This window comes from Ruegeria sp. AB8, assembly GCF_056542605.1.
This window is the reverse complement of the sequence record NZ_JBQGAB010000023.1, coordinates 1-56,133: the sequence shown is the minus strand read 5'-3', so window position 1 is coordinate 56,133 and position 56,133 is coordinate 1. Positions and strand designations below refer to the sequence as shown.

56 protein-coding genes (1 of these 56 only partly in view) are annotated in these 56,133 nt (G+C 60.3%); 26 read left to right on the top strand and 30 right to left on the bottom strand.

The genetic code is table 11. The annotated features are described in order from the left end of the window. The 8 genes in view from ACR0CG_RS19865 to ACR0CG_RS19830 are tightly spaced (at most 52 nt apart) and all read left to right on the top strand, a layout consistent with a single transcriptional unit that may run on beyond the window. On the top strand, nt 1-579 hold the 3' portion of the coding sequence (locus tag ACR0CG_RS19865; protein ID WP_480527043.1) for an aldo/keto reductase. The gene continues 474 nt to the left of window position 1, outside the view; only the last 579 of its 1,053 coding nucleotides appear in the window; its start codon lies beyond the left edge, outside the window; the stop codon is at nt 577-579. Next, nucleotides 569-997, top strand: coding sequence for an RbsD/FucU family protein (locus tag ACR0CG_RS19860; protein ID WP_480527041.1), 429 nt, complete (start codon nt 569-571; stop codon nt 995-997). Before ACR0CG_RS19865 ends, ACR0CG_RS19860 begins: the two co-directional genes overlap by 11 nt. After that, on the top strand, nt 994-1,824 hold the full coding sequence (locus ACR0CG_RS19855) for an amidohydrolase family protein (protein ID WP_480527039.1): 831 nt from the start codon (nt 994-996) through the stop codon (nt 1,822-1,824). The genes ACR0CG_RS19860 and ACR0CG_RS19855 overlap by 4 nt, the downstream gene beginning before the upstream one ends. A gap of 1 nt (nt 1,825) precedes the next feature. Continuing rightward, nucleotides 1,826-2,938, top strand: coding sequence for a fumarylacetoacetate hydrolase family protein (locus ACR0CG_RS19850; protein ID WP_480527037.1), 1,113 nt, complete (start codon nt 1,826-1,828; stop codon nt 2,936-2,938). Between the two features lie 14 nt (nt 2,939-2,952). Next, nucleotides 2,953-4,455 (top strand): aldehyde dehydrogenase (NADP(+)), encoded by a 1,503-nt coding sequence (locus ACR0CG_RS19845; protein WP_480527035.1) that lies wholly within the window; start codon nt 2,953-2,955, stop codon nt 4,453-4,455. 8 nt (nt 4,456-4,463) lie between these two features. Beyond that, a complete protein-coding gene (locus ACR0CG_RS19840) occupies nt 4,464-5,219 on the top strand; it encodes an SDR family oxidoreductase (protein ID WP_480527034.1) in 756 nt (251 codons plus the stop codon). 18 nt (nt 5,220-5,237) lie between these two features. After that, on the top strand, nt 5,238-6,080 hold the full coding sequence (locus ACR0CG_RS19835) for a fumarylacetoacetate hydrolase family protein (protein ID WP_480527032.1): 843 nt from the start codon (nt 5,238-5,240) through the stop codon (nt 6,078-6,080). A 52-nt stretch (nt 6,081-6,132) separates the two neighbouring features. Then, nucleotides 6,133-6,477 carry a hypothetical protein gene (locus ACR0CG_RS19830; protein WP_170681859.1) on the top strand — a complete coding sequence of 115 codons (345 nt, stop codon included), beginning with the start codon at nt 6,133-6,135 and terminating at the stop codon, nt 6,475-6,477. Here the strand turns inward: ACR0CG_RS19830 and ACR0CG_RS19825 are convergent. Then, on the bottom strand, nt 6,474-7,532 hold the full coding sequence (locus ACR0CG_RS19825) for a transporter substrate-binding domain-containing protein (RefSeq protein ID WP_480527030.1): 1,059 nt from the start codon (nt 7,530-7,532) through the stop codon (nt 6,474-6,476). The genes ACR0CG_RS19830 and ACR0CG_RS19825 overlap by 4 nt on opposite strands. A gap of 208 nt (nt 7,533-7,740) precedes the next feature. On the opposite strand from ACR0CG_RS19825, the gene dapE reads away from it, so the two are divergent. From dapE to rnr, 3 genes are read left to right on the top strand one after another with little or no spacing between them, the layout of a single operon-like run. Further along, complete coding sequence (gene dapE / locus ACR0CG_RS19820; RefSeq protein WP_480527029.1) at nt 7,741-8,880, top strand: succinyl-diaminopimelate desuccinylase; 1,140 nt, start codon at nt 7,741-7,743, stop codon at nt 8,878-8,880. A gap of 3 nt (nt 8,881-8,883) precedes the next feature. Further along, nucleotides 8,884-9,459 carry a TIGR04282 family arsenosugar biosynthesis glycosyltransferase gene (locus ACR0CG_RS19815; RefSeq protein WP_170619580.1) on the top strand — a complete coding sequence of 192 codons (576 nt, stop codon included), beginning with the start codon at nt 8,884-8,886 and terminating at the stop codon, nt 9,457-9,459. 58 nt (nt 9,460-9,517) lie between these two features. Then, nucleotides 9,518-11,776, top strand: coding sequence for a ribonuclease R (rnr, locus tag ACR0CG_RS19810; protein WP_480527027.1), 2,259 nt, complete (start codon nt 9,518-9,520; stop codon nt 11,774-11,776). Here rnr and ACR0CG_RS19805 read toward each other — a convergent pair. Together ACR0CG_RS19805 and ACR0CG_RS19800 are read right to left on the bottom strand one after the other, a co-directional pair. Beyond that, nucleotides 11,767-12,153, bottom strand: a complete 387-nt coding sequence (locus ACR0CG_RS19805) for a DUF1801 domain-containing protein (RefSeq protein WP_480527025.1) — start codon at nt 12,151-12,153, stop codon at nt 11,767-11,769. The two genes, rnr and ACR0CG_RS19805, sit on opposite strands and share 10 nt — an antisense overlap. After that, a complete protein-coding gene (locus tag ACR0CG_RS19800) occupies nt 12,150-12,848 on the bottom strand; it encodes a glutathione S-transferase family protein (protein WP_480527024.1) in 699 nt (232 codons plus the stop codon). The genes ACR0CG_RS19805 and ACR0CG_RS19800 overlap by 4 nt, the downstream gene beginning before the upstream one ends. A gap of 83 nt (nt 12,849-12,931) precedes the next feature. On the opposite strand from ACR0CG_RS19800, the gene ACR0CG_RS19795 reads away from it, so the two are divergent. The 4 genes from ACR0CG_RS19795 (at nt 12,932) to ACR0CG_RS19780 (ending at nt 16,705) form a co-directional block, all read left to right on the top strand. Then, complete coding sequence (locus ACR0CG_RS19795; RefSeq protein WP_480527023.1) at nt 12,932-13,654, top strand: helix-turn-helix transcriptional regulator; 723 nt, start codon at nt 12,932-12,934, stop codon at nt 13,652-13,654. Nucleotides 13,655-13,748: 94 nt separating this feature from the next. Then, on the top strand, nt 13,749-14,387 hold the full coding sequence (locus ACR0CG_RS19790) for an acyl-homoserine-lactone synthase (protein WP_480527021.1): 639 nt from the start codon (nt 13,749-13,751) through the stop codon (nt 14,385-14,387). A gap of 60 nt (nt 14,388-14,447) precedes the next feature. Continuing rightward, nucleotides 14,448-15,980: an ATP-dependent DNA helicase gene (locus ACR0CG_RS19785; protein ID WP_480527020.1), complete on the top strand. Its 1,533-nt coding sequence runs from the start codon at nt 14,448-14,450 to the stop codon at nt 15,978-15,980. Beyond that, nucleotides 15,977-16,705 carry an SDR family oxidoreductase gene (locus ACR0CG_RS19780; RefSeq protein WP_480527018.1) on the top strand — a complete coding sequence of 243 codons (729 nt, stop codon included), beginning with the start codon at nt 15,977-15,979 and terminating at the stop codon, nt 16,703-16,705. The genes ACR0CG_RS19785 and ACR0CG_RS19780 overlap by 4 nt, the downstream gene beginning before the upstream one ends. Nucleotides 16,706-16,709: 4 nt before the next feature. Here the strand turns inward: ACR0CG_RS19780 and ACR0CG_RS19775 are convergent, their stop codons facing one another. The 13 genes from ACR0CG_RS19775 to trpS all read right to left on the bottom strand — a co-directional run bounded on the left by ACR0CG_RS19775 (nt 16,710) and on the right by trpS (nt 28,288). After that, on the bottom strand, nt 16,710-17,477 hold the full coding sequence (locus ACR0CG_RS19775) for a TIGR02186 family protein (protein WP_480527016.1): 768 nt from the start codon (nt 17,475-17,477) through the stop codon (nt 16,710-16,712). Between the two features lie 2 nt (nt 17,478-17,479). Then, a complete protein-coding gene (locus ACR0CG_RS19770) occupies nt 17,480-18,400 on the bottom strand; it encodes a sulfite exporter TauE/SafE family protein (protein WP_170615663.1) in 921 nt (306 codons plus the stop codon). 338 nt (nt 18,401-18,738) lie between these two features. Next, nucleotides 18,739-19,707, bottom strand: coding sequence for an ABC transporter permease (locus tag ACR0CG_RS19765; RefSeq protein ID WP_170681850.1), 969 nt, complete (start codon nt 19,705-19,707; stop codon nt 18,739-18,741). Further along, nucleotides 19,707-20,801, bottom strand: a complete 1,095-nt coding sequence (locus ACR0CG_RS19760; protein ID WP_170615667.1) for an ABC transporter permease — start codon at nt 20,799-20,801, stop codon at nt 19,707-19,709. Before ACR0CG_RS19760 ends, ACR0CG_RS19765 begins: the two co-directional genes overlap by 1 nt. A gap of 1 nt (nt 20,802) precedes the next feature. After that, complete coding sequence (locus ACR0CG_RS19755; RefSeq protein WP_170615669.1) at nt 20,803-22,332, bottom strand: ABC transporter ATP-binding protein; 1,530 nt, start codon at nt 22,330-22,332, stop codon at nt 20,803-20,805. 89 nt (nt 22,333-22,421) lie between these two features. Then, nucleotides 22,422-23,420 (bottom strand): BMP family lipoprotein, encoded by a 999-nt coding sequence (locus ACR0CG_RS19750; RefSeq protein WP_170615671.1) that lies wholly within the window; start codon nt 23,418-23,420, stop codon nt 22,422-22,424. Between the two features lie 158 nt (nt 23,421-23,578). Next, nucleotides 23,579-23,992: a GNAT family N-acetyltransferase gene (locus ACR0CG_RS19745; RefSeq protein WP_170681849.1), complete on the bottom strand. Its 414-nt coding sequence runs from the start codon at nt 23,990-23,992 to the stop codon at nt 23,579-23,581. Continuing rightward, nucleotides 23,989-24,579: a tRNA (adenosine(37)-N6)-threonylcarbamoyltransferase complex dimerization subunit type 1 TsaB gene (gene tsaB / locus ACR0CG_RS19740; RefSeq protein ID WP_480527013.1), complete on the bottom strand. Its 591-nt coding sequence runs from the start codon at nt 24,577-24,579 to the stop codon at nt 23,989-23,991. The genes ACR0CG_RS19745 and tsaB overlap by 4 nt, the downstream gene beginning before the upstream one ends. After that, entirely contained in the window at nt 24,569-25,132 is a 564-nt protein-coding gene (locus ACR0CG_RS19735; RefSeq protein WP_480527011.1) for a NifU family protein, read from the bottom strand. The genes tsaB and ACR0CG_RS19735 overlap by 11 nt, the downstream gene beginning before the upstream one ends. Before the next feature lie 69 nt (nt 25,133-25,201). Continuing rightward, a complete protein-coding gene (locus ACR0CG_RS19730) occupies nt 25,202-25,795 on the bottom strand; it encodes a DsbA family protein (RefSeq protein WP_480527009.1) in 594 nt (197 codons plus the stop codon). A 9-nt stretch (nt 25,796-25,804) separates the two neighbouring features. Continuing rightward, nucleotides 25,805-26,260: a universal stress protein gene (locus ACR0CG_RS19725; RefSeq protein ID WP_170615682.1), complete on the bottom strand. Its 456-nt coding sequence runs from the start codon at nt 26,258-26,260 to the stop codon at nt 25,805-25,807. Between the two features lie 77 nt (nt 26,261-26,337). Then, a complete protein-coding gene (locus ACR0CG_RS19720; RefSeq protein WP_480527007.1) occupies nt 26,338-27,201 on the bottom strand; it encodes a branched-chain amino acid aminotransferase in 864 nt (287 codons plus the stop codon). 58 nt (nt 27,202-27,259) lie between these two features. Next, the gene (gene trpS, locus ACR0CG_RS19715) at nt 27,260-28,288 is read right to left on the bottom strand and encodes a tryptophan--tRNA ligase (RefSeq protein ID WP_480527005.1); all 1,029 of its coding nucleotides are present in this window, start codon (nt 28,286-28,288) and stop codon (nt 27,260-27,262) included. An 86-nt stretch (nt 28,289-28,374) separates the two neighbouring features. On the opposite strand from trpS, the gene ACR0CG_RS19710 reads away from it, so the two are divergent. Then, nucleotides 28,375-29,061, top strand: a complete 687-nt coding sequence (locus tag ACR0CG_RS19710) for a rhomboid family intramembrane serine protease (protein WP_480527004.1) — start codon at nt 28,375-28,377, stop codon at nt 29,059-29,061. 4 nt (nt 29,062-29,065) lie between these two features. Here ACR0CG_RS19710 and murJ read toward each other — a convergent pair whose 3' ends face one another. Genes murJ through ACR0CG_RS19695 form a run of 3 tightly spaced genes read right to left on the bottom strand, consistent with a single transcriptional unit; the run spans nt 29,066 to nt 34,534 of the window. After that, nucleotides 29,066-30,607: a murein biosynthesis integral membrane protein MurJ gene (murJ, locus tag ACR0CG_RS19705; RefSeq protein ID WP_480527002.1), complete on the bottom strand. Its 1,542-nt coding sequence runs from the start codon at nt 30,605-30,607 to the stop codon at nt 29,066-29,068. After that, nucleotides 30,604-33,402: a [protein-PII] uridylyltransferase gene (locus ACR0CG_RS19700; protein WP_170805758.1), complete on the bottom strand. Its 2,799-nt coding sequence runs from the start codon at nt 33,400-33,402 to the stop codon at nt 30,604-30,606. The genes murJ and ACR0CG_RS19700 overlap by 4 nt, the downstream gene beginning before the upstream one ends. Then, nucleotides 33,362-34,534, bottom strand: a complete 1,173-nt coding sequence (locus tag ACR0CG_RS19695) for a penicillin-binding protein activator (RefSeq protein ID WP_170681842.1) — start codon at nt 34,532-34,534, stop codon at nt 33,362-33,364. The genes ACR0CG_RS19700 and ACR0CG_RS19695 overlap by 41 nt, the downstream gene beginning before the upstream one ends. Nucleotides 34,535-34,622: 88 nt before the next feature. Between ACR0CG_RS19695 and rsmI the strand changes: the two genes are divergently transcribed. The 3 genes from rsmI (at nt 34,623) to gshB (ending at nt 36,847) form a co-directional block, all read left to right on the top strand. Then, on the top strand, nt 34,623-35,480 hold the full coding sequence (gene rsmI, locus ACR0CG_RS19690) for a 16S rRNA (cytidine(1402)-2'-O)-methyltransferase (RefSeq protein WP_480527001.1): 858 nt from the start codon (nt 34,623-34,625) through the stop codon (nt 35,478-35,480). 1 nt (nt 35,481) lies between these two features. Then, nucleotides 35,482-35,853, top strand: a complete 372-nt coding sequence (locus tag ACR0CG_RS19685) for a YraN family protein (RefSeq protein WP_480526999.1) — start codon at nt 35,482-35,484, stop codon at nt 35,851-35,853. Between the two features lie 61 nt (nt 35,854-35,914). Next, the gene (gene gshB, locus ACR0CG_RS19680; RefSeq protein ID WP_170805755.1) at nt 35,915-36,847 is read left to right on the top strand and encodes a glutathione synthase; all 933 of its coding nucleotides are present in this window, start codon (nt 35,915-35,917) and stop codon (nt 36,845-36,847) included. Here gshB and ACR0CG_RS19675 read toward each other — a convergent pair. The 4 genes from ACR0CG_RS19675 to cobU all read right to left on the bottom strand — a co-directional run bounded on the left by ACR0CG_RS19675 (nt 36,844) and on the right by cobU (nt 40,456). Next, nucleotides 36,844-38,358 carry a YifB family Mg chelatase-like AAA ATPase gene (locus tag ACR0CG_RS19675; RefSeq protein WP_480526997.1) on the bottom strand — a complete coding sequence of 505 codons (1,515 nt, stop codon included), beginning with the start codon at nt 38,356-38,358 and terminating at the stop codon, nt 36,844-36,846. The two genes, gshB and ACR0CG_RS19675, sit on opposite strands and share 4 nt — an antisense overlap. A 70-nt stretch (nt 38,359-38,428) precedes the next feature. After that, nucleotides 38,429-39,301: a glutathione S-transferase N-terminal domain-containing protein gene (locus ACR0CG_RS19670; protein WP_480526996.1), complete on the bottom strand. Its 873-nt coding sequence runs from the start codon at nt 39,299-39,301 to the stop codon at nt 38,429-38,431. Nucleotides 39,302-39,359: 58 nt separating this feature from the next. Further along, on the bottom strand, nt 39,360-39,938 hold the full coding sequence (locus ACR0CG_RS19665) for a histidine phosphatase family protein (RefSeq protein ID WP_480526994.1): 579 nt from the start codon (nt 39,936-39,938) through the stop codon (nt 39,360-39,362). Further along, the gene (gene cobU, locus ACR0CG_RS19660) at nt 39,935-40,456 is read right to left on the bottom strand and encodes a bifunctional adenosylcobinamide kinase/adenosylcobinamide-phosphate guanylyltransferase (RefSeq protein ID WP_480526992.1); all 522 of its coding nucleotides are present in this window, start codon (nt 40,454-40,456) and stop codon (nt 39,935-39,937) included. The genes ACR0CG_RS19665 and cobU overlap by 4 nt, the downstream gene beginning before the upstream one ends. A 99-nt stretch (nt 40,457-40,555) precedes the next feature. On the opposite strand from cobU, the gene ACR0CG_RS19655 reads away from it, so the two are divergent. From ACR0CG_RS19655 to ACR0CG_RS19635, 5 genes are all read left to right on the top strand, one after another. Beyond that, a complete protein-coding gene (locus ACR0CG_RS19655) occupies nt 40,556-41,434 on the top strand; it encodes an RNA polymerase factor sigma-32 (RefSeq protein WP_170615711.1) in 879 nt (292 codons plus the stop codon). Then, nucleotides 41,431-42,255, top strand: coding sequence for a ChaN family lipoprotein (locus tag ACR0CG_RS19650; RefSeq protein WP_480526990.1), 825 nt, complete (start codon nt 41,431-41,433; stop codon nt 42,253-42,255). Before ACR0CG_RS19655 ends, ACR0CG_RS19650 begins: the two co-directional genes overlap by 4 nt. Before the next feature lie 63 nt (nt 42,256-42,318). Beyond that, nucleotides 42,319-43,515 carry a bifunctional phosphopantothenoylcysteine decarboxylase/phosphopantothenate--cysteine ligase CoaBC gene (gene coaBC, locus ACR0CG_RS19645; RefSeq protein WP_480527051.1) on the top strand — a complete coding sequence of 399 codons (1,197 nt, stop codon included), beginning with the start codon at nt 42,319-42,321 and terminating at the stop codon, nt 43,513-43,515. 37 nt (nt 43,516-43,552) lie between these two features. Then, the gene (dut, locus tag ACR0CG_RS19640; protein WP_170615717.1) at nt 43,553-44,008 is read left to right on the top strand and encodes a dUTP diphosphatase; all 456 of its coding nucleotides are present in this window, start codon (nt 43,553-43,555) and stop codon (nt 44,006-44,008) included. Further along, a complete protein-coding gene (locus ACR0CG_RS19635; RefSeq protein WP_480526988.1) occupies nt 44,008-45,051 on the top strand; it encodes a HesA/MoeB/ThiF family protein in 1,044 nt (347 codons plus the stop codon). Before dut ends, ACR0CG_RS19635 begins: the two co-directional genes overlap by 1 nt. A gap of 84 nt (nt 45,052-45,135) precedes the next feature. Here the strand turns inward: ACR0CG_RS19635 and ACR0CG_RS19630 are convergent, their stop codons facing one another. Next, nucleotides 45,136-46,353: a trans-sulfuration enzyme family protein gene (locus ACR0CG_RS19630; protein WP_480526986.1), complete on the bottom strand. Its 1,218-nt coding sequence runs from the start codon at nt 46,351-46,353 to the stop codon at nt 45,136-45,138. A 142-nt stretch (nt 46,354-46,495) separates the two neighbouring features. On the opposite strand from ACR0CG_RS19630, the gene ACR0CG_RS19625 reads away from it, so the two are divergent. Further along, nucleotides 46,496-48,511 (top strand): M3 family metallopeptidase, encoded by a 2,016-nt coding sequence (locus ACR0CG_RS19625; protein WP_480526984.1) that lies wholly within the window; start codon nt 46,496-46,498, stop codon nt 48,509-48,511. 13 nt (nt 48,512-48,524) lie between these two features. On the opposite strand, the gene ACR0CG_RS19620 is transcribed toward ACR0CG_RS19625, so the two are convergent. The 6 genes from ACR0CG_RS19620 to ACR0CG_RS19595 all read right to left on the bottom strand — a co-directional run bounded on the left by ACR0CG_RS19620 (nt 48,525) and on the right by ACR0CG_RS19595 (nt 55,094). Beyond that, nucleotides 48,525-49,457, bottom strand: a complete 933-nt coding sequence (locus tag ACR0CG_RS19620) for a 2-hydroxyacid dehydrogenase (protein WP_480526983.1) — start codon at nt 49,455-49,457, stop codon at nt 48,525-48,527. Between the two features lie 15 nt (nt 49,458-49,472). Continuing rightward, nucleotides 49,473-50,612 carry a rod shape-determining protein RodA gene (rodA, locus tag ACR0CG_RS19615; protein WP_170615727.1) on the bottom strand — a complete coding sequence of 380 codons (1,140 nt, stop codon included), beginning with the start codon at nt 50,610-50,612 and terminating at the stop codon, nt 49,473-49,475. After that, nucleotides 50,609-52,558 (bottom strand): penicillin-binding protein 2, encoded by a 1,950-nt coding sequence (mrdA, locus tag ACR0CG_RS19610; RefSeq protein ID WP_170615729.1) that lies wholly within the window; start codon nt 52,556-52,558, stop codon nt 50,609-50,611. The genes rodA and mrdA overlap by 4 nt, the downstream gene beginning before the upstream one ends. After that, nucleotides 52,555-53,091: a rod shape-determining protein MreD gene (locus tag ACR0CG_RS19605; protein ID WP_480526981.1), complete on the bottom strand. Its 537-nt coding sequence runs from the start codon at nt 53,089-53,091 to the stop codon at nt 52,555-52,557. The genes mrdA and ACR0CG_RS19605 overlap by 4 nt, the downstream gene beginning before the upstream one ends. Then, nucleotides 53,084-53,986, bottom strand: a complete 903-nt coding sequence (mreC, locus tag ACR0CG_RS19600; protein WP_170681826.1) for a rod shape-determining protein MreC — start codon at nt 53,984-53,986, stop codon at nt 53,084-53,086. Before mreC ends, ACR0CG_RS19605 begins: the two co-directional genes overlap by 8 nt. Before the next feature lie 61 nt (nt 53,987-54,047). Further along, nucleotides 54,048-55,094 (bottom strand): rod shape-determining protein, encoded by a 1,047-nt coding sequence (locus tag ACR0CG_RS19595; protein WP_039523195.1) that lies wholly within the window; start codon nt 55,092-55,094, stop codon nt 54,048-54,050. A gap of 156 nt (nt 55,095-55,250) precedes the next feature. Between ACR0CG_RS19595 and ACR0CG_RS19590 the strand changes: the two genes are divergently transcribed. After that, nucleotides 55,251-56,036 carry a 23S rRNA (adenine(2030)-N(6))-methyltransferase RlmJ gene (locus tag ACR0CG_RS19590; protein WP_480526979.1) on the top strand — a complete coding sequence of 262 codons (786 nt, stop codon included), beginning with the start codon at nt 55,251-55,253 and terminating at the stop codon, nt 56,034-56,036. Nucleotides 56,037-56,133: the final 97 nt, after the last annotated feature.

Sequence of the window (56,133 nt, the reverse complement as noted above, 5' to 3'; positions counted from 1 at the left end):
GACGCGAAGGTCCGAGAGCTTTTTGACGGCGGCGGCTACCGCGCACTGGCTGAATTGCGTGAGGCGGGCGAAATCGCCGCGATCGGCGCCGGGGTCAATGAATGGCAGGTGTGCGAGAAATTGCTGGGTCTGGGGGATTTCGACGGCTTCCTTCTGGCTGGGCGATACACGCTGCTGGAACAGGAGGCGTTGGACAGCTTTCTGCCGCTCTGCGAAAAGCGCGATGTCGGCATCATTCTGGGCGGCCCCTACAACTCGGGCATTCTGGCGACCGGCGCGGTTCCCGGAGCAAAGTACAATTACGTGGATGCGCCACCGGACATCATGGACAAAGTGCGCGAAATTGAGTCCGTGTGTGACGCTCACGGCACCCCGTTGATTGCGGCCGCCCTGCAGTTCGTTCTTGGGCATCCATGTGTCAAAACTGTTGTACCCGGGGCGGTCAGTGCGGCCGAGGTGGATGCGAATGTCGCCCTGCTGGAGCGCAATATTCCCGCTTCGCTGTGGTCGGACCTGAAATCCGAAGGCCTGATCCGCGCGGATGCCCCCCTGCCATCGGAGACGGCCCATGCTGCGTAACATCGACCCCCTGCTTTCCCCTGACCTTCTGCACGCCTTACGATCCATGGGGCACGGAGATGACATCGTTATCGCTGACGCCAATTTCCCCGGCTCCAGCACAGGTCCCGAATGCTTGCGGGCGGATGGATCCTCGGCCAGTGATATTCTTCGGGCCGTTCTCTCGGTCATGCCGCTGGACAATTTTGTTCCCGACCCCGCCCTGACCATGCAGGTGGTGGGAAACCCCGAGGCGATCCCCGAAGCGGTGGCCGATTTTCAATCCGTCATTCACCAGACAGCCGACAACCCCGTCGAAATACAAAGCCTTGAGCGCTTTGCATTCTATGAACGCGCATCCCAAGCTTTCGTCATCGTCCAGACCGGCGAGCGCAGGCTTTATGGCAATATCATCCTGAAAAAGGGCGTGATTGGATGAGAATTGATGCTCATCAGCATTTCTGGTCTCTGGATCGGGGTGATTACGGCTGGCTGACAGCCGAGATGGGGTCGATCTACAGGGATTTTCTGCCCGCCGATCTGCTGCCCCTGATTGAACGTGCCGGAATCGATGGCACTGTTCTGGTTCAGGCTGCCCCGACCGTTGCCGAAACAGAGTTCATGTTGTCGTTGGCGGGCAAAACTTCCTTTGTCAAAGGCGTCGTGGGCTGGGTTGATTTCGAAGCATCCGATGCCCCACAACAGATTAAGGCGCTGGCACAAAACCCACTCCTCGTCGGTTTGCGCCCGATGATTCAGGATATCGAGGATCCTGAATGGATGCTGCGGGAGTCTCTGCACCCGGCCTTTGCGGCGCTCATCGATCACGAACTGGCCTTTGATGCCCTGACCTTGCTCAAGCATCTTGGGCCGTTGCGCCGTTTGCTGGCCAGATACCCGCAGATGCGGGTTATCGTGGATCACGCATCAAAACCGGCAATCCGGGACGATCGGCTGTCTGACTGGGCCGATGACATTGCCGCAATCGCCAGCAACAGCCATGCGTTTTGCAAGCTGTCCGGACTTGTGACCGAAGCGCGGCCCGACTGGGACATCGGCGACCTGCGCCCTGTCGTGGATCATCTGCTGAACGTGTTCGGACCCGAACGCCTGATCTGGGGCAGCGACTGGCCGGTTTGCACTCTTGCCAGCAGCTATGAACGTTGGGTCGAGGTTACTGACACGCTGCTTTCGAGTCTGACACCTGAAGAACGCTCGGCAATTCTGGGCGGCAATGCGCTGCGCGCCTACAGCCTGAGGGAATAAAATGAACCTGTCTGAATTTGACCGCGACGGTGTGTGGCTGGGTCGTGTCGAACGGGCCGGCATTGGACCGTGCGTTGTCACCTTGCGCGGCGAAAGCCTGATGGACATCACATCAAGAACCGCGCCTACGATCCGGGATGTCCTCGAACGCGAAGATGCGGTGGAATATGTCCGCGCCGCCGACGGTGATGTGCTGGACCCTGCCCGCGATACATTTGCCTGGCTTGCCCCTTGTGATCTGCAGTCCGTCAAAGCCTGCGGCGTCACCTTTGCCGGCTCAATGGTCGAACGCGTGATCGAAGAAAAGGCCGGTGGCGACCCGGCCCGGGCCGACAGCATCCGCAACCGGATCGGTGCCCGCATCGGCAAGAAACTGAGCGATATCGTCCCCGGATCGGGCGCCGCTGCAAAGGCAAAACAAGCCCTGATCGAAGAAGGTTTGTGGAGCCAGTACCTTGAGGTGGGCATCGGACCCGACGCCGAGGTCTTTTCCAAGGCGCAGGTCCTGTCGTCGGTGGGGTACGGGGCCGAGATTGGTCTGCACCCGATTTCGGAATGGAACAACCCAGAACCCGAAATCGTGCTTGCCGTGAATTCGCAAGGCGTGATCATGGGTGCGACATTGGGCAATGACGTCAATCTGCGCGACGTCGAGGGGCGCTCGGCCTTGTTGCTGAGCAAGGCCAAGGACAACAATGCGTCCTGCGCGATCGGTCCGCTGATCCGGCTGTTCGATGACCATTATTCGCTGGACGATGTGCGACAGGCCGAACTGACACTGACTGTAAACGGTCCGGACGGTTTCAACCTGAACGGAAGCTCCTCCATGTCCCAGATCAGCCGCGATCCTGCAGATCTTGTTTGCCAGACGATCGGGCGGCATCACCAGTATCCGGACGGCCTGATGCTGTTCCTCGGGACCCTGTTCGCCCCGACGCAGGATCGGGAAACACCCGGAGGAGGGTTTACACACAAGCTGGGAGACGTTGTAACCATCGCCAGTGAAAAGCTGGGCACACTGACCAACACGGTGCGTCTGGCGACTGAGTGCCCCGAATGGCGTTTCGGGGCGTCCCATCTGATGCGAAACCTGGCCCGGCGCGGCCTGCTGTAAGAAAGAACCAAAATATGCTCACCGGAAAACACCTGATCGCTGGCGAATGGATTGGCGCGGACACTGTCTTTGCTTCGCAGCCTGCAGAAGGCCCCGCCCATGACTTTGCGGCGGGAACGGCATCTCACGTCGACGCCGCCGTCGACGCCGCCGAAGAGGCGTTTGCAACCTACGGCTGGTCCTCGCGCGCCGAACGGGCAGAGCTGTTACGCCGGGTCGCCGACGAAATCGATGCCCAGGGGGATGCAATCACCGAAATTGGCAGCCAGGAAACCGGCCTTCCCGCAGCCCGCCTGCAAGGAGAGCGCGGGCGGACAGTGGGACAGTTGCGCCTGTTCGCCGATTACATCCTTCAGGGTGACTATCTGGACATGCGCCATGACCCAGCTATGCCCGACCGCGCGCCCCTGCCGCGCCCGGACCTGCGGATGATACAGCGCCCTCTGGGTCCGGTTGCCGTATTCGGGGCCTCCAATTTCCCGCTGGCGTTTTCGGTTGCGGGCGGTGACACCGCCGCGGCGCTGGCCGCCGGATGCCCGGTTGTCGTCAAGGGGCACCCGGCACATCCGGGCACTGGCGAGATCGTCGCACAGGCCATCGACGCCGCCGTCAAGGCTTGCGGGGTCCACCCGGGTGTCTTCTCGCTGGTTCAGGGTGACGCACGTGAAGTCGGCGAACGGCTGGTTCAGCACCCATTGATCCGCGCAGTTGGCTTCACCGGCAGCCTGGCCGGGGGGCGGGCGCTGTTCGATCTGTGCGCGCAACGGGACGAGCCTATTCCGTTCTTCGGTGAACTCGGGTCGGTCAACCCGATGTTTATCCTGCCTCAGGCGGCGGCTGCCCGCGCGGCAGATATCGGTGCGGGCTGGGCCGGTTCGCTCACCTTGGGCGCGGGTCAGTTCTGCACAAATCCCGGCATCGCCGTGGTGATCGATGGCCCGGATGCGGACGCGCTGGAAGCCGCGACAGCAGATGCGCTGCAGGACGTTGCCGCCCAAACCATGCTGACCGACGGAATCGCGAACGCATACCGGCAAGGGTCAGATCGCGTGGCGGCCTGCAACGGTGTTACCCGGATCCTGGGCGAAAGCTGTGAGACACGCTCAGCCAGACCTTGGCTGTTCAGTGTTTCCGGCAAAGACTGGCAATCGAACCATCGATTGCAGGAAGAGGTGTTTGGCCCGCTCGGCATCATCGTGCGCGTTCAGGATATCTGCGAAATGCGCGATATCGCCCGTACGATCGAAGGCCAGTTGACCTGCACCGTTCACATGGATGCGGGCGACGCGCAGGATGCCGGTTCGCTGCTGCCACTGCTGGAGCGAAAAGCCGGGCGCATTCTGGCCAACGGGTTCCCCACCGGGGTCGAAGTTTGCGACGCGATGGTCCATGGCGGGCCCTACCCGGCCTCGACCAACTTTGGCGCAACTTCTGTGGGAACGCTTTCGATCCGGCGCTTCCTGCGTCCCGTTTGCTATCAGAATTTTCCAGCCGAATTGCTGCCGGAACAGGGATGAGGTCCGGTATGCCGAACGAAGGAACACCAGCGCGACTGGCCGGGAAAACCGCCCTGATCACGGCGGCAGGCCAAGGCATCGGCCGAGCGTCAGTCGAACTTTTTGCCGCCGAAGGGGCGCAGGTCATTGCATGCGACATCAACTCTGATGCGTTGGCCTCGCTTGATGGAACAGCGGGGGTGACAACGCTGCAACTGGATGTGACGGATGCCAATGCTGTGCAGGCCGCTGTCGCGAATCTGCCGGCACTGGATGTGCTGTTCAATTGCGCGGGCTATGTTGCAAACGGGTCCATTCTGGAATGCGAGGAACGCGACTGGGATTTCAGTTTCGACCTGAACGTCAAGGCCATGTATCGTCTGACCCGGCTGATCTTACCGAACATGTTGGAAAACGGCGGCGGCTCGATCATCAACATGTCGTCGGTTGCCTCGTCGATCAAGGGCGTGCCGAACCGCTTTGCCTATTGCGCCTCGAAAGCGGCCGTCATTGGTCTGACCAAATCGGTCGCGGCGGATTTCGTCACGCAAGGGGTTCGCTGCAACGCGATCTGTCCGGGGACTGTGGACAGCCCCTCTCTGCATGACCGGCTGCGCGAAACCGGCGACTATCAGAAGGCGATGACGGATTTTATCGCGCGCCAGCCCATGGGGCGCATCGGAACCGCCGAAGAGATCGCGGAACTCGCACTCTACCTGGCCAGCGACGCCAGCAAATACACCACCGGACAGCCCTTTTCCATCGATGGCGGCTGGACGATCTGAACGAATGAGGGAAACAGGATGAAACTTCTGCGCTTTGGGCCTGTCGGTCAGGAAAAACCGGGCCTTCTGGATGATACCGGAGTAATTCGGGACCTGTCGGGGGTTGTGGATGACATTGCCGGCGAAACGCTGGGCGATGAGAGCCTGCAAAAACTCCGCGCGCTGGACCCCGCTCAATTGCCGCAAGCCGATGCGAATACCCGGATCGGTGCATGTGTCGGGCAGGTCGGAAAGTTTATCTGCATTGGCCTGAACTATGCCGACCATGCTGACGAAAGCGGTATGGTACTGCCGCAGGAGCCAGTCGTCTTTTTCAAGGCAACCTCGGCCATCATGGGGCCGAATGACACCGTGGAAATCCCGCGCGGATCGGTCAAAACCGATTGGGAGGTCGAACTGGGCGTGGTTATCGGCAAAGCCGCAAAATACGTGTCAGAAGCCGAAGCGTTAGACCATGTGGCGGGCTATTGCGTGATCAACGACCTGTCTGAACGCGATTTCCAACTTCATCGCTCGGGCCAGTGGGTCAAGGGCAAGTCGGCGGATACGTTTGGTCCGATTGGCCCGTGGTTGGTGACGCGGGACGAGGTTTCGGACCCGCAAAACATGGCAATGTTTCTTGAGGTGAACGGGCATCGTTATCAGCACGGATCGACCCGGACGATGCATTTCGCCGTTGCGACAGTAGTTTCGTACCTTTCCCAGTTCATGTCCCTGCAGCCGGGCGATGTGATCGCCACCGGAACACCGCCGGGTGTCGGGATGGGTCAGACACCGCAGACCTATCTGAAGCCCGGTGACAAAATCGAACTGGGCATCGAAGGTCTGGGCGTGCAGAAACAGAACGTCGTTGCTGGCTGATCCGGGCAACCGTGAACTTGACCATGTCCGGGTGCGGCGCTAAGGCCCGGATATGGACAAGCAAAAGAAACCCTCTCGCCAGCAGGTCTATACGCTGCTGGTTCAGATCGGACGGAAAGAAGGTGACGGTCTGCCCGAGGGCGCGACCGGTGCCGCACTGATGTGTTTTGCCAGCGGCGTGGACGAGGCGGAAGCGGTACGGGAAACCGTGGCGATTCTGAAACAGGCCGATACCGCTCCGCTGGATGTTACCGGCTATGGCACACTGGCCGAGCGTGAGGCGCAGGGCCATGACATCGATTCCGACGAACGTGCTCTGATGCAACGGGCGCTGGATGAAAACGCGGTCATCGTCGCGCAGATGACGCCGTTTTTCGGGGATCCGGAACAGTCCTAGTTCCGCGCCCCGAACCATTTGCGGTAGATTTCTGAATACGTGCCGTCTTCACGCAGGGACAGCAGCGCCTGGTTGACTTCTTCGACCAAAGGCGAGCCGGTCGGAAAGGCGATCCCATAGGTTTCGCGCAGGAAAATTCCGCCTGTCACCGAGGCGATTTTCCGGCCTTCATGAGAGGCGTAATAGGACAGGATCGGTGCATCGAAGACGACCGCATCCAGTTCCTCTTTCTCGAAGGATGTCAGCATCTCTTCCAGTCCGGGATAGCCGGTAAATTCAATTTCCCGACGGTTCAGAAAGTTGGCGGCGGTCGAGCCTGAGATCGTGCCAACCTGCTTGCCGTAAAGGTCATTGACCGAGTTTACGCTGCCGGTGATCGCATCCACTGTCATGACCGATGTAATCCGGGCCGTGAAAACGGACACGATGAACAGCGAGGAAACAACCAGAATGACCCCCAGCAAACGGCCAAAAGGCGTGCGGGGCATGCGTTCTTCGAAGCCGCCATTGACCACCAGGTTCAATGCCCACCAAAAAGACGGGAACCATGCCTCGTTCAGCTTACGGTCAAAATAGGGCTGCGCGCGCCGCTCGAAACTCCACATCAGCATCCCGCCGCCCAGCAGGATCGCAAAAGCCAGCCCGATGGCTATGAACAGTTCGCGCGACAACAGCGCCTGTAGCAGGGACGGCCGGCGCATCGCTTCGGACGGAACCATGATCTGCAAACCGGATTCGAAAATCGGCTGGCTGAAATCCATACTCGTTTCGCGTGACGCGGTGATCGAGATATTGGCGATCGCGAGATCCGCTGTCCCGTCCTGCACCGAATTCAGCATGTCCCCAAAGGCATCCAACCGGTTGACCGAATATTCCCAGCCCAGCGCGCTGGACAGGGCTTCCAGCAAGTCCATGGAAAAACCGCTCTGGTCCCCGTCCTCGACATAGGAAAACGGGGGGCGGGTTACGGTCGAGACCGTAAGCGATTGCGCCTGGCTTTGCTGTGCAAGAACGGCGAAAGTCAGGCAGATCACTGCGAAGAATAGGCGTTTCATCGACAAGATACCTGTTTCGCGGCCCTCTAACTTAGTTTTGGACCGGGCGGCAAGGTGATCGCGGGGTAAAGCGCCATGTTTTCCGGACGTCTCAACCAGACATGCGTGGGCAAAACAGTTGGAAAATTTGCGCCCTGGGGTTGGCAATCGGGCCAATTCGTTGAATCTGTGCACGAACCTGCCCAGCAATACAGACAAGAGGCCCGCGATGACAGACCCGGTACAATTGACGGCAGACCTGATCCGTTGCCCATCGGTCACACCCGAGGAAGGCGGCGCGCTGGTTCTGTTGCAGAAAGTCCTGTCGGACGCGGGCTTTGAATGCACCCGGGCGGATCGCGGCGGGATCAGCAATCTGTTTGCGCGCTGGGGCAGCAAGGGCCATGCGCGCAGCTTCGGCTTCAACGGGCATACCGACGTCGTTCCTGTAGGTGATGAGGCAGCATGGACCATGCCGCCCTTTGGGGCCGAAATACGCGATGGGGTCATGTATGGCCGGGGCGCCACGGACATGAAGTCGGGCGTCGCTGCGTTTGCAGCCGCAGCTATTGATTTCGTACGGGACACTCCGCCGGACGGAGCCATCATCCTGACCATCACCGGGGATGAGGAAGCCGATGCGCTGGACGGCACAACCGCATTGCTGGATTACATGGACACTGCGGACGAACGTATGTCGGTCTGTCTGGTTGGCGAACCCACCTGCCCGAACCGCATGGGTGATATGATCAAGATCGGGCGGCGCGGCTCGATGACCGCATGGTTCACTGTCAGTGGGGTACAAGGCCATTCGGCCTATCCTCATCGCGCGAAGAACCCGGTGCCCGCCATCGCTCGGCTGATGGACCGGCTGGCCAGCCACCAGCTGGATCAGGGCTCGGACCATTTCGATGCATCGACCCTTGCGGTCGTCACAATCGATACCGGAAATCCGGCCACGAACGTGATCCCCGCGCAATGTCGTGGGGCAGTGAACATCCGCTTCAACGACCTTCATTCCGGGCAAAGCCTGAGCGACTGGCTAGACGCCGAAGCGGACCGGGTTGCCGAAGAGTTTGGCGTCACCATCGATACCCGCATCAAAATCTCCGGCGAAAGCTTTCTGACGCCGCCGGGCCCCCTGTCGGATCTGGTTTCGGGCGCGATCGAAGCCGAAACCGGAATCGCTCCCGAGCTGTCCACAACCGGCGGTACATCGGATGCGCGCTTCGTCAAGAACCATTGCCCGGTGGTCGAATTCGGGCTTGTCGGGCGCACCATGCATCAGGTCGACGAATGCGTCGAAGTCGCGCAAATCGAACAGCTCAAGGCGATTTATACCCGCATTCTCGGGGATTACTTCGCCTGATCCATGCAACGCACTTTGATTATCATGATCAAGGAACCACGCCCGGGTCGGGTCAAGACGCGACTGGGTCGGGATATCGGCATGGTTGGTGCAGCGTGGTGGTTTCGGCATCAGGCAAGGGCTCTGATCCGGCGGCTGCGCGATCCTCGGTGGCAGATCATGCTGGCCGTTTCACCCGATCAGGAGGGTTTGGCCAGCCGGATCTGGCCCGCCGATTTGCCGCGCGTCGCGCAAGGGCAAGGCGATCTGGGCGTCCGCATGGCCCGGATGTTACGCAGCGCTCCGGACGGGCCCGTCTGCCTGATCGGTGCCGATATACCGGGCATTACCCGAAACCACATCGCAAGCGCCTTTCGCGCCCTGGGGGCGACGCAAATGGTATTTGGACCTGCGACAGATGGCGGGTACTGGCTGGTTGGTGCGCAAGGCGTAGCGGCGCTGCCACCCGGATTGTTCAATAACGTGCGCTGGTCGACGGAACACGCGCTGGCGGACACACTCGCCTCGATCCCCGATCGCAGCTTCGCGCTGCTGGATTATCTGAACGACGTGGATACCGTCGCAGATCTGCAAACCTGATCCACACGACTGCTTTTTTGGTCATGACGCGGTCGCATCCCCGTGCTAGGCCGAAATCATGACTCGCATCCCCACCAAGCAGGAGGTCCTGGACTGGATCTCGGCGAACCCCACCCTGACCTCGAAACGCGATATCGCCAAGGCCTTTGGCATCAAGGGCGCGGACCGAATTGACCTCAAGCGTATCCTCAAGGAGCTAGAGGCCGAAGGGCATCTGGAAAAGCGCAAGCGCAGCTATCGCGACCCCGACCGTCTGCCTCCCGTCAGTGTGTTGCAGGTGAAGGCGCCGAACGCTGACGGCGATCTGTTTGCACGTCCGCTGGAATGGCATGGCGAAGGGGTCGAGCCCGTTGTCCTGATCGTCGCCCGCGCCAGCGATCCGGCGCTGGGCGAAGGGGACCGCATCCTGGCTCGCCTGACGGTGGTGCATGAGGAAGACCACAATTACGAGGCGCGACTGATCCGCCGTATCGGAACCAACCCGCGCAAGATCGTCGGCATCTTCCGCAAAGGTGCCGAGGGCGGGCGGATCGTTCCCATCGACAAGACCGGCCAGACCGAATGGCTGGTTCACGATGGCGCGGTGCTGGGCGCGAAAGACGGCGAACTGGTCGAGGCCGAACAGGCCGGGCCAAAGAACCGCATGGGCCTGCCCCGTGCGCGGATCGTGGAACGGCTGGGTGATCCGTCTGCGCCCAAGGCCGTGTCGCTGATCGCCATCCATCAGCACGGCATACCTGATGATTTTCCGGACAAGGTGATTGACGAGGCTGACAAGGCCAAACCCGTCGGCCTGAAAGGACGCGAAGACCTGCGGGACATGCCGTTGCTGACCATCGACCCGTCGGACGCACGGGACCATGACGACGCCTGCTATGCACATGCCGACGACGATCCCAAGAACCCCGGCGGCCATGTCATCTGGGTCGCGATTGCAGACGTGGCAGCTTATGTGCAGCCAGGTACGGCATTGGATCGCGAGGCGCGCAAGCGCGGCAATTCCAGTTATTTCCCCGACCGGGTCGTGCCGATGCTGCCGGATCGTTTGTCGGGTGATCTGTGTTCGCTGCACGAAGGTGTTCCGCGCGCCTGTATCGCCGTGCGAATGCAGATCGACGCGGATGGCAACAAGATCGGCCACCGCTTCGTTCGGGCCCTGATGCGCTCTGCTGCTTCGCTGAATTACACCGAAGTGCAGGAAGCTATTGACGGTAATCCCAACGACCGTACCGGACCCCTGTTGGAACCGGTTCTGAAACCGCTCTATGCTGCGTATGCCGCGCTGAAAAAGGCGCGCTCGGTACGGCAACCACTGGAACTTGACCTGCCCGAACGCAAGATCGTCCTCAGCGACAGCGGAGAGGTGGTGAGCGTGGCCTTCCGCGAACGTCTGGACGCACACAAACTGATCGAGGAGTTCATGATCCTCGCCAATGTCGCCGCCGCCGAGACGTTGATCGCCAAGCGCCAGCCACTATTGTTCCGGGTGCATGAAGAACCTGCCCCCGAAAAGCTGGAAAGCCTGCGCGAAACGGCTCAGGCCGCGGGCCTCAACCTTGCCAAGGGACAAGTGTTGCAGACACGCCACCTGAACGCGCTGCTAAACGCCGCTGCCGGAACCGAGGACGCGGAACTGATCAACCTCACCACCCTCAGGTCGATGGCGCAGGCGTATTACAACCCCGAGAATTTCGGCCACTTCGGTTTGGCATTGCGGAACTATGCGCATTTCACTTCGCCCATCCGTCGCTATTCCGACCTGATCGTGCATCGCGGGCTGATCTCGGCCCATGGCTGGGGCAAGGACGGGTTGACCGAGGATGACATCGACCGCCTGGAAGAGACTGCGACCCAAATCTCGGACACCGAACGTCGTTCGATGATGGCGGAACGGGACACAACCGACCGCTATCTTGCCGCCTATCTCAGCGAGCGGGTGGGCAATGAGTTCACCGGTCGCATCAGCGGCATCGCCCGGTTCGGCGCCTTCGTGAAGATGGATGAAACCGGCGCGGACGGGCTGGTGCCGGTGCGCTCACTGGGTCGGGAGTTCTTCCATTTCGACCGCGAGGCCGGAACCCTGATGGGGTCGGACACCGGCCTGATCATCGCCATAGGTCAGCGTGTCACCGTTCGTCTGACTGAAGCGACGCCTGTGACTGGCGGGCTGGAACTGGAGTTGTTGTCGATTGACGATCAGGCCCTGCCGCGCGGACGGGGGCCGGCAAAGCGGGCAACCCGGCGCAAGGCGGTCAGCACCAAGCGCAAGAAGGACAAGATCAAGCGCAAGGTCGAACGCAAACGCCGTCAGAGGTGATAAGTCAGCGCCCGCGCGATCAGCCACCCATGACGGGTTTCGTCGATCTGGCCAATGTCATCGAACAACACGGCCCGATTGCCATCGATCCGGTCCTCACCGGGAAAGGCCGAGGTGAAATCGCCCATCAACCGGCTCTGGCAATGTACGAACAGGGCGAAGCTGGCGGATTTGTGGCTACCAAGCCGGACTGTCGATCCCTTGGGCGCCAGATAGGCAAGCTGGCCCCAGCGCAACGCTTCGGTCAATGGCTGCGCGGCTTCCAGATCGCTTGCGGTCTCAAAGACCAGCTCTCGCAGGATCAGGGCACCCTTTCGGGTGCTCTGGGGCAGATCCTCGAAAGCCTGTGCCACTGCCGGGTCGTCAAAAGGTCTCATATCAGTGGGATCGCCTGTTCCATGCGGTCAATATAGCTGTTCAGCAGTTTATCCTGTTTGATCCGCCGCGTCAGCGGAGTGTCCGCCGGTGTCGCTCGCATCGCCGCGAGAATTGGTCCAACACTCATATCCGCCGATGTCGGGTGTTCCGCCAGCAGGAACGGAGATTGCCAAAGAAATGCGGCGATGGACTCCAGATCCCGCTCGATCCGTTCCATCCGTTCAGCAACCGAAAATCGGCCAACCCCCTGCGCCTGCAATCCTTTCAGAACGGATTTTCGGATGGCATTGGAAACCGGCTTTCGGATCAAAGCCGGTACAGAGGTAAAGAACGTGTTTCGCAGGATCGGCCAGACCTCGTCATTGCCCCAGCGGTCCAGAACGATCTGAAAATACAAGTGTTCTTCAGCCATTCGCACCAAAGCACGCGATTGCGCCTTTTGAATGTCGCTCAGGCCCAGGTCGAATTCGGCGCCCTGCGCCTCCAGCCAGTCCCGGATCAGGTCACTGTCCGGCACCAACCGGTCGGGTGTGCGCAACACCGGAAGCTTGTGGTGCGGCATCATTCGGGGATCCAGAAGATCCGACCGTTGCCACGACTGGCCGGAGTGCTGCAGCATGAGAGCCGTTTTCACGCAAAAGGGGCTGGCACTGTATTGGCCAAAGGCGGATGGGAAGGTCAGAAGGGTCAGCATCAAAATCGCTCCTAAATGGGATGGTCGATGCATAACTCCGACTGATGACAGAAACTGACATCAGGTTTAGGCTAAGTTGCATCATGACCCGAACCACCCGACTGTTCCAACTGATGCAGGCCCTGCGCTCGGGCCCGTCTCCCAGAACGTCCTCACAACTGGCGCAGGATCTTGGTGTCTCGGCCCGCACGGTTCACCGCGACATAGACACATTGCGCGGCCTTGGCGCAGTCATCGACGGAGAGGCCGGTTTTGGGTTCACCCTGATCGAAGACGCGACCCTGCCACCGCTTGGTTTTACCGATGATGAACTTGAAGCCCTTGTTCTTGGCCTGCGCGAAGTGCAGCAGATCGGGGACCCTGCCCTGTCCGACGCAGCCAGCGCGGCGCTGCGCAAATTGCAGGGCCGCCTGCCACAGCGCCAGTCCCACAGGCTAAGCCATGCGGTGCTGACAGCAACACGTTTTGACCGTCCGGCCACGCCCTCGATTCATGTCCCTGATCTGCGGCAGGCCACGTGGGATGAACGCACGGTCGAGTTCGCCTATACCGATGCAAAAGGCGATGCCACCACGCGGCGCGTCAATCCGCTCAGCATCGTCTATATGGATCGGGCCAGCATTCTGCTGAGCTGGTGCCACCTGCGCCGGGATTTCCGGTTTTTCCGCTTGGACCGGATGCAGGACATGAAGATCACGGAAGAAAGCTTTCGCCCCAATCGCGTTCCCTTTCTGCGGCAAGCACTGGCCCGAATCCGAGAAGACCGTGAGGCGCATAGCCGGGAATACCAGAACGGCGAGTCCTAACAGCCACTTAAGCAACGCGCGGTCACCAAACGGGAAATTAACCACGGGTTTGTACCCCATTCGTTCCTGCACAGGACGACGAGGGGAACAAGTCATGTTGCGTTATGTATATGCTGACGAACTGCATAAATTTCCAAAACTGGCCAAGGGGATGTTTCTGGACCGCGCCGATCAGTTCAAGACCCGGCTGGGATGGGATGTTGATGTCGACGAAAACGGCGAAGAACGGGATCGGTATGACGATCTGAACCCGCTTTATGTCATCTGGGAAGAACCCGATGGCAGCCATGGCGGTTCGATGCGGATACTGCCGACAACCGGCCCGGTCATGGTAAACGATGTCTTTGGTCATCTGACGGGCGGCAGTACTATCCGCAGCCCGCTGATCTGGGAGGTTACGCGGTTCTGCCTGTCGCGCAATGCCAGCCCGCACACGGCAGGTGCCATAATGCTGAGCGGTGGCGAAGTGATGGAAGGATTTGGCCTGACCCATATTGCCGGTGTCTTCGACGCAAGGATGATCCGGATCTACCGTCTGATAGGGTCTTCGCCGGTGGTGCTGGGGTCGCAGGGCAAGGGCCGGGATCAGATCTCGGTCGGGCTGTGGCCCTATTCAGCCGAGGACTGCAACCGGGTGGCTGAACGGGCGGGGGTTTCCCGAGACCTGTCCCGGCTGTGGTTTCGTGCAGCGTTCGGGGGCAGTGCGCAACATCGGTTCGCGCTTTCGGCCTGAATTCGTGAAAAGCGGACTCCGCGTCTGGTGGTGACTGACGCGGCCCTGTAGGGTCGCGCCATGTCCTTGCCTCTTGTCACCTTTTCCGATGATCAGGCCGCCGCCTATGACAGCATTTCCGAGATGCTGAAATCGGCGGGCGTCGACCTTGACGATGACGCGCTGCTCAGGCCGCCCGGAGGTGGAAAGACAGAAACGATGGCCGTGATCGGCAAGGCCGGGTCAGGCAAAACACTGCTGTTGGCTGAATTGTTCAAGGCGCTGGCCGAAACCGGTGTTCAGATCGTGTCTGGCGACTTTGAAAGCCGTAAGTCAAAAGACAAGCGCAGCCTTGCCATTCTGGCCCCGACCAACAAGGCGGCCAGCGTTCTGCGCCTGCGCGGGGTTCCCGCAACAACCATCCACCGCATCCTTTACACGCCTGTATACGACCCGGAATATGAACGTATTGCCGAATGGCTGGCGGGCAATGACGAACGCCCTGAAATCGAGGGGCTGACGAATGAGGCGCTCGACCGGGCTGCGGCATTCTATGCCAACAACAAATCCATCCCCGGGGCGCTGGCCGCTGCCGGACTGCGGGGTTCGGACTTCATTACCGGGTGGAAACGCCGGGACGAACCGCTCGATATCGGGTTTGTCGACGAAGCCTCGATGCTGGATGACCGGCAGTTCGAGGACCTGAAAGAGATTTTCCCCACCCTGCTGCTGTTCGGGGATCCGGCCCAGCTTGCGCCTGTGAACCAGTCCGGCAGCATGGTATTCGAAGCTCTGCCCGAGCCTCGGAAGCTGACACTGCACCGGGTCCACCGGCAGGATGCGGATAACCCGATTCTGGACCTTGCCCATGCACTGGCGGACCCGGCGATGGGGTTCGAGGATTTCGAAAGGCTGGTCGAGCAGACCGCCAGGCAGGATGACCGCGTCGTCTGGGGGCAGCGGGTCGAGGTTGACCTGATGGCGCGCAGCCCGGTTCTGGTCTGGCGCAACGCCACGCGCATTCGCCTGATCAACGCCTTCCGGCATGTTCACGGCGCCCCCGACACCGAGTTGCTGGAGGGTGAACCCCTGATCTGCGACGGTCTGGAACTGCCGCTGAAACACCGCAAGAAGCGGCTGGATCTGGAAGCGCGCGGCCTGATCAAGGGCGCGCAGGTCATCTATTTGGGTCCCGGGCGCAAACCGGGTTTTTCGCGTCTGCATGTTATGGGGGCTGAAGACCCGCAGGTCAGCGCCGCCTCGATCGTCAAGATTGAGAAACCGGACGAGGAAGAGCCGTTTATCCCCTATGCCGCCCGTATGGGGGCAACCTTCCTGCATGGTGCTGCCGTGACGATTCACAAAGCGCAGGGGTCGCAATGGGACACGGTTCAGGTTTTTGCGCCCGATATCTACGCTGCCGCCAGAATGGGTCGTACCGAGGCGGGACAACCCCTGTGGAAGCGCCTGGCTTATGTGGCCATAACCCGCGCGCAGGAACGGCTGATCTGGGTCGTGCGCAACCGCCTGTCCAAGCCGACTCATCCGCTGCGCGTTGATGACCTGCGCACAGCCCCCGTGGCATCTCTGGTTCTCGAGGCTGAAGACACATGAAGACCATCATCGTAACCGGCGCAAGTTCCGGTATCGGCCGGGCAACCGCCGAGTTGTTTCTGAAGGAAGGCTGGCGCGTCGGCCTTCTGGCGCGCAGTGCCGATGTTCTGACGGCAATGTCAGAGTCTCACGAAAACGCTGTCCCATTGGTTGCCGATGTAACGAACCCGGACGCAGTCGCCGCCGCCTTCGATACTTTCACCAAACAGGCTGGCCGTCTGGACGTGCTGTTCAACAACGCGGGCATCTTCGCGCCTGGCGGAACCATTGACGAGATCGCGCTGGACGACTGGTACAACTCGGTCAACGTGAACCTCAACGGGATGTTCCTGTGTGCCCGGGCGGCCTTTGGCATCATGCGCCATCAGTCGCCACAAGGCGGGCGTATCATCAACAACGGTTCGATAGCGGCCCATGTCCCGCGTCCCAACTCGGTCCACTACTCGGCGACGAAACACGCGATCACCGGATTGACCCGCAGCCTGTCATTGGACGGGCGGAGCTTTGGAATTGCCTGCGGCCAGATCGACATCGGCAACGCGCGCACGCAAATAGTGCAGGGCCTGGTCGACGCGGCGATGGCAGAAGGCACGACCCCGGACCCGACTATGTCTGTCGAGGATGCGGCACGCTCTGTGTTGCATATGGCTTCGCTGCCGCCCGAGGCGAATGTTCAGTTCATGACGGTGATGGCCACCACGATGCCTTACATCGGCCGGGGCTAAAGGTTTACTTCTCGCGCAGCAATCTGAACGCGGTCGAGGCGCCCCACCCGGCCGAGATCGCGATGACAAGCGACATCAGACCGTACCAGACCGGCTGTTGGCGGGACATGTTGAACAGAAACCGTTCAAGTCCAACCTTGCGCACGTCGATCACCGTCTCGAATTGGGAAACAACCTCTCCGCCGCGTGTCAGCAGAATGCGCGCGACATAATCGCCCTCGGTCAAGTCTGCAGGCATGTCGATCGAGGTTCTGAACAAGGTCTGCTCATCTACAGCCACGGTGTTTTCTCGGATCGAGTAAAGGCCCTCATGCTCGCGAATTCGAACAACCGCATCCGCAAAGTCCTGCGCGCCGCGAATATGCATCGCGGCACCCACCGACCGGATGGCACGTTCGATCGAAACCCGGTGGCGCAGGTCTTCTACGTCCGACAGGATGGAATTCAGCGGTGAACTGGTTGCAACGGCATAAAAGCTGGGTGCCAGATCGACCAACACGCTGTCGGTGTTCACCCAGATACCCAGCCGCTTTTCTTTTCTTCGCACCGTTACAGGGCTGGATGGCCCGGCGACCGCAACGATCACTTCCAGCGGAGGGCCCGGCGGGATCGGCGCTTCGCGCTTGACCGCCCCGAAAATCAGAATTTCGGAACCGTCAAAGTTTGCGGTGATTGCAACCCGGTCCTGGCTGAGGCCAAGAACGACCTGCTCATCCTCTGCATGCGCAGGCAGGCAGATAAGGCTCAGAACGGCGATCAGATAACGCATCATGATCAGTGCCCTCCCGCATCGCCCAACGAGTACAACTCGGAGGGTTGAAGCAACAGGTCCAGCGCAAGTTTTCCGCATACGGCAAGCACCAGGGCCGCCAGCAGAACACGCAACTGCTCGGCCGGCATGCGCGATCCGATGACCGTGCCGATCTGCGCCCCGATAACTCCACCAACCAGCAGAAGCACCGCCAGGACCACATCAACAGTGTAGTTCGTGGTGGCATGCAGCATTGTTGTAAACGCCGTCACGAAAATGATCTGAAACAGCGATGTTCCCACAACGACCTTGGTCGGCATACCCAGCAGGTAGATCATCGCAGGCACCATGATGAACCCGCCGCCCACGCCCATGATGGCGGACAGCACGCCGACGCACAGACCGACCAGCGCCGGCGGAATGACCGAAATATACAGGCCCGAAGTCCGAAAGCGCATCTTGAGCGGCATGGCGTGAACCCAGCCGCGCTGACGTCGCTTGGGAGGCGAACCTCCGGCCTTCTTCGACTTGCGCAGCGCGTTGAGGCTTTCGATAAACATCAGGCTACCGACGACACCCAGAAACACGACGTAACACAGTGTAACCAGCAAATCGACCTGACCCAGGCTTTTGAGGTAGTTGAACACCACAACGCCCAGCGCCGCGCCGATCAGACCTCCGGTCAGCAACACGGTACCCATTCGAAAGTCCACGGTCCTTCGCCGGAAATGCGCCAACACGCCAGAGAACGACGACGCCACGATCTGGTTGGCCTCGGTTGCAACCGCCACAGCGGGAGGGATGCCTATGAAGAACAGCAGCGGGGTCATAAGGAACCCACCGCCAACTCCGAACATGCCGGAAAGAATGCCCACCATTCCGCCCAGACCCAACAGCAGAAAGGCGTTCACGGATACTTCGGCGATTGGAAGGTAAATCTGCATGATGTTCTCTAAACGGGCTGGGTGTGGTCGTGTAATGTGACAAAGCCCGTCTTATTGCAATGGGTCTGGCCGCAAGTGCGACGCACCGGCACGGTCTTGGCAGCGTTCTGGGCGAACAATCTCTGTTTATGACCCACCTGCGGCAAAGACAGACTGACCCGCACAACAATCCCGGAGCCAGAGTCCGAGGATTCGGAAAGCGAAAAAAGCCTGTCTGCAGACCGGGTTATGAAAGGGGGCGTTTGCATACCCCTTTAGAGCGGGTGCGACATGCAAAATCAACTCTGCATGCCGCTCTGCAGCGAACAGGACTGAGATACTAGTCGGAACTGGACCTATCAGCGTTCCTTCACATAGGGTTCGCCCCCGGCGCGTGGCGGCACGGCCTTGCCCACGAACCCGGCAAGGATCACCACGGTCAGGATATAGGGCAACGCGTCCATGACTTGCACCGGTATGACAACCCCACCCAGATCGATGTTCTGGAATCGCAGAGCGATGGCCTGAAGCAGACCGAACAGAAGGCAGGCCCCCATCGCGTGCCAGGGTCTCCATTTCGCAAAGATCAGGGCCGCCAGCGCGATAAAGCCACGCCCGGCTGTCATGTCCTTGACGAACCCGGCCTGAAGCGCGGTGGCCAGATAGGCACCGGCGATCCCGCAAAGCAGGCCGCAGATGGCAACAGCGGCATAGCGAAGCCCCACAACGGAAACACCGGCCGTATCCACCGCGGCGGGGTTTTCACCCACGGCGCGCAGTCGCAGGCCGAACCGGGTGCGGAACAGGATCCACCAAGTGGCAGGCACCATCAGAAAGGCGACGTAGACGAGAATCGAGTGCCCAGACAGCAACTCGGAATAAATCGGGCCAATGAACGGAACACCGCTTAATGCTTCCGCAAAGGGAAATTCGATCGGCCCAAACCGTCCGCCGCCGATCAGTGAAGGTGTTCGCCCCCCCTGCTGGAACCAGCTTTGCGCCACAAGAACGGTCATCCCCGCCGCCAGAAAATTGATCGCCACGCCCGAGATCAACTGATTGCCCCGGAATGTGATCGACGCAACGCCGTGCAGGGCGGACAAAACCAAAGATGCGGCAACACCTGCCAACAAGCCCAGCCAGACCGACCCGGTCACTGCTGCCACGGCGGCGGAAAAGAAAGCCGCCATCAGCATCTTGCCTTCTAGTCCGATGTCGAAGACGCCCGCCCGTTCGGAATAGAGCCCGGCCAGACAGGCCAGCAGCAGCGGTGTTGCCAGGCGAATGGTTGAGTCCAGGACCTGGATGATGATCAGGAATGTTTCCATCACTCAGCTCCTTTCCGCATGCCCAGGAACAGTTTTTCAAGCGGCATACGAACCATGTTGTCCAGCGCGCCGGTGAACAGGATCACCAGGGCCTGAATCACCACGATCAACTCGCGCGGAATACTGGTCCAGAACGCCAACTCGGCGCCGCCCTGGTACAGGAAGCCAAAAAGAATTGCCGCCAGAAACACCCCGAACGGATGAGACCGCCCCATGAGCGCCACCGCGATACCGATGAAACCCGCACCCTCGGTCGAGTTCAGAACCAGTCGCTCCGCCTCGCCCATGACGTTGTTGATGGCCATAAGGCCAGCCAGCGCGCCCGAGATCAGCATGGCGATGATGGTAATGCGCACGGGTGAGATGCCTGCGTAGACGGCCCCGGTTTCCGAATGACCATAGGCCCGGATTTCATAGCCAAGCCGGGTGCGCCAGATCAGCGCCCAAACCACGAAACAGGCCAGAACGGCGACAAAGAAGGTGATATTGGCCGGGGCACCTTTGAACAGAACGTTTTCGGCCGTCGAGAACATGGACTGGAACGTAGGCAGATGAACGGCTTCGGGGAACCGGGCGGTCGCCGGATCCTGCGCCCCCGGGGGGCGCATCACATTGACCAGAACATAGTTCAGAACCGCCGCTGCGATAAAATTGAACATTATCGTGGTAATCACGATATGGCTGCCGCGCTTGGCCTGCAGATAGGCCGGGATCGCAGCCCATGCCGCACCGAAAACCATTGACGCGGCGCAGGCGGCCAGAAGGGCAATGCTCCAGTGTGGCCAGGGGACATAAAGGCAGACGATGGCAACCCCAAGGCCGCCCAGCATGGCCTGTCCTTCGCCGCCGATGTTGAACATGCGCGCATGAAAGGCGACGGCCACCGCCAGCCCCGTGAACATGAAGTTCGTCGCGTAATACAGGGTGTACCCCCAGCCATAGGTCGACCCAAGCGCGCCGGAAACCATGAGCTTCACGGCCTCGACTGGGTTTTCACCGATGGCCAGGATGACCAGTGCCGAGAGGATTGCGGCCAATATCAGACTGATCAGCGGGATCAGGACAACATCGGCCCATTTGGGCATTTTTTCCATATTACGCGGCCTCTCCCGCCACACCGGCCATCAACAGGCCCAGTTCTTTTTCATCTGTCTCATGGGGCAGACGTTCGCCCATGATATGTCCGTCAAACATCACCGCAATCCGGTCGGACAACGAGAAGATCTCTTCCAGCTCGACCGAGACCAGCAGGATTGCCTTGCCCTGATCACGCAGTGCGACGATCTGTTTGTGAATGAACTCGATCGCACCAATGTCCACACCGCGTGTGGGCTGGCCGACCAGCAGCAGGTCGGGGTTGCGCTCGATCTCGCGGGCAACGACGATTTTCTGCTGGTTTCCGCCAGAGAAGCTTTTGGCTGTCAGCCACGGGTTGGGCGGGCGGACGTCGAATTTCTCGATCTTGGCCTCGGTATCGGCCCGAAGGGCAGCGTTGTCCATGAAAATGCCGCGCTTGTAGGCAGGGTCACGGTGATAGCCGAAGGCGACGTTTTCCCAAGCGTGGAAATTCATGATCAGACCTTCGCGCTGCCGATCTTCGGGGACATGCGCGATGTGCTGATCGCGGCGCGCGCGCCCGTCCGAACCCGGTCCGCTCAGCGCCAGTGGGGTGCCGTTCAGCTTGATGGACCCCTGCCCCGGTCGCATTCCGCCGAGAACTTCCAGCAATTCGGACTGACCATTGCCCGCAACACCGGCGATGCCGACGATCTCACCGGCACGGATCGTCAGGTCGATACCTTTGACGCGCTCTACACCCGCCTGATCGCTCACCCGCAGATTCTCGATCTCCAGCACAGGTTTGCCGGGCTGGGCGGGCACTTTATCGACTTGCAGCAGGACCTTCCGGCCAACCATCAGCTCGGCCAGTTCCTCGGGGCTGGTGTCGGCGGTCTTGACCGTCGCAGTCATCTGCCCGCGGCGCATGACAGAGACCGTATCGGTGTTCTCCATGATCTCACGCAGCTTGTGCGTGATCACGATGATGGTCTTCCCCTCGGCCCGCAGACGGTCAAGGATGCGGAACAGCTGATCAGCCTCGGCCGGGGTCAGAACGCCGGTCGGCTCGTCCAGAATCAAAATCTCGGCCTTGCGATACAGGGCTTTCAGGATTTCGACACGCTGTTGCATGCCCACGCCGATCTCGTCGATGCGTTTGTCCGGATCCACGAAAAGTTCGTACTCTTCTTCCAACGCTTTCAGTTCCTTGCGCGCCTTGGACAAAGACGGGGCCAGCAGCCCGCCGTCTTCAGCGCCCAGAACAATGTTCTCCAGAACGGTGAAATTCTCGACCAGTTTGAAGTGCTGGAACACCATCCCGATCCCCGAGGCAATCGCGGCCTGGCTGTCAGGGATTTCGGTCTTTGTCCCGTTGATCCAGATCTCGCCTTTGTCGGCTTTGTAAAACCCGTAGAGGATGCTCATCAGCGTGGATTTGCCCGCACCGTTTTCACCGATGATCCCGTGGATCGTGCCGGGGGCGACGCTGATGGAAATGTCTTTGTTGGCCTGAACCGGCCCAAAGGCTTTGGAAATCCCTTTGAGCTCAATGGCGGGGACGGTCATGTCTTGCCCTCAATTGCCGAAGGGCCGCGTAGTCAAACAGCGGCAGAGTGAGTTGGGACGGGAGATAAAATTCCCCGTCCCATGCGATATCAGAACTGCAGTGCCGGGCAGCTGTCGTTCTCGTAGTAGCTGACAACAGAGATGTCCCCGTCGATGATGCCACGACGTGCAGCTTCTACGGCATCAGCCATCTGGGGGTGAACCAGCTCGCGGTTGTTATCGTCGATTGCGACGCCAACTCCGTCTTCGGCCAGACCCATGGCGAATACGCCGGTTTCAAGGTCTTCACCCGCTTTCATCGCTTCATAAACAGCAACGTCCACACGTTTCAGCATCGATGTCAGGACCTTGCCCGGGTGCAGGTGGTTCTGATTGCTGTCCACGCCGATCGACAGGATGCCTTCGTCCGCCGCAGTTTGCAGAACGCCAACACCGGTGCCGCCGGCAGCCGCATAGATTACATCAGCGCCCTGGCTGATCTGGGCTTTGGTCAGTTCCGAACCCTTTACAGGGTCGTTCCATGCGGCCGGGGTGGTGCCGGTCATGTTGGCTACCACGTTGATGTCCGGGTTCACGGCCTTGGCGCCCTGTGCATAGCCGCAACCGAAGTGGCGGATCAGCGGAATGTCCATGCCGCCGATAAAGCCGACGGTGCCGGACTTGGACGCCATCGCGGCCATCATGCCGACCAAATACGAGCCTTCATGCTCGGCAAAGCCGATCTGACGGATGTTCGGCGCGTCCAGCCAGGTTACGTCAACCGCGACGAACTTGGTGTCCGGATAGTCGCCTGCAACAGCAGACAGCGGATCGGCCATTGCAAAACCCATGGTGATGATCGGGTTGGCACCGGCTTCGGCAAAGCGGCGCAGGGCCTGCTCGCGCTGGGCTTCGGACTGAAGCTCGATCTCGCGGTAGGTACCGCCGGTCTGATTGGCCCAACGTGACGCGCCGTTATGGGCCGCTTCGTTGAACGATTTGTCGAACTTACCACCCAGGTCAAAGATCAGGGCCGGTTCTGCAATTGCGGCACCCGCTGTCATCGCGACTGCGGCTGCGGCACCCATCAAGGATTTCATCAGGGTCATTGGTTACTCCCGTTTTGTTTTTTTGTCGGCTGGAGCCAAGATAGCCCCCTTTACCCACTCAGAGCGAGCATAACTGTTGTGATGGCGGGAATTAAGGCCGTTTGCAACAGCCATGGTCAACCACTAATTTGACCAATCGGTAAAAAACTTGCCTGCCTTCAGATCAGGCGGCATTCCATTTGGATTGCATCGAGCTTCTGATTGTTTTCATGAAGGTAATACCCCTTACGCAGACCGCAGACCTTGTAACCACAGCTCTGATAGAGGGAAATTGCCGGCAAATTGTCGGCCGCTACGTCTAGAAAAGTATGAGTGGCACCCAGTTTTTTTGCCTTGTTGTGCCAGTCTTTCATGCATTGCCTTGCAAGACCCTGCCTTTGATAGGCCGGGTGAGTTGCAATCGTCAAAAGCTCCGCCTGATCGGCAATAACCTGAATGACGGCAAATGATCTTTCATTTCCAACAACATGCGTGAATCTGTTTTCCAGAAGATCACAAAACTCCTGGGCGCTCCACGGGCGGGCTCGGGTAAAAGCCGCGGCATGCGTCCTTGCAAGATCCTGCGGTTTCATTCGTCCAGCAACACCGGAGGCAGATCTTTCGATGGGGCCGCATCGGCCGCACGGATATAGAGCGGCGCTGGTGCCTCTGATACAGACTGCCAGCGACGCGACGTAATCCGGGCAATCGCGCGGGCTTGCAAATCCGCGTTGTCGTTCAGAACCAGGGCTCCAAACGTTTCTGCCGTCTCTTGGCCAATCAGTTCCGGGTCAGAATCATGCAAGGAAACATAAACCTGCTCTCGCGGCGCGCGAATCGCAGGGATGCTGCCCTGAGGCGCAAATTCGGCCAGGGCATCGAATCCCGTCACGCCGACGGCCGGAATTCCCAGGCCCAGCGCCAAACCGCGTGCGGCAGAAACCGAGATTCGGATTCCGGTGAAATTGCCCGGACCTATGCCAACGCCGATCGCATCCAAATCCGCCCAAGTACGCCCGCCCAGGGCCAGAACCTCGTGCAGCAGAGGCATCAGGCGTTCCGCCTGGCCGCGCGTCATGGGTTCAGCGCAGGAGGTCACGATTTCACCGTCCCGCAACAAAGCGGCCGCGCAATGCGCGGCCGATGTGTCGAATGCCAGTATGATCGGATCAGACGGCAACCGGGCGCACCTCGGTCACTTCGGGGATGTAGTGACGCAGCAGGTTCTCGATCCCCATTTTCAGGGTCAGGGTCGACGATGGGCAGCCCGCACAGGCGCCTTGCATATGCAGATATACGACACCGCGGTCAAAGCCGTGAAAGGTGATGTCCCCACCATCCTGTGCCACGGCCGGACGCACGCGGCTGTCCAGCAGGTCTTTGATCTGATTGACGATTTCCGCGTCCTCGCCGGTATGTTCGGCGTGCCCCGAAGCGGTTGCGGCGTCTGCGCCCATAACCGGCTGACCGGACTGGTAGTGTTCCATCACCGCGCCCAGAATTGCGGGCTTGATGTGATCCCACTGCACGTCGTCAGACTTCGTGGCTGTTACAAAATCATTGCCGAAGAAAACTCCGGTAACGCCGTTCACCTCAAAGATCCGCTTGGCCAAAGGTGACTTCTCGGCAGCTTCGGCGGTCGGGAAGTCTGCCGTACCCGCTTCCAGAACGGTTTGACCGGGCAGGAATTTCAATGTTGCAGGGTTGGGCGTCGATTCGGTTTGAATGAACATGGCGCGGCTCCGGTTGGGTTGTACCTGATATGCGGGCAGGCGCCGTGGAAGTCAAGATTTGGAACGATTCTAAATCATACTGGCAAAATCGACCGCATCCTCCAGCCGGTCATCCCCCCAGAACAGCTCGTCGCCTGCTACAAAACTGGGCGCCCCGAACAGGTCCAGGGCCTGAGCGCGCTTGGACTGTTCGAACAAAGCTTCCTTGATAGCCGGATCCTTTGATCGCGCAATCATATCGCTGCGCAACCCGGCAACGACAAGACAATCAGCCAGCACGCTTTCGTCCGAGATTGTGCGCCCGTCGGCAAATTCTGCTTGGTACACAGCGCGCACAAATGCCGCTTTTTGGTCCTGATCCTCGATGGCCAGAACCAGCCGGGCGGCCAGAACTCCGTTTTGGGGAAATGGGTTCGGATGCACGAAAGCCAACCCGCGCTTTTTGCACAGACGTTCCATATCACGCCACATGTAGCGCCCTTTGGCGGGATAGATATTGAACGGAGAATTGTCCCATCCCTGCGCCGCGAAAATCGGACCCAGAAGAAAGGGCTGCCAATCCACGGCAACCCCTTTTTGCGCCGCCACCTGTTCAACCCGCATCGCACTGAGATAGGAATAGGTCGAAGCAAATTCGAACCAGAATTGAATACGGCGGGTCATGTTGGGGCCTCAGGTAATAGCTTCCAGCTTTTCCTTGCTCAGATCCCCGGGCACGATGGTGATCGGGATCGGAAGACTGCCGGAATTGCGTGTGAGTTGCGTCACCAGCGGACCGGGCCCTTTCTTTTCAACCCCCGCACCCAGAACAAGTACCCCGATTTCAGGGTCCGACTGGACATGTTCAATGATCTGCGGCACCGGATCGCCTTCGCGGATGGCCAGTTCGGGTTCGATACCCTGCTTGTCGCGCATCCATTTCGCAAACACCTCGAAATGTGCGTGAATGCGCTCGCGCGCTTCTTCCCGCATGACTTCCGCCACACCGATCCAGTGGTTGAACTCATCCGGAGGGATGACCGACAGAACCGTTACCCCTCCGCCGGTATGCGCCGCACGCATTGCCGCGAAACGCATGGCATTCAGGCATTCGCGGCTGTCGTCAAGTATGACCAGGAACTTACGCATTTGTATCCTCTTTTGTTTCCGGGATCATGCCCGACAGTGGGGATACTGGCAACTCGGAAGCGCGCCGCATTGACGTGTTAGCGGTTGCTGGCGGCCCAGTCCCAATACAACTCACGGGCGCGGCGGGAAATCGGGCCGACCTGATACCGGGTATCTTCCAGTGCCGTGACCGGTGTGACCTTGTTCATGTTCCCGGTCATGAACACTTCGTCAGCGTTGTGGAAGTCATCAAAGCTCAGGATGGCTTCGTGCACAGTGACGCCGTCCGCCCTCAGGTTCTTGATATGACGGGCGCGCGTGATCCCGGCCAAAAAGGTTCCATTTGGGGTGGGTGTGAACACCTCGCCGTCGCGAACCATGAAAATGTTGGCCGTTGCGGTTTCCGCCACATGTCCAAGGGCGTCGGTGACAAGCGCATTTGAAAACCCTTTTCCGCGCACCTCCTGCAACATCCGGGCGTTGTTGGGGTAAAGACAGCCGGCCTTGGCATTCACGACTGCGGATTCCAATACCGGGCGACGGAATCGTGTGGTGCCCAGCGTTGCCGAGGCAGTCTCGGGCGCCATCGGAATTTCTTCCAGGCAGACCGCGAAACCGGTGCTGTTTTCCTGCGGAACGATCGCGGTCGCGTCGCCATCAATACCCCAGTACATCGGACGGATATAGACAGCGGCATCGGGGCTATAGCCTTCCAACCCCTCGAGGACAATCCCGATCATTTGATCAGTGGTTACGAATGGCGTCAGCATAAGCGCCTCGGCCGAGCGATTCACGCGGGCACAATGCGCCTCAAGATCCGGGGCCATGCCATCAAAATACCGCGCCCCATCAAAGACGGCCGATCCCAGCCAAGCACCGTGATCGGCCGCGCGCATGATCGGGGCATCCCCGTCATGCCACTGACCCTCGAAATAGGTACGGATATTCTTGCCGACTGCCATGGCGCCCTCCCTAGCTTATGGCAAACCTAGGAAGGCGTTGAGGCAACGTCCAGCGTAATCAGCCCTGTTTGGCGCCGACCATGCCCACGATTTCGTAGGTCTGCTGCAGGATCGGAGCTGCAATCGCGCGCGCCTTCTCTGCGCCCCGTGCCAAAATCTGGTCGATCTCGGCCTCTTCGCCCATCAGTCGGGCCATCTCGGACGAGATCGGCGCCAGCTTCGACACCGCCAGTTCGGCCAGCATCGGTTTGAACTCGCCAAACTGCTTGCCGCCTGCTTCGGCCAGAACCTGCTCGGCAGTCTGGTCGCTGAGGGCGGCATAGATGTTCACCAGATTGCGCGCCTCCGGGCGTTCTGCCAGCCCGTCGATCTCGGACGGCAGCGCATCCGGGTCTGTCTTGGCCTTGCGAATCTTCTTGGCGATCGCGTCGGCGTCATCGGTCATGTTGATCCGGGTCATGTCGGACGGATCCGAAGACGACATCTTGCGCGTTCCGTCGCGCAGGTTCATCACGCGCGGCGCAGCACCACCGATGACCGGTTTGGTCACAGGAAAGAAATCCACCCCATAGTCGTGATTGAACTTGATCGCGATGTCACGGGTCAGTTCCAGATGCTGTTTCTGATCCTCTCCCACAGGCACATGGGTTGCGTGATAGGTCAGAATGTCCGCCGCCATCAGCGCAGGATAGGCAAACAGACCCAGCGAAGCGTTTTGCGCATTCTTGCCCGCCTTGTCCTTGAATTGCGTCATCCGCTGCATCCAACCCATCCGGGCGATACAGTTGAAGATCCACGCAAGCTGCGTGTGTTCGGCCACTTGGCTCTGGTTGAAAAGGATCGACTTTTCCGGATCAAGACCGGCGGCGATGAAACCCGCGCAGACTTCGCGGGTCTTTTCGCGCAGACGCTCCGGGTCTTGCCAGACGGTGATCGCGTGCAGGTCGACCATGCAATAGATGGTTTCGAACTCAGGGCCCTGCATATCCACAAAACGCTTGAGCGCACCCAGGTAGTTGCCAAGGTGCAGGTTTCCCGAAGGCTGGATGCCGGAAAACACGCGCGGCGTGAATTGAGTTTCGGTCATCGAAGGGAACTCCCGTCTGGAAAAATCAGCCCCCGTCGCTTACCCATGAGGTCAAGGGACGTCAACAGCCGCGAAAGGCCCGCCCAATGAGCAGCGAACAATATACACCTGCCGTGAACCCTCTGCCGCCTGTCGTTGTGGCGCTGGTGTTGTTCATCATGGGTATCGAACTGGCGTTTTCCCTTGGTACGCGCGGGATCGTCGGCGGACCTTCGGCTGTCGGATGGCGGCTGGACGCGCTGCAAAGCTATGCCTTCTCGCCGGACATATTCGACTGGATGGTTCAAAACGGGCGGTGGCCCTTCGAACATGTTATCCGGTTCGTGACCTATCCCTTTGTCTCGGCCAATTTCACGCAGGCCATTTTTGTCTGCGTGTTCGTGCTGGCCATGGGCAAAATGGTGGCCGAGGTGTTTGGCGGCTTTCCCATGCTGTTGATCTTTGTGCTGTCAGGTGTCGGCGGTGCACTGGCCTATGCGCTGATCCTGGATCCCCGCTACCCGTTGGTCGGCGGGTTCCCACCGGTCTACGGTCTGATCGGCGCGTTCACCTGGCTGCTGTGGCGCAAACTGTCGCTGGTCGGCGAAAACCAGTCACGCGCTTTCAGCCTGATTGCCGTGCTGATGGGCATCCAACTGCTGTTCGGCCTGCTGTTTGGCGGCACGTCCGAATGGGTCGCCGATCTGGGCGGGTTTGCCACCGGCTTTGGCCTGTCATTCTTTTTGGCCCCGGGCGGATGGGCCCGGATTGTCGGGCGCATCCGGCGCGACTGACGGATCAGGACCGGCGCAAGGCGCGCCTGAATTCCGATACTTCAAAAGCCCGCAACAGGTGGCCCAGCGCGAAATAGGTGATCGCGGCAATCGCAATCAGCAGGAACAGGGCCGGATAACGCCATCCGGGCAGGGCAAAGACCCAGCCGAACAGGTGCAGCGCAACAAACAACACAACGCCCATTCCAACCGAGGCCGCGACGATCCGCCATGCACGGCGCTTGAAGCGGGCGTCAAAGCGGGCCTCTTCCCCCATCCGGCGTGCGCCGATGGCCAGTAGCGCCACCATCGCCCACCCGGCAGCCGAAGCCGCAATGGCGGGCGCGATCCAGCCCACCACCGGATACAGGCCAAAGGCCAGGGCAGCATTCACGATCATGGCCACCACCGCGTAGTGAAACGGCGTGCGGGTGTTTTCCCGGGCGAAGAACAGCGGTTGCAGCAGCTTTTGCAGCATGAAGGCCGGCAGACCGACCCCGTAAATCGCAACGGCCAGCGCCGTGGCGGCTGTGTCTTCGGGGCCGAACTGGCCCCGCTCGAACAGCACCGACACCAGTGGCGTGGGAATGATCACAAACGCCACGGTCGATGGGATGGTCAGAAGCAGCGTGAATTCGCCCGCACGGGAGAAGGCGTTGCGCGCACCGTCCTTGTCGTCCGCGCGCATGCGGCGCGAAAGATCGGGCAGCAGCACGATGCCCACAGCGATGCCCACCACACCCAATGGCAATTGGTACAACCGGTCTGCCGCAAACAGCCAGCTGACGGCTTTTTCGGTTTTCGACGCCACCAACTGGCCCACCACCAGGTTGACCTGCGTCACGCCCATCGCCAAAGCAGCAGGAACCGCGACACGAACCAGATTGCGCATCTCAGGGCTGAGCTTGGGAAGCCCGGGACGAATACGGATACCTGCGCGCTCGGTTGCGACCCAGACCAGCGCCAACTGTGCGACACCGGCCGCCGGAATGACCGCCAGCAGCCAGCGGATGACTTCGCCACCGGATACAGCACCAAGAATAAGGGCCGAACAGGCAAAGATGTTCAGCAACACCGGCGCGGCCGCAGCGGCGGCAAACCGGCCCGTCGCGTTCAGGACACCCGAAAACAAGGCGGCCAGCGACATGAATAGGATGTAGGGAAAGACGATATACCCATAGTCCACCGCCAGATCGAAACGTTCGTCGCCATAGAAGCCCTCGGCCGTGACCCAGACCAGCGCGGGCATGAAGACCATGGCGAGGCCGACCAGCGCCAACACAGCCAACGCCAGCAGGTTGAAGGCGTCCTGCGCAAACTCTTGTGCGTTCTCGCCGCCCTCAAGGCGCTTTGAGAACATCGGAACAAACGCTGCGTTGAACGCGCCTTCGGCGAAGAAGCGGCGGAACATGTTGGGCAGGCGGAAGGCAGCGACAAATGCATCCATGACCGGTCCCGGACCAATATAGGCCGCCAGAAGGATTTCGCGCAGAAATCCAAGGATGCGGCTGGCAAGCGTCCAGAAGCCGACCGTGAACAGGCCCGAAAACAGGCGGATCTGCTTCATGAGGCCGCGCGCTCGGCGCCTTCGGTGATCGCTTTGCGCAGCTTGGCTTCCAGCCCGCGCTGTTTGCTTTCCGAATAGTATTTCAACCCGAACATATCCTTGACATAGAAGGTGTCGACCACCTGTTCGCCGTAGGTCGCGATCACAGCATTGGCGATATACACGTTGGATGCCGCTAGGGTTCGGGTCAGGTCGAACAGCAAACCGGGGCGGTCGCGGGTATCGACCTCGATGATCGTGTAAATTTCAGACCCGTCATTGTCGAACATGATGTGAGTCGGAACGTTGAAGGCGCGTTCGCGTTTTTTGATCTTGTCCCGCGATTTCAGCGCATCGCGCGCCACCACCTCACCCTTGAGGGTTTTGTGGATCATCTGGGTCAGGCGCGGCAGGCGGCTGGCTTCAAACGGGTGGCCTTCGGCATCCTGTATCCAGAACGCATCGGTCACATAGCCGTCCTTGGTCGTATAACTGCGTGCATCCACGACGTTGGCCCCGACCAGCGCCAGCGCGCCGGCAATCCGCGCGAAAATTCCGGGGTGATCGCCCATGGCGAAACAGGCGCGGGTGGCATCGCGGTCTTCGTCCGGGTGCAGGCGGATTTCCATCGCTCCGGGGTCGCCGCTGGTTTCCAAGGCCTGAAGCATCTCGGCAAATTCGATGTGGGTCGAAAGATTGAGACCTTGCCAGTAAGGATCGTAGTGCCGTCCGGTTTCGGTTTTTAGGTCGGCCTTGGACCAGTCGTCCAGCGCAACTCGCAGCGCCTTCTTGGCCTCGGCCCCGCGGTTGGCCCGGTTCAGATCCTCCATCCCCGTTTCCAGCGCGCGTTTTGTTTCGGCATGCAGCGCGCGCAACAGGGTGGCCTTCCAGTTGTTCCATGTATCTGGGCCGACGCCGCGAATGTCACAAACCGTCAGCACCGTCAGAAGGTCCAGCCGTTTGACTGTCTGCACCGCCTTGGCAAAATCGCGCACCGTGCGCGGGTCGGAGATATCGCGTTTTTGTGCCATGTCCGACATCAGCAGGTGATAACGCACAAGCCATTCGACCGTTTCGGTGTCTGACTTGTTCAACCCGAGACGCGGCGCAATCTTGCGGGCCATCTGGGCGCCGAGAATCGAGTGATCTTCAGGCCGCCCCTTGGCAATGTCATGCAACAGCAGCGCCACATACAGAACCTTGCGATTGACGCCCCCTTTCAGGATCGACGAGGCCAGCGGCAGCGATTCAACCAACTCTCCGCGTTCGATCTGCGCCAGGTTGACGATGCACTGTATGGTGTGCTCGTCCACCGTATAGCTGTGATACATATTGAACTGCATCATCGCCACGATAGGCTCGAACTCGGGCAGGAAGGCCGACAACACACCAAGCTCGTTCATCCGGCGCAGGGCGCGTTCCGGGTTGCCGTGTTTCAGCATCAGGTCGAGGAAGATGCGCTGCGCCTCTTTGTCATTGCGCATTTCATCGTCGATCAGATGCAGGTTGGCCGTGACCAGGCGCATTGCATCCGGGTGGATCAGCATCCCGGTCCGCAACCCCTCCTCAAACAGACGCAGCAGGTTCAGTTTGTCGGACAGAAACTTGTCCGGGTCACCAACATCCAGACGGCCATGCACCACCGTGTAGCCTGATTTGACACGGCGGCGGCGGCGAAAGATGCGTTCCAGCAGCGGCGCACCTTTTACATGCGCGGCCTCCAGCTTGGTCAGAAAGATCCGCGTCAGTTCTCCGACCCGCGTTGCTTCGCGGAAATAGCGCTGCATGAACACCTCGACCGCTCGCCGACCGGCGCGGTCCTGATAGCCCATGCGGTCGGCAACCTCGACCTGCAGATCAAAGGTCAGCTGCTCGGTCGCGCGACCCGTGATCAGATGCAGATGCGACCGGACAGCCCAAAGGAACTCCTCGGCCTCGACAAAGCCCTTGAATTCATCAGGTGTAAACAAGCCAAGCGGAACAAGCTCGGCCACGTCGTGAACACCATAGATGTACTTGGCGATCCAGTACAATGACTGCAAATCGCGCAGACCGCCTTTACCCTCTTTCACATTGGGCTCGACCATATATCGCTGCCCTTGCTTGAGGTGTCGTGCGTCCCGCTCCTGCAACTTGGCTTCGATGAATTCACGCTCGCTGCCCTTGAACAGGTCGGCTTTCAGGCGCTCTTCCAGCCCCGTCGCCAATTCCCTGTCCCCGGCAAGGTACCGCTGCTCGAGCATCGAAGTGCGGATCGTGAAATCATCCGCGCCCAAACGCAGGCAATCCCGGATCGTGCGCGATGAATGCCCGACCTTCAATCGCAGATCCCAAAGGATGTAGAGCATGGATTCGATCACGCTCTCGGCCCAGGCGGTGATCTTGTAGGGGGTCAGAAACAGCAGATCGACGTCGGATGACGGGGCCATTTCACCGCGGCCATACCCTCCGACCGCCAGAACTGCGATCTTTTCACCCTGGGTCGGATTTGCCAACGGGTGAAGATACCGGCCGGAGACCAGCATCGCGGTTCCGACCAACTGGTCCGTCAGGTAGGTGTACGATCGCGTCAGTGGTCGCGCGGCAAAGGGTTGCTCCGCAAACGCATTGGCGATGGCCATGCGTCCGGCCTTCTGCGCATCACGCAAAACGCGCACGGTTTCCGCGCGCATTTCAGCATTGTCATTGCAGTTATCGAAGGCTTCGGACAAACGGGCACTGACGCCCTCACTGTCAAAAATCTCGTTTGCCGGGCAGATCAGGCTGCCTTCGGGCTCAGAGACCGGCGCCTGCAAAGCTTTGTGGAGCAGGGTCAATCACAACCACCTGTTTGTTCTGGATCGTGGCAACCGCCAGACCACGTTCATTTGTTCCGTTCGATCGCAGACGGAAGATGCCGCCAACGCCCTGAAACCCAGCATTCTGAGTAAGCGCGGCACCTGTCAGCGCGTCCGATTTTCCCTGCCCGACCAATGCGCCGATGGCCGCGATGCCATCATAGGCCAAACCGCTGATCGGGTGCGGTGCCTCGCCATAGGTCGCATTGTACCGCTGGCGATAGGCTTGTGCCTTTGCCGGATCCGGCAAGGCAAACCAGCCGCCCTGCACACCCGGCAATTCCAGTGTTTGCGGCGGAATATCCCAGCGTGTCAGCCCGATGAATTGCGTCGTGGCCGGGGAAATGCCGGCCTCGGGCAGCAACTGGCTGAACAGCGGCAAGGCACCGGCGGTGGTCGCCGTCAGAAAGATCGAATCGGCCCCGGTTGCGTCGACCGTCGCCTTAATCGTGGGAACCGAGCCGATGACGCCCTGCTGCGAGCGGTCAAATCCAACCGAACCCGCATTGTTGACCCGGCTTGTGCTGAGGGCTGAAATAATTGCGGTTTGGCCCTGCTGACCTGCCCCATCGTTACTGTGAACGACGACCATTCCGGTTTTGCCCTGCTGGGCCGCGTAATTCACCAGCCGACCAGCCGTGTTTTCAAAGGTCGGTCCTAGCACAAACACGTTTCCACCGGCGACGCTGGTGTTGTTGGAAAAGGACAGAACATTGATGCTTTTGTCCAGAACGGCCAAACCGGCGGCATTGGCTGCCTGCGCGTAAACCGGGCCGATGATGATCTTCGCACCGTCATCCACGGCCTGTTTGGCCACCGTGCCGGCGATACCCGCGTTTCCTGCAGTGTCATAAACCCGAAGATCAATCTGCACATTCTGAAGATCAGCCATGGCCAGACGGGCGGCGTTTTCAAGGCTTTGGGCCAATGCCGCATCCCCCGATTGCGCCGATCCGCGTGGAACCAGCAGGGCGACAGGCACCGGTTTGGATGCGTTGATCGAAGGACCCCCACCCAGACCGCCGGGCTCACAAGCGGCCAGAAGCGCGGCAGTGGCGAGGACAACGGCGGATTTCGCCAACTTGCGAACGGGCTTGCAAACGGTAAACATCTAAATGAAAACTCCCTGATCCGGCGGCTTGGAACGCTGCTATTCTATTGAGCCGCGATAATAAACGTCATGCAGTGAGGGTCCAGCTTTGAATTTCCAGAAGGTCAGATTAGGCGCGGGATTGTATTTTGTTGCCACTCCGATCGGAACGGCGCGCGACATCACGCTCAGGGCGCTGGATGTACTGGCCTCGGTTGACATGATCGCCGCCGAAGACACCCGCAGCCTGCGGCGCCTGATGGAGATTCATGGAATCCCCTTGGAAGGGCGGCGTATCCAGGCCTACCACGACCACAGCAGTGCAGGCGCGCGCCAGAAAATCCTGGACGCCCTGGCGCAGGGATTGTCGGTGGCCTACGCATCCGAAGCCGGGATGCCGCTGATTGCCGACCCCGGCTACGATCTTGGACGACAGGCGGCCGAGGCCGGGCATTCCGTGACCTGTGCCCCGGGACCTTCTGCGGCCCTGATGGCCTTGACGCTTGCCGGTTTGCCCACGGATGCGTTCTTTTTTGCAGGCTTTCTTCCCAATGCCTCGGGCGCGCGCCGCAGCCGGATAGAGGCGCTGCGCGACATACCCGGTACGCTGGTGTTCTACGAATCACCAAAGCGCGTCGCCGCCAGCCTGTCCGATCTGGCCGAGGGTCTTGGACCCGACCGTCAGGCCGCGCTGTGCCGCGAACTGACCAAGAAATTTGAAGAGGTCCGGCGCGGCACGCTTGGCGATCTGGCCGAAGCCTATCGCGGCGAAACCGTAAAGGGCGAAGTTGTCTTGCTGGTTGATCGCGGCCATTCGCAAAACGTTAAGGACTCTGACGTAGAAGAGGCTCTGAAAAGAGCCTTGGAAACCCATTCGGTTCGGGACGCGGCTGATCTTGTCTCGCAGATGTTCAAACTGCCGCGCCGCCCCCTCTATCAGAAGGCTCTGAAACTCGGGAAGGAGTGAAATGGCCAGTCGTTCGGTCAGGGGGTCAGTTTCCTACCACGCGGGTCAGTCTGCGGAACTGTGCGTTGCAGCTGATTATGAACGACGTGGTTTCACAATCACTCACCGTCGTTGGCGCGGGGCCGGTGGTGAGATCGACCTGATTGCACGCGATGCGGACGGCGTCGTGTTCATCGAAGTCAAGAAAAGCAGCAGTTTTGAAAAGGCCGCAGCGCGGATCAGCCGCCGCCAGATCAGCCGAATCTACACCTCCGCAGCCCAGTTTCTGGAGCATGAACCCAATGGGCAGCTGACGAATGTCCGATTTGACGCGGCTCTGGTCGACGCGAGCGGAGCGGTTCAAATCATCGAAAACGCCTTCGGTCAGGTTTGATCGCCATTGAACCCCCTGCCCCTCTGCGCCATGTATCAGGCGAGAAAACGAGGGATACGCCATGAAAATCGCCTTTCAGATGGACCCAATCGGGACCGTGGACATCAATGCAGACAGTTCGTTCAGGCTGGCAGAAGAGGCACAGGCCCGCGGACATCAGTTGTTTTTCTACGGACCCGATCAGCTTGCTTATCAGGAAGGTCGCATTACAGCGCTTGGCCGGGACATGACGGTACAGCGCGTTCCCGGCGATCCGGCGGTTCTGGGGCCAGAACGCGAAGTGGATCTGGCCGATTTCGACGTGATCTGGCTGCGGCAGGACCCTCCGTTCGACATGCACTATATCACCTCCACGCACCTGCTGGACCGGCTGAACGGGCATGCCCTTGTGGTGAATGATCCCTTCTGGGTGCGCAACTACCCGGAAAAACTGCTGGTTCTGGATTTTCCCGATCTGACCCCGCCAACCACAATCGCGCGGGATCTGGAGACAATCAAAACCTTCAAGGAAAAACATGGCGACATCATCCTGAAGCCGCTCTACGGCAACGGCGGCGCCGGTGTGTTCCGCCTGGATACCAATGACCGCAACCTGACCTCGCTGCATGAACTTTTCACGGGCTTTTCGCGTGAACCTCTGATCGTGCAGAAATTCCTGCCCGATGTCCAAAACGGCGACAAACGCGTGATTCTGGTGGACGGGGAACCGGTTGGTGCCATCAACCGCGTTCCAGCAAAGGGCGAGACACGGTCCAACATGCATGTTGGCGGCCGGCCAGAAAAGATCGGCTTGTCCGACCGGGATCTTGAAATCTGCGCCAAGATCGGTCCGCTGCTGAAGGAAAAAGGCCAGGTGTTTGTCGGCATCGACGTGATCGGCGACTACCTGACTGAGATCAACGTCACCTCGCCCACCGGCATTCAGGAACTGGAACGGTTCGACGGGGTCAACGTCGCAGGCAAAATCTGGGATGCAATTGAAGCAAAGCTCTAGGCCATCGCCCGGGCGCTGATGCGAAAGCTCAGCGCTTCGGCGACATGGGGTTTGCGGATGTCAGGCGCGCCGTCGAGATCCGCAATCGTGCGCGCAACGCGCAGGATACGGTGGAACGCGCGGGCTGACAGTCCAAACCGTTCGGCCGCCTTCAACAGCAACTCCCTGCCTTCGGCGCCCGGCGCGGCAACTTCCTCCAGCAACGCCCCCTCGATATCAGCGTTTTGACGCACCAACGGGGTGCCCTGAAATCGCGCTGCCTGAATGCCACGCGCCCGTTCCACGCGCGCTGCAACCACAGCCGAACTGTCACCTGACGGCGGCAGATCCAGATCGGTAAACCCGACCGGAGGAACTTCGATTCGCAGGTCAAAACGATCCATCAAAGGACCGGAAATGCGCCCCAGGTAATCCTCGCCACACATCGGAACCCGCGAACAGGCACGCGCAGGATCGCTCAGATAGCCGCATTTGCATGGGTTTGCGGCCGCAACCAGCATGAACCGGCAAGGGTATTTCACATGCGCATTCGCGCGGGCGACCATGACCTCGCCGGTTTCGATTGGCTGGCGCAAAGTTTCCAGCACGGTGCGCGGAAACTCGGGGAATTCATCCATGAACAGAACCCCGTTATGGGCCAGCGAAATCTCACCGGGTTTGGCGCCCTTTCCGCCGCCGACGATGGCCGCCATCGAAGCGGTGTGGTGCGGTTCGCGAAAGGGGCGGCTGCGGTTGATGCCGCCTTCGTCCAGCAAGCCGCACAGGGACTGAATCATCGAGGTTTCCAGTGCTTCGACCGCTGTCAGCGGTGGCAGGATACCGGGCAACCGGGCGGCCAGCATTGATTTGCCCGATCCCGGTGTGCCGATCATGATCAGGTGGTGTCGCCCCGCCGCAGCAATTTCCAGCGCCCGTTTGGCGCGTTCCTGCCCCTTCACATCGCGCAGGTCTCGCGTAATGGGCGCAAGTGTCACTTCGCCGGGCTGCGCGACCGGCAATGGCGACTGACCCGAGAAATGCCGGACCACATCGCCCAGAGATTCGGCGCCGATCACTTGCGTAGCATCAACCCAGGCCGCTTCGGCGCTTGAGGCTTTGGGGCACAACAGGGAACGATCCTCGGCAGCGGCGGTCATGGCCGCAGGCAAGGCGCCGACGACGGGGACCAGCGATCCATCCAGGGACAGCTCGCCCAGCGCAACTGTGCCTTCCGCGGCATCGGCAGGAATGATCTCCAGCGCCGACAGCAGGGCCACGGCAATGGGCAGGTCGAAATGGCTGCCCTCTTTCGGTAAATCGGCGGGCGACAGGTTGATGGTGATCCGTTTGGACGGCAGGGCGATGGCCATGGAACTGAGGGCGCTGCGCACACGATCGCGCGCTTCGGACACGGCTTTGTCCGGCAGGCCTACGATCGAAAAGGCTGGCAACCCCGGTGAAACGGCGCACTGAACTTCGACCGGACGGGCATCAACCCCTTGAAATGCGACAGTGTGGGCGCGGGCAACCATTGTCTTCCTGTTTTTGGTTAACAGGACGTTGCTGCCATGGTTGCGGTTTAGGAATGGTTAACGGCGGTGTTCATTTCCCGACCATCGCCTTGAATTTCGGCCATGCTTCGGGGTCGGCGACCGTCTTGTCCCGACAAAACGCGTTGCAGAACCCCCAACTTGCGCCGTCAAGCTCCAGGAAGTGGGTGGCTACTTTGCCGGAATAGGGACAGTTTTCATTGGCGGAGGGGCCGCTTGCAACTGGCCTCGCCTGTGAAAACCCGCCGATGGGCCACGGGATTGAAGAAAGGTTCTGCGCGTAAGGAAAAGGATCGTACTGCACGGTCAACCCCATGGCCCGCCATTGCCTTACGCAAGGGTCCGAGAGCAGCTCCAGACAATAGTCGCGGCTCGCCGATGACACCGGCAGCCCATAGCCAATGATGCGGGCCGCAACTGGTGTATAGAAAACATCTGCCAGAGAATATGCGCCGAACAACGGACCCGAAGCCGCACCGGACACCGAACGGGCGTGATCCCACAATGTGTCGATGCGCTTCAGGTCTGACAGGGTCTCGGGCGAAGGGTCAAAACCCACCCAGCAGTGAAGCAGTTGCATCGGGCATTGGCTGCGTAACGCCGAAAAACCCGACACCATTTCTGTGCAAAGCCAGCGCGCGGTTGCGCGGGCCGCCGGTTCGTTGGGCCACAAGCCTGCCTCGGGGTGCCGTTCAACCAGCGTCTCGGCCATGGCCAGGCTTTCACCAACCACAGTTCCGTCCGGCAAACGCAAGGCCGGCACAAGCCGTGCCGGAGCCAGAGATTTCATGTCTTCGTCCATTGTGCCGGAATACAGACCAATCAAATGGCTTCGATAAGGCAGGCCGAATTTTTCCAGCATCAGCCATCCACGCATGGACCAGCTGGAAAACAGGCGGTCCCCGATATACAGGTCATAAGTCATGCGGCAACGATGCCGCAGGGCTTTGCATCAGTAAATCAGAGAATTGTGGGCACTCTTATCACGGAAGATGATTAATAGACCCAACCGACCATGTGCTGCCGTCCAGCGAAATCCGCGTCACCGACAGATTGTCGATCCGGTGTGAAAATGCCTGTTGCGCATCCAGATCAAGCGCGCGTTGCACCTGTGTCAGGATAACGCCGAAATGGGCGACAATGACCAGATCCGCGCCCGTGTGCGCTGCGATCAGCCGATCAATGGCCCGGTCCACCCTCAGGCGCACGTCGTTCCAGCTTTCGCCACCGGGCGGGCGTATGTCGCCGGGATTGTCCCAATAGGCAAATGCAAGTTCGGGATCTTCCGCCTCGATCTCGGCAAAGGCGCGCATCTCCCAGCGGCCAAAGTTGATTTCCCGCAAATCACGGTGATGCGGCAACCGTCTCCGCGTGCCCTGAATGGCCGTTGCCGTATCCGCCGCACGGGACAAGTCGGATGACACGATCAGAGCATCTGATGGCAGGTGCTCGTGCAACCGGTCAATCGCGGCCTGATCGCTCAGGTCAGCAGGCAGATCGGACCAGCCGACCATGGTTTTGGCATGTGTGGGCCCGTGCCTGACAAGAAACAAACGCGTCATGGCAATTGCCCCTTTAAGACCAGCGGCAACCCGGCTGTCACCTGCACGACCAGATTGGCCTGCGCGGCCAGCGCAATGTTCAGACGCCCCTGCGCCTCGCGGAACCGGCGGGCCAGCGCGTTTTCGGGCACGATGCCATGACCGACTTCGTTGGACACGACAACCAGCCGGGCCGGGCAATCGCGCAGTGCGTTCAGCAAATCCTCCTGCGCAGATTGCAGATCGGATTCTGCAAGCAAATGGTTGGTCAGCCACATGGTGGCGCAATCGATCAGACAGATCTGATCCGCTGCCAGTTCGGCCAGAACCGGGGCCAGATCCATGGGCGCCTCAATCGTGGTCCAGCCTTCCCCGCGCTGATCCAGATGGCGCTGAACCTTGGCGTGCATCTCGCCATCAAGCACTTGTGAAGTTGCAAGATAAACCCGGCTTTTTGCAGTTGAAACAACCAGTTGTTCCGCAAAGGCCGATTTCCCCGAGGCCGCCCCGCCCAGTACAAAGGTTAAATCGGAGCTCACGATCCCTACCTTTCAAATGATCCATCTGGTCTTTCTGTGCGTATCGACACCAGGTCGGCATGGCAAGCCCGGCCCGCGCCTGTGAAAGGGGAGATTTGCATGGCACTGGATAACGCAAAAGACTTTTCGATGTCCCGGCAGGCAATGAAAGCCGAGCTGCTGGACGCTGAAACCGAACTTCGGCTGGCTTATGCATGGCGGGATGAACGAGATGAGCAGGCGCTGCATCGCCTGATCACCGCCTATATGCGGTTGGCGATTTCAATGGCCGCCAAGTTCAAGCGCTATGGCGCGCCAATGAATGATCTGATTCAAGAGGCCGGGCTGGGCCTGATGAAAGCCGCCGACAAGTTTGATCCGGACCGCGGCGTGCGCTTTTCGACCTATGCGGTTTGGTGGATCAAGGCCAGCGTACAGGATTACGTGATGCGAAACTGGTCGATGGTGCGAACCGGATCGACCTCTTCGCAGAAATCTCTGTTCTTCAACATGCGGCGGGTTCAGGCCCGGTTGGAACGTGAAGCAGCGACCGAGGGTATGGAACTGGATCGCCATCAGCTTCACCAGATGATCGCGGCCGAAATCGGGGTCCCGCTGCGCGACGTCGAAATGATGGAGGGGCGTCTGTCCGGTTCAGATTTCTCGCTCAATGCGGTGCAGTCGGCCGATGAAGACGGGCGAGAATGGATCGACGCGCTTGAAGACGATCGCGAACAGGCCGCTGAAACCGTGGAAAGCCGTCACGACACCGAACAGCTGCGTGAATGGCTGCTGAAAGCGATGCAATCGCTGAATGAGCGCGAGCGTTTCATCGTGCGCGAGCGCAAACTGCGTGAACCTTCCCGGACACTGGAAAGCCTCGGGCAGGAGTTGGGATTGTCTAAGGAACGTGTACGTCAGCTTGAAGCCGCCGCCTTTGTGAAAATGCGCAAGAACCTTGAAGGCCAATCGCGCGAGGTGCAACACTTCATCGCATGAAACAGTTTGCGATTCTTGTTTGGGCCCTGACCCTTACCTACGGGTTGGCGCGACCCGGGCAGGCCGACGGCCTGATCCGCGATGATGTGACGTCCGCCATGCAGGCGGCGGATGTGGTCATACTGGGTGAAATTCACGACAACCCGCGCCATCACCTGGTTCAGACTCAGGCGCTTGAGGCGGTTTCGCCCTCTGCCGTTGTTTGGGAAATGGTGACGGAAGAGGGTGCCAAACGTCTGGCTCAGACGGCAGCCTCCGACCCCGAGGAATTGTCACGTATTCTGCAATGGGCCGAGTCAGGCTGGCCACCGCTCAGTATGTATTACCCCGTCTTCGAGGCAACGGATGCGCCAGTTTACGGGGCGATGGTTCCACGAAAAGCCGCCCGAACTGCCATGGAACGAGGTGCCGCCACGACGTTCGGCGCCGATGCCGCGCGCTATGGCCTGACGGTACCCCTGTCAGCCGATGATCAGGCTGCGCGCGAGGCCGATCAGCTTGCCGCACATTGCAACGCGGTTCCGACCGAGATGTTGCCCCAGATGGTTGCGATTCAAAGGTTGCGGGATGCGGTCCTGACACGCGCGATCCTGCGCGCAAAGGATGAAACCGGCGGGCCGGTCGCGGTTATCACCGGCAACGGCCACGCTCGCAAAGACCGCGGTATCCCGACCTTCCTGTCGCGCCTGAGCCCCGGTCTGAAGGTTTATGTACTGGGCCAGTCCGAAGATGGCGTTATCGATGGCACGTTTGACGCCGTAATCGACAGCCCCGCTGCCGAGCGGGAAGATCCGTGCGAAGCCTTTGGTGTGCAGAATTAACAACTGGAACAACCTGCCTGCGTTGCCTAATGTCGGGGCCGACCGGGACGGGAAGGGCAGATGATGCTGGCATCCAAACGCATATTGCTGATCATTGGCGGCGGGATTGCGGCTTACAAGTCGCTGGACCTGATCCGGCGGCTGAAAGAACGCGGTGCGGCGGTGACTCCGGTCCTGACGGGCGCAGCAGAAGAATTCGTGACGCCCTTGTCCGTGTCCGCTCTGGCCGGAGACAAACTCTACCGAGATCTGTTCGATCTGACGGATGAGGCCGAGATGGGCCATATCCAGTTGTCCCGTTCTGCTGACCTGATCGTAGTGGCTCCGGCAACGGCGGATCTGATGGGCAAGATGGCTGCTGGGCTCGCTAATGATCTGGCCTCGACCCTGTTGATGGCAACGGATACGCCCGTGCTGTGCGCACCCGGCATGAATGTGCGTATGTGGGATCATCCCGCGACGCAACGCAACCTAAGGCAATTGCAGGCCGATGGCGTCCGGTTCGTCGGTCCGAACGAAGGCGATATGGCTTGCGGCGAGTTCGGACCGGGCCGCATGTCGGAACCTCTGGAGATCGTGGCCGCGATCGAGGCCGCATTGGGCAATGGCCCCCTGTCCGGCAAGCGTATTCTGGTTACGTCGGGACCGACCCACGAACCCATCGACCCGGTGCGCTATATCGCCAACCGGTCGTCTGGCGCGCAAGGCACGGCCGTGGCCCGCGCGCTGGCATCCCTGGGGGCCGAAGTGATCTTTGTGACCGGCCCCGCAGATGTTCCCCCGCCCGATAACGTGCAGGTCATCCCAGTGGAAACCGCGCGCCAGATGTCCGATGCGGTCGATGCAGCCCTGCCTGTCGATGCCGGCGTGTTTGCCGCAGCCGTGGCTGACTGGCGCGTGGCCAGCGCGTCCGATCGGAAGCTGAAGAAAAGCCGCGACGGCCTGCCGGCGCTGGAGTTTGCCGAAAACCCTGACATCCTGAAACGTGTGTCGCACATGACGGAAGGGCGGCCCAGACTGGTTGTCGGCTTTGCCGCCGAAACCAATGACGTAGTCGAAAATGCGACGGCCAAACGCACGCGCAAAGGATGCGACTGGATCGTCGCGAACGATGTCAGCCCCGCGACGGGCATTATGGGCGGTTCGGAAAATGCCGTGACCCTCATCTCGCAAGATGGGGCCGAAAGCTGGCCTCGCATGGGCAAGGATGAAGTGGCCCGGAAACTGGCCGCCAAAATCGCCGACGCTTTGACAGAATAAGATACCGGCCCCGCGTGGCACGGCAAGAGGTGCAGCAATGGTAGCAATTCGTGTAATCCGTGAAGATGGAGCGGACCCTTCGGTTCCCCTGCCCTCGTATGAAACATCGGGCGCGGCGGGCGCGGACGTGCGGGCCAATCTGCCGGGTGGCGCGCCGATCCGGCTTGAACCGGGTCAGCGGGCACTGGTGCCGACCGGGCTGCGGATCGAAATTCCCAACGGGTATGAGGTGCAGGTGCGCCCCCGTTCCGGGCTTGCGCTGAAACACGGAATTACCTTGCCAAACACGCCCGGCACCATCGACAGCGACTATCGCGGCCCGTTGGGTGTGATCGTTCTGAATGCTGGGCAGGATGTGTTCGAGATCACGCATGGCGAACGCATTGCGCAACTTGTGGTGGCCCCGGTTGTGCAGGCCGTGTTCGAGGCCGCGGTTGCCCTGTCCGACACCGAACGCGGGGCAAGTGGCTTCGGTTCGACCGGGCGCGGCTGATGATACTGGTTCTGGGGCTTGCCGCCGGGCTTTGGGGCATCGGGTATTTTGCCGGAGTTTCACGCGGGGCGCGGAATGTATCCGTTGCCGTATTGTTGGCCGGGGTCATCATTGCCCAACTGGTGCTGCCGGATGGAAACCCGCTAAGGCAGGCGACCGGCGGATCGGCGGCCGTCTGGCTGATCCTGGGTGGCGCGGCCGGTCTTGCTCTGATTTATGGCAGGTTGTTGAGGATGCTGCGCGCTCGCGCAGCGCCTGCCAAGGAGCCTGCCATGCCATCCGATCAATTTAGCGAAACCGAACTTGACCGCTACGCACGCCACATCGTTCTGCGCGAACTGGGCGGACCCGGACAGAAACGGCTGAAAAAGGCGCGGGTTCTGGTCATTGGTGCCGGCGGGCTTGGCGCCCCGGCCCTGCAATATCTGGCAGCGGCAGGTGTCGGCACAATCGGCGTGATCGACGATGATGAGGTCGAAAACGCCAACCTGCAGCGGCAGGTAATCCATCGGGACGCGGATATCGGCATGCCCAAAGTGTTTTCCGCCCAACAGGCGATGGAGGCGCAGAACCCGAATGTGGTGGTCCTGCCCTATCATCGCCGCCTGACAAACGACATCGCCGAAGAACTGTTCCGCGACTTTGACCTGATCCTGGACGGTACCGACAATTTCGACACTCGCTATCTGGCCAACCGAACGGCAGTCGCGCTTGGCAAGCCACTGATCTCGGGCGCGCTGTCGCAATGGGAGGGGCAACTGAGCGTCTTTGATCCGGCCACGGATGGCCCCTGCTATCAATGCATTTTCCCCGAAGCCCCCGCCCCCGGGCTGGCTCCTTCCTGTGCCGAAGCGGGTGTCGTTGGCCCCCTACCCGGTGTGGTCGGATCCATGATGGCGGTGGAAGCCATCAAGGTCATCACTAGCGCGGGGCAGGCCTTGCGCGGCGAGATGCTGATCTATGACGCGCTTTACGGCGAAAGCCGCAAGATCACCCTGTTCAAACGCGACGATTGCCCGATCTGCGCAAGCGCAGCGGTTTAACCCAATCCGCCGCGCGCCAGCGGCGCGCGGCCCGGCCCAACCCCGCCGGGGCACGTCTTTGATGTGTCCCGCGGGGGCGGGAGCCTAATGCTGGCCCAATGCCCGATCCAGATCGGCGATCAGGTCTTCGGCGTCTTCCAGCCCGACAGACAGGCGGAAAATCCCGTCGCCGGCATAGGCGCGGTAGTCCTCAAGCTGCGCACCACTCAGCCGGAAGGACGTTTCCATCAGGCCATCGGTTCCCATCCAGAAAATCAGGCTGCGATGATGCCCCAGCGACACCGCGTAGTGAATCACCTCAAGCCGCTCGATCATCTGCTGCGCGATACGTTCACCATCAGCGGCGCGGCCGACCTGAAACGAGATCATGCCGGATTTGTTCGACATCTGCCGTGCCGCCAGATCCGATTGCGGATGCGAGGCCAGACCCGGATAGATGACTTTCGTGACACGTGGGTCGTCTTCCAGCCATTGCGCCACAGCCATTGCACCCGCCTCATGCGCTTTCATCCGCAACGGCAGGGTCGTAGCCCCGCGCGCGATCAGCCAGGCGTTGAAGGGGGACAAAACGCCTCCATGATGAATACCTGCCTCGATCCGCATTTTCGCGATCAGCTCGGCGGACCCGGCAACGGCGCCGCCAATCGCATCACCATGGCCGCCGATATATTTGGTAATCGAATGCATCGTCAGATCAACGCCAAGACCCACCGTGTCCATGCCCAACGGCGATGCAAAGGTCGCATCACAGCTGAGCAACGCCCCGGCGTCACGCGCCAGTTTCGAGACGGCGGCCAGATCGGTCAGGCGACCGATCGGGTTCACCGGCGTTTCCGTGTGGATCAGGCGGGTGTTGGGGCGAATTGCGGCCGCCACCGAGGCCGGATCGGACATGTTGACCGCCGAGACTTCGATCCCCATACGCGGCAAAGTCTCGCGTGCCAGTTCCGCGACCCCTGCATAAGAAACATCCGACACGATCAGATGATCTCCGGCGGACAGAAAGGTGAAAAAGATCGCTGACGCAGAAGCCATCCCGGACGCGCTTGCCAGACAGGCTTCAGTCCCCTGCAACGCGGCAATCTTGGCCTCCAGACCCGCGACCGTCGGGTTCGCCCAGCGCGAATAGACAAACGGGCTGTCCGGCGTCAGGTCATGGGCCGAAAAACCCGCCAGATCCTCGGTCACATAGGTCGAGCTCATGTGGATCGGCGGAGCAGACGCGTTGGTCGAAGCATCCGGCGGATCGCCTGCGTGGATGGCCCTGGTCATGATCCCGGCGGGACGGTTCGGCTTGGTCATATCCTGTCTCCCTTTGCCGACGACCCTGCGTGCGCCACGCTGCCGATGCAAGCCGGATTGCGACTTTTTCAGGCGACTTGCGCGCCCGCCCTCTGGACCATCACAGGCAGGCTGCCTACCTTGTCAGACAAAGGAGATCTGAATGACCAACCCGATCCTGTCCGACTGGAACACCCCCTTTGCAATCGCCCCATTTGCCGAGATTTCGGACGATGATTTTGCCCCGGCGCTGGATCAGGCATTGGCCGCGCACACCGCCCAGATCGATACCATCGCGACGAATCCGGACGCCCCGACATTCGCCAATACAATCGAGGCACTCGAAGCCGCCGGGGAACAGCTGGACAAAGTTCTGGCGGTCTTTTTTACCGTCGCAGGTGCGGACAGCAACCCGGCGCGCGAAGCCCTGCAGCGCGATTTCTCACCCAAACTGGCGGCCCATTTTTCCGCGATCTCATCCAACAAACCTCTGTTTCAGCGGGTCGCCGATCTTTGGGCGTGGCGCGGTGAATTGGGCCTGACCGACGAACAGGCGCGTGTCCTGATGCTGACCCATCGCGGTTTTGTGCGCGCGGGTGCGGCGTTGCAGGGTGATGACGATACCCGCATGCAGGAAATCAAATCCCGCCTGGCCACGCTGGGCACATCCTTCACCCAGAACCTGCTGGCGGATGAAAGGGACTGGTTCATGGAGTTGACCGAGGGTGATCTGGCCAGTCTGCCCGGTTTTGTCACCGATGCCGCCCGTGCGGCCGGCAAGGAGAAAGGGCTGGATGGCCCGGTTGTGACCCTGTCACGGTCCTTGATCGTGCCGTTTCTGCAATTCTCGCCCCGCCGCGATCTGCGCGAAAAGGCGTATCTCGCGTGGGCGGCGCGTGGTGCGAAAGGCGGGGAAACCGACAACCGCGAGATTGCCGCTGAAATCCTTTCGTTGCGCGGAGAACGCGCTACGCTGCTGGGTTATGGCAGCTTTGCCGATTACAAACTGGAAACGGAAATGGCCCGGACGCCGGATAGGGTGCGGGACCTGCTGATGCAGGTTTGGAAGCCTGCTAAGGCGCGCGCAGATGCCGATGCCAAAACCCTGACGCAAATGATGCAGGAGGACGGGGTCAACGGGCCGCTGGAAGCCTGGGACTGGCGGTATTACGCGGAAAAACGGCGCAAGGCCGAGCATGATCTGGATGAGGCCGCGCTCAAGCCGTATCTGCAGTTGGAGCGTATGATCGAGGCGTCCTTTGCCTGCGCCAATCGGCTGTTCGGGCTGGAATTCAAGCCGCTGGATGTCCCGCTCTATCACCCCGATTGCCGCGCATGGGAGGTGACGCGCGATGGCAAGCATATCGCGGTGTTCATCGGGGACTACTTCGCGCGCGGTTCCAAACGGTCCGGTGCCTGGTGCAGCGCAATGCGCGCGCAGGCGAAATTCCCCAAGGAACAGGCGCCAGTTGTCATTAATGTCTGCAACTTCGCCAAAGGCGACCCGGCGCTGCTGTCCTACGACGACGCGCGCACCCTGTTTCACGAATTTGGCCATGCCCTTCATCAGATGCTGTCGAATGTGACCTATGAAAGCATCTCGGGCACAAGCGTTGCGCGGGACTTTGTGGAACTGCCCAGCCAGCTTTACGAACACTGGCTGGAAGTGCCCGAGGTACTGGCAGAATACGCAACGCATGCAGAAACCGGCGAACCGATGCCGCAGGACATGTTGGAGAAGGTACTGAAAGCGGCCAATTTCGATCAGGGCTTTCAAACCGTGGAATATGTCGCCTCGGCTCTGGTCGACCTGGCATTCCACGACGGCGCGGCCCCAGCCGACCCGATGGCGAAACAGGCCGAAGTTCTGGCCGAAATCGGAATGCCGCGCGCCATCGGAATGCGCCACGCCACTCCGCATTTCGCGCATGTCTTTTCCGGGGACGGATACAGTTCCGGCTACTACAGCTATATGTGGTCCGAAGTTATGGATGCCGACGCTTTTGCGGCATTTGAGGAGGCGGGCAGCGCCTTCGATCCCGATCGCGCCCAGGCGCTTGAGGACAACATCCTGTCCACCGGAGGCTCACGCGAGGCCGAAGACCTGTATCTCGCCTTCCGTGGCCGCCTACCGGGTGTCGAGGCACTGCTGAAAGGGCGGGGCCTGATCGCCGCCTGAACTGGATGGGTCGTCAGTACCCCAACTGGCGATCCACCAGATGCAGGAAGGGCTCACCTGCCTCACCGCGCCGGATGTTTTCGCAAATGACCTGCGCGGCAGTGATCTCGCGGGTTTCGGACGCGATATGAGGTGTCACAGTCACGTTGGGATGTGCCCAGTACGGATGCTCGGGCGGCAGTGGTTCGGTCCGGAACACGTCCAGCGTGGCATGACCCACTTGCCCTGAATTCAACGCATCCAGCAGGGCATCATCGTCGATCAACGGCCCGCGACCCGGGTTGAGGATCCGTGCACCTTTGGGCAACAGGGCCAGCGTTTCCGCGTTCAGCGTGTTTTCCGTCGCTGCCGTATCGGGCAGCAGCAGAACCACAATTTCTGCCTGAGACAGCGCCCTTTTCAATCCCTTCTGCCCATGCAGACAAGTCACGCCGTCGACGTCCTTGGGCGTGCGGCTCCAACCGGTAACATTGAAATTCAGCGCGGCCAGTGCCTTGGCGCAGGCCAGCCCCAAAGCGCCCAGACCCAAAACCGTTACATGCCGTTGCTGCGCGAGCGGCGGTGCTTCGGGCGTCCAGACGCCGTCCTGGACGGTGATGTGACGATCCATCCCCAGATGGTAGCGCAGCACATGCCCGACGACCCATTCTGTCATGCCTTGCGTCAGCCCGTGATCGACCATCCGGGCCAGCGGCACGGTCAGGGTTTCATTGTCCGCGATACTCTCGATCCCGGCCCACAGGCTGAGTACAGCCTTGAGCCGACTGAAGGGCCCGAAATCCCGCAATCCGCCCGTCGGTCCGTAAACCACGTAGTCGACCTGTTCCGGTGAAATCTCTGGCGACAACTCAAACTCCAGCCCGGCTTCGGACAGGCCCTGGCGCAGCAACGGCTCATAAACCGGCCAAAGCCCGGGACGTGCGGAAAACAGGACATTCACTGTCATGGATTGCCTTTCAGATTAACGAGGACGATGGATATGCGCGCTTTGAACGATGCCGAACGCGGCCATCAGAACCAGCATGGCCGAGCCGCCATAGCTGACCATGGGCAGCGGAACGCCGACAACCGGGGCAAGACCCATGACCATGGACATGTTGACGGCAAAGAACAGGAAGAAGTTCAGTGCAATGCCCAAAGTCACAAGCGATGAGAAACGGTCTTTGGTCGTCAGCGCGGTAACCATGCAGAAAATCAGGATCAGAGCATACAGGATCAACAGCGTGATGCCGCCGACGAACCCGAACTCTTCGGCCAGTGTGGTAAAGATGAAATCGGTATGTTTCTCGGGTAGGAAGTTCAACCGCGACTGAGTGCCCTGCATAAACCCGCGTCCGTTCCAGCCCCCGGATCCCAGGGCAATCTTGGACTGTGTAATGTGGTAACCCGCGCCAAGCGGATCGGTGGAAGGATCGAGAAACGTATCGATGCGCCTGAACTGGTAGTCCTTGAGCAATTGCCAGTCTGTCCCACGGCTGTTGAACACTGTGGCGATCAGCCCGACACCTGCTGCTATTACGGCGGCGAAATAGGCCCAGTGGACACCAGCCAGAAACATCAGGCCACCGCCAGCGGCCAGCAACAGGATCGACGTACCCAGGTCAGGCTGTTTGAGCACCATGAAGGTTGGGATCAGGATCAGGGCAACAGGGATAAGCACCCAAAGCGGGCGCGAGGTCTTGTGAGACGGCAACCAGTCGTAATAGGCGGCCAGCACCATGACCAGGGCAACCTTCATGACCTCGGACGGTTGAAGCCGCATGAACCCAAGGTCGATCCAGCGCTGCGCGCCCATGCCGACCGTGCCGAAAAGCTCGACAAAGATCAGCAGAACGATCGAGCCGAGATAGGCCAGAACCGACATGTTGCGCCAGAACCAGATCGGAACAAGCGCCACAATGAACATGGCCGCCAGACCCATCCCGAACCGCTCCATCTGCGGTTCGGCCCACGGGGTCCACGAACCGCCCGCCACCGAATACAGCATCAGGAACCCGGCACTGGCCGTGCTGATCAACAGCAGGGTCAGCGGCCAGTTCATATACAGAAACTTGCGAAACCCCGACGGCGTGGATTTGACGGCATATTCAAGATAGCTCATGCGCGGTCCTTTTCATCCGGACGCGCTTTGGGGCGGCGGTCGCCCTCCAACCTTTTTTGCTGTTCCTTGATGCGCTCGCGGTCGGCAACCGGATACGCCTCAAGCGGGGGCGTACCGTTGTAGAGCGCCTGAAGCATGATGTCCCGCGCGACAGGGGCGGCCGCCTTGGACCCGCCACCGCCATGTTCAACGACGACGGCTATGGCGTATTTCGGATTATCGTACGGGGCGAAGCTGACGAACAGCGCGTGGTCACGCCGTTCCCAAGGCAGATCTTCGTTTCGGATCACACCAGCAGCGCGTTCAGCCTTGGTAATGTTGCGGACCTGACTGGTACCCGTCTTGCCCGCCATGCGAAACTCATCTGCGATGATACGGCTGCGGTAGGCCGTTCCACGCCGGTCATTGGAGACCGAGAACATCGCTTTGCGCACCTGTGACAGGTTCCGCTGATTGACCGCAAGTGGCTCACCCGCGCCCGAGGGCTGTTCGACCCCGTTGACCGACCGGACCAGGCGCGGCGTCACGGCGCGGCCTGTGGCGATCCGCGCGGTCATGACGGCAAGCTGCATGGGCGAGGCCAGCATGAAGCCCTGACCGATCGAGGCGTTAGCGGTGTCCCCGACCAGCCATTCCTGCCCGTGGACCCGCTGTTTCCATTCCTGATTTGGCGCCAGCCCCCCTGCCACGGCCGACATCGGGATATCGTGCTTGATGCCCAGCCCGAAAGTTCGGGCCATGTCGGATATCCTGTCGATGCCCACGCGCAAGGCAACATCATAATAGTAGACGTCGCAACTGCGTTTGAGAGAGGTTTCAAGATCGACCGTACCGTGCCCGCCGCGTTTCCAGCAATGGAACCTGCGGCTGCCGACTTTCAGATGACCGGGGCAATATACCGTGTTGCCGGGTCCGATCACACCGGCCTCAAGCGCAGCCATGGCCGTGATCATTTTGAACGTCGACCCCGGTGGATAGGTACCCTGTACCGTCTTGTTTGCCAGCGGACGATATTTGTCCTGTGTCAGCGACCTGTAATCGGCGACCGAGATACCGCGTACAAACAGGTTGGGATCAAAGCTGGGGGCCGAGGCAATCGCACGCAGATCGCCGGTTTCGCAGTCTATCACAACCGCCGCCGCGCTTTCCCCGGCCAATCTGGCCTGTGCGTATTGCTGCAGATCGGCGTCGATCGACAATTGCAGGTCGGCCCCGGCTTCACCCTCCTGGCGGTCCAGTTCCCGCATCACGCGACCGGTCGCGTTGACCTCGACCCGCTTGGCCCCGGCCTTGCCGCGCAGGGTGGCCTCCTGCTTGGCCTCCAGCCCGACCTTGCCGATCTGAAACCGGGGGATGCGCAGAACCGGCTCGGGGTCTTCCATTTGGCTCAGGTCGTAGTCGCTGACCGGGCCGACATAACCGACGATATGGGCGAAATCCTCATACCGGGGATATTGGCGGGTCAGACCGACTTCGGGCGTCACGCCGGGCAGGGCCGGCGCGTTCACCGCAACTTTCGAGATGTCCTCCCACGTAACCTGATCTGCCAGCGTGACCGGCAGGAAGGGTGCGGACCGGCGCATTTCCGTGCGGGCACGCTCGATCTCATCCTCGTTCAGGGGGATCAGTTCCGAAAGCTTGGCAATGACCGAGTCGATATCACCCGCGTCTTCGCGCACGATCACGATCCGGTAGGACGGCGAGTTCTGGCCAATGACCTGTCCGTTCCGGTCATAGATGCGCCCGCGTGTCGGCGGGATCAGGCGGATGTTGATCCGGTTTTCCTCGGCCAGCAGCCGGTACTGATCGGCCTGATCAACCTGCATAAACCGCATCCGCGCGGCCAGACCACCGATAAAGACCGCCTGCAAACCACCCAGAACCAACGCCCGGCGCGGCAGACGTTTGTAGGCAAGGCCCTGGGATTTGGTGCGTTTCTGCTTCATGCCCGCGCCCCGACAATACCGGCATCCGCAGCTGAAATACGGCGGACGCCCATACCATTCTGACTGATCAGTACAATCAAGGGATAGATGGCGATGGTCAAAATCAGTTGAACAACTGTCGGCCAAAAAGCGGTCTGCTGGACCGACAGAACCGACAGAATGAAACGGTTCAGCACAAAGATACCGGTCATCACCGCCGCGACCGAGCTCCATTCGCCAAAAAATCCGATGTCCCGCATTCCCGGCGCTGCCGAGCGCAAATAGTTTGTTGCCACAACGACCAGTGCCGCCAGCAACCCCGGCGGCCGTTGCAGAAGCAGGTCGGCTATCAGCATGACAACGGCCACAATTGCGATGGGCGTGTATTCGGGGCGCCGAAGCACCCAAGCGAATGTGAGGGCGATCAGAACATCCGGAAACGGCCAGCGGTCCGGCTGGGTGTTCAGCGGCAACAGGTGCAGAAACAGCACAAGAACCACCAGAAAAACATAGAGGCAGCGCATGGCCCAGAGATGGGAAACCGCCTTATCCATCTGCGGCCTCATCCGGGGTCAGGGATGCTTCGGGTCGCAGCGGACCAACGATATCTCCGGAATCACGAATGGCGGGCGCCGACTGGTAACGCAGCACGCGCAGAAACTCGAGACGCTCGAAATCGGCGGACAGACGCACGCGCAACCTGCCACCCGGATCGGCGGTGATCTGACCGATCAGCAATCCTGCCGGGAAAACGCCACCGTCGCCCGACGTAATGACCCGGTCGCCGGGTCGGACGAGTTCACGGTTTTCCAGAAACTCGACCAATGGTACCGCTGTGTTGTCCCCCTTGATCAAAGCGGTCTGCCCGGACGGCTGGATGGTGGCAGGGATAGCGCTCGAGGCGTCCGTCATCAGGATGACACGCGCGGTGTCGGCGCCGACGCCGGAGATGCGCCCAACCAGCCCGATCCCATCCATGGCGGCCCAGCCATCGACTATACCGTCCCGTCGTCCCACGTTCAGAAGGACAGACTGCCGGAAGGGGGAACCGCTGTCGGCCATGACAACACCGGTGATATAGGTCAGGCGCGGATCCAGCCGGACGTTGTTCAGGTCCAGCAACCGGGCGTTTTCCTGTTCCAGTTGCAGCGCCGCCTCTTTCCAGGCGCGCATCCGGCGCAGTTCACTGCGCAATTCCCGGTTCTGCTCGCTCAGCCGCTGATAGCTCTGGAAATCGCGGACTAGGTTGACCGTGGCCGTGACCGGCACCATGGCCCATTCCATCGAGGGCACCACGGCATCCACGACCTGAGCGCGAAACCTCTCGACCCGTGGGCTGTCAATGCGCCAGACCAGAAAGATACCCAGCAGGCACAAAACAACGATCCCCAACAACAAACGGCGTAAGGGGGTGGTGTATTCGTCGCGCTGTGATCGGTCCTTTGCCACAGGACTCCTTCCCGTGCTGCTCGCGCCCGATTGTTAACCCTGTATTGGAAGGGTGCGCGCCTTAGCTTTCGTAGTCAATCGCGTGGCGCAGTTGTTTTTCGTATTCCAGCGCCTTGCCGGTTCCCAAAGCCACACAATTCAGGCTTTCATCGGCAATCGACACGGCCAGACCGGTCTGTTCGCGCAGCGCCAGGTCCAAATCACCCAACAGAGCGCCACCGCCGGTCAGCATGACGCCCCGGTCCACAATGTCCGCTGCCAGATCGGGCGGCGTGGTTTCCAGCGCGGTCATCACCGCCTCGCAAATCTGCTGGACAGGTTCGGACAGCGCCTCGGCCACCTGAGCCTGGCTGATCTCGATTTCTTTCGGAACGCCGTTCAACAGGTCACGGCCGCGGATATGCATCGACTGGCCACGGCCGTCATCGGGCATCCGGGCGGTGCCGATGGTGGTTTTGATACGTTCAGCGGTGGATTCGCCAACCAGCAGGTTCTGCTGACGGCGCAGGTACGAGATGATGGCCTCGTCCATCCGGTCCCCACCGACGCGAACCGAGCGGGCGTAAACGATGTCGCCCAGCGACAGAACCGCAACTTCGGTTGTACCGCCACCGATATCGACAACCATGTTTCCGGTCGGATCGGTGATCGGCATTCCCGCGCCAATGGCGGCCGCAATGGGTTCAGCGATCAGACCCGCGCGACGGGCCCCTGCGGACAGAACCGACTGTCGGATTGCGCGCTTTTCGACCGGAGTCGCACCATGCGGAACACAAACGATGATTTTCGGTTTCGAAAAGGTCGAGCGCTTGTGCACCTTGCGGATGAAATGTTTGATCATTTCCTCAGCGGTGTCGAAGTCGGCAATGACCCCTTCACGCATCGGGCGGATGGCCTCGATGGAACCGGGGGTCCGGCCCAGCATCAGCTTGGCGTCTTCGCCCACAGCCAGCACTTTCTTCACGCCATCCTTGACGTGATAGGCGACCACAGAGGGTTCGGACAGAATGACGCCGCGCCCTTTGACATAAACCAGCGTGTTCGCCGTCCCAAGGTCAATGGCCATGTCCGCTGTGAACAGGCCGCCCAGATTGCCAAAGATCCCCATGTTTCCCCTGATCCTGTCTGTCAGAATTTTCTACTGCCCGCGACTCGACGGTTCCGGGACGGATGACTTATAGGGTGCCAACACGCCCGATTAAAGGCCTGATTCCGTGACAATCAGCGCCTTTTCGCCTCATTGATAGGGACTTTAGAAGGCAAAATGCTTTCATATCAACATATTTACCACGCCGGGAATCTGGCGGACGTGCAAAAGCACTCATTGCTGGCCTGGACGCTGCGTTATCTGACGCAAAAAGACAAACCGCTGAGCTACATCGAAACCCACGCCGGACGCGGACTATACCACCTGGACTCGGAGGAGGCCCGCAAAACCGGCGAAGCGGACGCGGGCATCGAAAGGGCGCGGCGCGAGGCCTGGTTCGATCCGGAACACCCGCTGGCCCGGGCAATCTCGGACATACAGGCCCGGTATGGACCGGCCTGTTACCCGGGTTCTCCCATGATCGCAGCCAGCCTGTTACGCCCACAGGACAATTTGCATTTCGCGGAACTGCACCCAAAGGAATACGCGGCCCTTTCAGGCGAGTTAACGGCCCGAAACGCACGGGTGTATCGGCAGGATGGCTATGAACTGGCGCAATCCCTGCTGCCGCCCACGCCGCGTCGTGGAATGTTGCTGATCGATCCCAGCTACGAGGTGAAGGCCGAATATGGTCGTTTACCGGGGATCGTCGCCAAACTGCACCGCAAGTGGAATGTCGGGGTGATCGCGCTGTGGTACCCGATTCTGGCCGATAACCGTCATAAGCCTATGCTGGCAGCCCTGACCAATCAGGCATTGCCAAAGGTGATGCGCCACGAGGTGATCTTCCCGCCGGCCCGGGAAGGGCACAACATGATCGGTTCGGGGATGTTCATAATCAACGCACCCTACGGTGTCGAAGATGAAACCGCGCGGCTTTCGGACCTGTTCGACAGGATCTGAGGGACGTTCGTGCAAACAACGGGGGAACTCCCGCCCCGTTTGCCGGCATCAAAGATGCAGTCAATTGGTTTGGGCCCTGCACCGCGCCAAAGCGCGG

Coding starts and splice junctions, on each gene's coding strand:
- coaBC (WP_480527051.1), top strand. CDS start 42,319: ATGCTGGCATCCAAACGCATATTGCTGATCATTGGCGGCGGGATTGCG.
- murJ (WP_480527002.1), bottom strand. CDS start 30,607: ATGAAGCAGATCCGCCTGTTTTCGGGCCTGTTCACGGTCGGCTTCTGG.
- ACR0CG_RS19685 (WP_480526999.1), top strand. CDS start 35,482: ATGGCCAGTCGTTCGGTCAGGGGGTCAGTTTCCTACCACGCGGGTCAG.
- ACR0CG_RS19745 (WP_170681849.1), bottom strand. CDS start 23,992: ATGAAACCGCAGGATCTTGCAAGGACGCATGCCGCGGCTTTTACCCGA.
- ACR0CG_RS19670 (WP_480526996.1), bottom strand. CDS start 39,301: ATGACTTATGACCTGTATATCGGGGACCGCCTGTTTTCCAGCTGGTCC.
- ACR0CG_RS19860 (WP_480527041.1), top strand. CDS start 569: ATGCTGCGTAACATCGACCCCCTGCTTTCCCCTGACCTTCTGCACGCC.
- ACR0CG_RS19755 (WP_170615669.1), bottom strand. CDS start 22,332: ATGACCGTCCCCGCCATTGAGCTCAAAGGGATTTCCAAAGCCTTTGGG.
- ACR0CG_RS19620 (WP_480526983.1), bottom strand. CDS start 49,457: ATGACAGTGAATGTCCTGTTTTCCGCACGTCCCGGGCTTTGGCCGGTT.
- ACR0CG_RS19830 (WP_170681859.1), top strand. CDS start 6,133: ATGGACAAGCAAAAGAAACCCTCTCGCCAGCAGGTCTATACGCTGCTG.
- ACR0CG_RS19770 (WP_170615663.1), bottom strand. CDS start 18,400: ATGCAGATTTACCTTCCAATCGCCGAAGTATCCGTGAACGCCTTTCTG.
- ACR0CG_RS19760 (WP_170615667.1), bottom strand. CDS start 20,801: ATGGAAAAAATGCCCAAATGGGCCGATGTTGTCCTGATCCCGCTGATC.
- ACR0CG_RS19780 (WP_480527018.1), top strand. CDS start 15,977: ATGAAGACCATCATCGTAACCGGCGCAAGTTCCGGTATCGGCCGGGCA.
- ACR0CG_RS19765 (WP_170681850.1), bottom strand. CDS start 19,707: ATGGAAACATTCCTGATCATCATCCAGGTCCTGGACTCAACCATTCGC.
- ACR0CG_RS19805 (WP_480527025.1), bottom strand. CDS start 12,153: ATGAGACCTTTTGACGACCCGGCAGTGGCACAGGCTTTCGAGGATCTG.
- ACR0CG_RS19605 (WP_480526981.1), bottom strand. CDS start 53,091: ATGGATAAGGCGGTTTCCCATCTCTGGGCCATGCGCTGCCTCTATGTT.
- ACR0CG_RS19845 (WP_480527035.1), top strand. CDS start 2,953: ATGCTCACCGGAAAACACCTGATCGCTGGCGAATGGATTGGCGCGGAC.
- ACR0CG_RS19785 (WP_480527020.1), top strand. CDS start 14,448: ATGTCCTTGCCTCTTGTCACCTTTTCCGATGATCAGGCCGCCGCCTAT.
- dut (WP_170615717.1), top strand. CDS start 43,553: ATGGTAGCAATTCGTGTAATCCGTGAAGATGGAGCGGACCCTTCGGTT.
- ACR0CG_RS19710 (WP_480527004.1), top strand. CDS start 28,375: ATGAGCAGCGAACAATATACACCTGCCGTGAACCCTCTGCCGCCTGTC.
- ACR0CG_RS19650 (WP_480526990.1), top strand. CDS start 41,431: ATGAAACAGTTTGCGATTCTTGTTTGGGCCCTGACCCTTACCTACGGG.
- ACR0CG_RS19750 (WP_170615671.1), bottom strand. CDS start 23,420: ATGACCCTGATGAAATCCTTGATGGGTGCCGCAGCCGCAGTCGCGATG.
- ACR0CG_RS19655 (WP_170615711.1), top strand. CDS start 40,556: ATGGCACTGGATAACGCAAAAGACTTTTCGATGTCCCGGCAGGCAATG.
- rnr (WP_480527027.1), top strand. CDS start 9,518: ATGACTCGCATCCCCACCAAGCAGGAGGTCCTGGACTGGATCTCGGCG.
- ACR0CG_RS19630 (WP_480526986.1), bottom strand. CDS start 46,353: ATGACCAAGCCGAACCGTCCCGCCGGGATCATGACCAGGGCCATCCAC.
- ACR0CG_RS19795 (WP_480527023.1), top strand. CDS start 12,932: ATGACCCGAACCACCCGACTGTTCCAACTGATGCAGGCCCTGCGCTCG.
- ACR0CG_RS19790 (WP_480527021.1), top strand. CDS start 13,749: ATGTTGCGTTATGTATATGCTGACGAACTGCATAAATTTCCAAAACTG.
- mrdA (WP_170615729.1), bottom strand. CDS start 52,558: ATGAAGCAGAAACGCACCAAATCCCAGGGCCTTGCCTACAAACGTCTG.
- ACR0CG_RS19595 (WP_039523195.1), bottom strand. CDS start 55,094: ATGGGGATCTTTGGCAATCTGGGCGGCCTGTTCACAGCGGACATGGCC.
- ACR0CG_RS19835 (WP_480527032.1), top strand. CDS start 5,238: ATGAAACTTCTGCGCTTTGGGCCTGTCGGTCAGGAAAAACCGGGCCTT.
- ACR0CG_RS19850 (WP_480527037.1), top strand. CDS start 1,826: ATGAACCTGTCTGAATTTGACCGCGACGGTGTGTGGCTGGGTCGTGTC.
- ACR0CG_RS19815 (WP_170619580.1), top strand. CDS start 8,884: ATGCAACGCACTTTGATTATCATGATCAAGGAACCACGCCCGGGTCGG.
- ACR0CG_RS19590 (WP_480526979.1), top strand. CDS start 55,251: ATGCTTTCATATCAACATATTTACCACGCCGGGAATCTGGCGGACGTG.
- ACR0CG_RS19625 (WP_480526984.1), top strand. CDS start 46,496: ATGACCAACCCGATCCTGTCCGACTGGAACACCCCCTTTGCAATCGCC.
- ACR0CG_RS19695 (WP_170681842.1), bottom strand. CDS start 34,534: ATGTTTACCGTTTGCAAGCCCGTTCGCAAGTTGGCGAAATCCGCCGTT.
- ACR0CG_RS19675 (WP_480526997.1), bottom strand. CDS start 38,358: ATGGTTGCCCGCGCCCACACTGTCGCATTTCAAGGGGTTGATGCCCGT.
- ACR0CG_RS19665 (WP_480526994.1), bottom strand. CDS start 39,938: ATGACGCGTTTGTTTCTTGTCAGGCACGGGCCCACACATGCCAAAACC.
- ACR0CG_RS19730 (WP_480527009.1), bottom strand. CDS start 25,795: ATGACCCGCCGTATTCAATTCTGGTTCGAATTTGCTTCGACCTATTCC.
- rodA (WP_170615727.1), bottom strand. CDS start 50,612: ATGAGCTATCTTGAATATGCCGTCAAATCCACGCCGTCGGGGTTTCGC.
- ACR0CG_RS19735 (WP_480527011.1), bottom strand. CDS start 25,132: ATGTTCATTCAAACCGAATCGACGCCCAACCCTGCAACATTGAAATTC.
- ACR0CG_RS19635 (WP_480526988.1), top strand. CDS start 44,008: ATGATACTGGTTCTGGGGCTTGCCGCCGGGCTTTGGGGCATCGGGTAT.
- ACR0CG_RS19800 (WP_480527024.1), bottom strand. CDS start 12,848: ATGCTGACCCTTCTGACCTTCCCATCCGCCTTTGGCCAATACAGTGCC.
- ACR0CG_RS19775 (WP_480527016.1), bottom strand. CDS start 17,477: ATGATGCGTTATCTGATCGCCGTTCTGAGCCTTATCTGCCTGCCTGCG.
- ACR0CG_RS19725 (WP_170615682.1), bottom strand. CDS start 26,260: ATGCGTAAGTTCCTGGTCATACTTGACGACAGCCGCGAATGCCTGAAT.
- ACR0CG_RS19840 (WP_480527034.1), top strand. CDS start 4,464: ATGCCGAACGAAGGAACACCAGCGCGACTGGCCGGGAAAACCGCCCTG.
- trpS (WP_480527005.1), bottom strand. CDS start 28,288: ATGACCGAAACTCAATTCACGCCGCGCGTGTTTTCCGGCATCCAGCCT.
- dapE (WP_480527029.1), top strand. CDS start 7,741: ATGACAGACCCGGTACAATTGACGGCAGACCTGATCCGTTGCCCATCG.
- ACR0CG_RS19825 (WP_480527030.1), bottom strand. CDS start 7,532: ATGAAACGCCTATTCTTCGCAGTGATCTGCCTGACTTTCGCCGTTCTT.
- ACR0CG_RS19855 (WP_480527039.1), top strand. CDS start 994: ATGAGAATTGATGCTCATCAGCATTTCTGGTCTCTGGATCGGGGTGAT.
- ACR0CG_RS19720 (WP_480527007.1), bottom strand. CDS start 27,201: ATGGCAGTCGGCAAGAATATCCGTACCTATTTCGAGGGTCAGTGGCAT.
- gshB (WP_170805755.1), top strand. CDS start 35,915: ATGAAAATCGCCTTTCAGATGGACCCAATCGGGACCGTGGACATCAAT.